Raw genomic sequence first — 57,671 nt, forward strand, 5'->3', positions numbered from 1 at the left:
GGTGACGGCCCCGGAGATTTCATGGGCGCGGGCAGCGGGGCGAGGGCGGGGGTTGGGGAGTACGGTGATTCATCGGTTGGAGGAGCAGGTGGCTTGTACGGAGGCGTTTGAGAGGGTGGTTGGGGAGCAGGGGTGGGTTTTGTGCAGGAATGAAGGGTCGATTGAGGAGGCGACGGTGGTGGTGGTTTCAGAAATCCTCAGAATGTTTTGATGCCCTATAACTGCAGGCAGCGATTATGCGAGCGGCGTTTGCTGGGTCGAGGAGAGCTTTGGAGCGTGTGAGCGCGGGCAGATAGTCGCCAGTTGACTTGCCCAACTGGCGGGCCATGCTTCTGCCCTCCGCACTAGAGCGTCGGGACCTTGCGAGCGCTTTCGCAGGCTTCCATAGTTGCATCGATCATAAGCTGTCGAGGCGTAACATTCAGTTTGTTCGCAGCAGCGTCCAGTAACGCTCTCTGTCTAACGCCAAAGCTGATGCGGTACACCTTGTCCGCGATCGCTCGGGGTGGGGTTTTACGAGCCATATCACTTCCCCCCTTCGGCCAGCACGCGCCGGGCCTTCGCCAGCGTCGCTGTTCTAACAAGATGGTTTACGGTAATGCGACCACCGTAGCACTCCTCCATCAGATCGAGCTGGATGTTTATGGCACTCGTTTGATCCTTATCAAACGCGACGTGCTGTACGCGCTTCGCTTTGAACTGCGTCGGCAGCTCTTGAGGCGCCGCTTTAGCATTGGGCTTCGATACCTTTGGTACCGTGATCTCCGTCGCTGCTAGATCAGCAGCGATTTGAGAGTTGAATATCGTCATTTTCCACCTCTGCGGAGCCTGAGCCCCGGCTAAACAACTAACAAATTGGGCGGCCAATCTAAACAGACGAGCCTTGCCCCGTGTATGGGCTCATCATCTCGCGAATGTGCTCTATGCGTGCCCTTTCCCAACCAGTAAACTAGCCTCAGACAAAAATGTCACCTGTTTTTTTTCGTATGCGAATTGGGGTGTAAGCGTGACTGAAAGCAAAGTGAAGAAGGCGATTAGTATCCGTTTCGATCCGGCCGAGTACGCCAGCTATGCTGCAATGGTGGAGAGTGCCGAGATGTCAGTGAGTGACGGCTTGAGATTATTGGTTGCAGAGAAGCTTGCCCAGGCTGAACAAGTTGACATGACAGGCTTGGAGATCTGTTGCCAGTTCAAATGGAAAGCGATCGACAGCGCATTCCCTGAACACGTGGCGAATTTGCTGCTTGAGGTCAAAGCACCAGGCGGAATTTCGGAAGGCCTCCTACAGCGTCTTGTGTTCGTCCTTCCCGAATTTTGGACGGATGCTGGGTATGAGCATCTCCGCATTGACTCAGCCTATTTTCATCGCGTAACTGATGACTACCACTATAAGACAAGCACCAAGGCCAAGAGGAATGTGATGAGCTTTCATCTGATTGATAGCCACTGGAGAGGGGCGGTTTTTGACTATGGAAGCGGCTTGAGCAGGCAGGCTAGAGAAGCTCGAATCATTGAAGCATTAACCGCTCACATTTCGCAGACAATACGGTGCTATCTCATTGATCATCTGCCTACTGCACGAGTGCTGCCGGAAGAGCTTCACAGGGAAATGATCAGCGTCTATGACAAGGAGCAAATCACCAACTTGATGAAGTTATGAATTGATTTAACGGCTTTTCGCAAAGCGATGGGTAGTCAGGATCGCAAGCAAATGTGCCGCGTCTGTGTTGTAGGCGCGACACCTTAGCTTTAGTTAAGAGCAGACGGCCGGGGCATGCATGGGGGATACCGTTGTAATATGACATTTAACATAATATACATTATGCGTACCGTCCTATGCGTAGCTGAGGGCTCTGTGTGGTCAGATTGGAAGCCTGGCCAAGGCCTTGATCAATCTCCTGCAGCTCGTGCCTGCACCTCAGTGATGTAATCCAGAACGAACGGATCCTGAGAACCTTGCTGCTTGTAATAGCTAACCACGTTGGCCAGCGTCCACCGCAGCAACCTCATCAGCACCGGGTCGGAAAACTTCCAGCTGCTCGACTCGTACTGATACCGGCTGTTGGTGAACACGTCGCGGTATCTCTCGAAGGAATCTTCCTGGCTGTTCAGGGCCAAGCTGCAACGAATCGCTTCGGGCATCACATGGAACAACGTCAACAGATCGTGCTTATCAGGCGTTTTACGGATGGTTTTGCCGACGCTTTTCAGATGTTGGTGAGCCGCGGCCAACGCTACAGAGTCGAGTTTGTAGGTCTCGCCGGATTTATTTTGATGTTGGTCAGGCACGGAAATAAAGCTCTTGAGCAGGATTTCCATACCGATCGCCGCATTAACCATGGAGACATGTGGGAGGTTTTGGGCGTCTAGAAGCTCGGCAGCCTTGAGATAACTATGGACGCTTTCGAGCATCCAGCCTGGAAAGTGATTCATTTAACAGAGATCCTTAAAGATGCATGCCATCGGAACATAGCTCACCAGGTGGGCTACCCTACCCTTATTATATAATCATGAGGAATAACTATGCTAAATAGTCATTTAGTTTAGTTATATCTTGCAAGCCTCTAAGTAACTGTTCTCTCGTGGGGAACACATGTTCATGACTCCTGAAGAATGCAATAGGTCATTGGCTGTGTGCCATCTCCAAGTAGAGCCGTTCTGCCCTGCCCCGGCAATCCATATTGCGATTTCGCCATTGCTCCGCCCAAGCATCAAGCAGTGCAACGGGTTTTATCGGCTTGCAACGTTTGGTGTCCCCGTCCCCTTGGCTTCACAATAAAGCGCGTCATTTCCCGCTTCTATTCTCAAGCAATTGTTTGCCTATGCCATATGCCGTGCCGCTGATGCCAAGGAATATCAGCCAGGTTGAGTCAAATACCGGGTAACTGAGTTGTTGCTGAACATGGAAAATACCCACCACCAACAGCAAGATATTCACTACGACTGCTTGATAGCGATGCAGTTGTCTTTGTTCGTCGAAGCCGGTCAGCAAGTCGTACCAAAATCCACGGGAGGGTACGTAGTCCCGGCCGTTATTGGCGTTGCGGTCGGTGATCCAGGAAACTCCAGCGGTGGTAACGCTGATGCCCAGCAGGGCCAATAACGAGCCGTCTATGCGGCGTAAATCGCCGTAAAGCAACCAAAGGAACAGCCCGGTGGCCACGGCAAAGGTGAACCACAGCGCCATTTGCGTACGACTCAGGCTGTAGGACGCACGCAGGGGCTGCCATCTGTATTTTTGCAGTGCCAGGCCGACGGTGGTCGGCACGATCTCCGCCTCTGAAGGGGGCCGTCCTGCCAGCGCAAATTCGGCCAGATCGTCGTACGCCGATTGCGGCGTGGAGTGGTAGTTCGGATCTACCTTTGACAGGAGCTCTTTACGTGCCTCCTCGTTGGAGATGTCTGCGAGTGCTTTTTTCAGCCTATGCGCATTGCTCCACCAAGTCGGAATCGCAGAGTCCGGCGCGTCGCGCAGTGTGTCTGTGGCAATGCCGATGTAGACGATGGCGCCTATGGCAAGGAGCACTAGAACCAGTGCGATGCCCATTCGGGAAACGGTAGTGATGCTGACGGTAGCACTGATTGTTGAGCGCACAGGCAGCATCGGCATGGCACCGTTGTCGTTGGCGCGCCAGCCCAAGGCCACGTTGAGCCTATGCGGCTCCAACAGTGCGCCATCCGCATAGAGCACTGACCACAATTGCTGAGTTTCAGCGCCTTGGCGGATTCGGTATCTCAGTACAAAGTTTGAGTCGACCTGTTCTCGAGCGACAATAGATGCGTCGTTGGGTAATGCGACACCGTTAAGAAACAATATGAACTGGCCGGGAACGCCGGCGTTGCTGGTGACGACATTTTCGAACTCTGCTTTATTTACCGCGATGATCAAGTCACCCGTACCGATCAGGTCGGCGGGCTTTTCTACGCCGTCGGCATGGGTACTTAGCCGCGAGCAGGCGGGAAGATTGGGATATGCCTTCTGCGGGTTGCTGCCGAACAAATCTCCATCGCTGACCAGCACACACTGGGTTTCCAGCGTCAAATTCGCCGCATAACCCTCGATACTGATAAGGCTCAACATCCACAACACACCCATCAATCGCCCTATCGATTTCGACATCTGACTGACCCTCCTTGTCTTCACCCGGGATGAGCGAATGGCAGTGTTCTTTGTTTTTACAGAATCGTTTCGAATGCTGCGCGGTCCTCACCCAGCGTAGTAACAGAAATCAAAGGTCGTCAAATTAATGCCGAAAACTATCTTCTCTTGCATCACGGTTCGCAAGCGACTGAACAGTTGGATAATTTTCACATAAAAAAATATGTCCCGTTTGGCTTGCTGGATGGAAACCAGCAACTACAGTTTTGGCTCATGGCGAAGTGTAGGCAAGGCCACGGATCAGGCGGGGGTGATATGAGCACAAACTTGATGTTCAAGTTATATGGAGACTTTCACTGGCCGCCTTCGCCGACGGTTGCGGCGTCGCCGACGCGCAAGCGTGGGTGCGTCGAGATCTACTATACAAAGCTCAAGAGTGGGCAATACGGAGCCTACCTGGTGTGGGTGCCAAGGGAGGTTTCGGGTGAATCGCTAAGCGAGATATCTGATGACTCCCCCTCCGTTTTCACGCTCGACTCTCCAGATGACTGGTTTGCGTCAACGTCGAACGCCAATAAACCAATCTGGGTTGAACGGGCTGAAGACCCACAGAAAGAGGTAGTGCTTTGTTTTCGAGGAGCCTACCTTTTTGAGCAGTATTCGCAGACCAGCCCAAAAAATAATCCCGAACTGCGCTGGCCACTGGTTCCTGAATATGGAACTGGCAAAAACACTGTGTTCTCTACGCTGACTATCAATCGTTCTGATGGCCTGCCCTCCACGTTAAAGTTTGAACTCGCCCTGCCATTGGCGGTGAACCATTCAAATGCGAATAGTTGGGCGGCGTTCCCGATCAGTGCGGTTTACTCCTCGAAAGTCGGCCTTGCCAGTCAGATCGGCCGACTTTATGCGTTTTACGGACGCGGGTTCAAAAATGGGAAGATTGTTGAGTACCCAATCGGCACAGCAGCCGCACAACGACTGGGCGAGTTTGATCTCGCTTCCGAAAGGAAGAGTAAAACCAGCTGCCTCTACTTTCCTGAAGAGCCTGAAGATCCTAAAGTTCCTAAGGATCCTCGCTTCTACTGGAACGCAGGCAACAAACTTGCTGGTTCGCTGTTAGCATCCGCAGGCCTGTCGCCATCGTTCGAAGGTGAATCCAGTGCGCCTTATGGGTATCTACATCTAGCCAACTCCGCCCTTGATGACAATGAACGCTTTACCTTGGGCTATCGGGCGAAAGCTTCCACCCTCACGCTTGGCACGATAGACGATGTCGAGGGCGTCGTTAAGCTCAGCGGTCCTGTTCATATTCATATTGCCCTCGAGTGGCAAATCACCAGCAAGGATCTCTGGACCCCGGAAAGTTGGTTGCCGAAGCTGTCGTTCCGTCTGATCTGGACGAGTCCGGTCAACAAAAAAGATTTTGCTTCAGCACCTGATCCCAAACTACCTTTCGCACGACGCCTGCTTGTGGACACGTTCAAGCAGGCAGCCAGCACACAAAAAAACCTACCGCTTATAGAAGGGTTGCAACCGCTCTCGTTTTTGCCGGACTTCAGCGTCTCCAAAGACAGTAAAGTGGCCTTCGTTCTTTGCTCTCAGCGGCTCTTGGCAAGCTGCGCGCAATACCACCAGGATCGCCAGCATTACCCGTTCATCAGTTGGCAAAGCGCCCTGCCTGCGCGCCTGAAACTGACGTTAGCCAAGCCCAACTTGATGAGTGCGGATGAATCACCTGAGGTTGATGAATCAACAAAAAATTCCCTCCCGCTTACAGCCACGCTTAACGGTTTCAGCAATACAGCGTTGACCCTCACCCTTAGCGGTGATGAGCAGTGGGCGCAGCAGGAAGCAGATTCGAAGGATGCTGGAAGCCCTTACTTTGCATCGTTTGCCCTGAAGGTGGAGAGTGTTGACAACGACACTGAGGGGCGAATCGGTTCGCTTCTGTTGGATGTGCCGGCTTACGTAGCGAAGAAGGACAAGGACGACCTAGGATTTTTGCGCACTGCAGGGCGAGCGTTGGGCGGTCGGCATGCTCGGCGCTACAACGCCAATGGCCAACTCAACGCGTCACTGTCCTTGACTCTCCCCGTCTCCCGAGTAACCCCGATCGCCACCGACGTAGCCCGAACCGACCGTAGCGGCCGCCCTGCCCCGCTATTGATCAGCCTGGAGCCAAACGAACCCACTAACTCTGCGGCCACGATCAACTATTTCCTGAAAGCCACAGAAACCTTCGGCACCGACGAAGACCGTTTGCTCACCGTTGCCTTGCTGGATAAGAGCCAGGCCCAGGGCGCACGCGATTACCTCCTGCTATCCGAACAGCCCTACTCCATCCTGCGTTTCCGCCAAACCCTGCTGGGCGCACGCGGCAGCGCGGCGTCAGCTGAAGTGGCGATCTACTCCAGCGATGACCGCCTCTGGCAGTACCGCAACACCACCCCGCTCTACCATTTCATGCTGCCACCGCAGGCATTCGGCGAGAGTGCCGACAAGCCTCGGCGTATGGAGTTGCATGACCGAGATGTGCTGCCCGCAAACGGCGCTCCCCCCACGCCCTATCCAGAAAATGTTGAGCCACGTGGTGACGTACTGCTGCGCCACGCCGTGCAATTTCGCCTCACACCTTCCACTGATCTGTGGATCCAGCCCAGCGATGTCACACGCGGCTATTTCATTCCTGAACAGGCCAGCTACGAGCTGTTTCGCCAGCGTGGCGAGTACGGGTTGGGCGCTGCAGTGGCCGGTTTGCGCAGCGAGTTTCTGTATGGGCTTTCGGTAGGGGTGGACGTCAACAGTGAGCGCTCGGTCTCCCGATTTACCCGGGTAGCGGAAATCAGCGCGCTCACCGGCGATATTGTCGGCTCAGCGAGCAAACCCCGGTCTGACCAGGACATCGCCAAGCGCTGGAACAAGCTGTCGGCGGTAATTGCCAGTCGTCCTGAGCGCTTGGAATTGTGGGCGCGCGACCCGTCTTCGCCGGTCGATTTCGCCCCGGCTCGCTTCGCCGAAGGCACCCGGTTTGCCTTGCGAAATACCGCCTTGCATAGCCCCCCGTTGGTAGACCTGGACACGCCAGCCGCGCTGCCGGGGCTGGAACCCGGAGCGTTGCGTTTTCATGAAAGCGGCCTGCGTGGCGGCGCACTGTGGCCCATCGAATCGCTCAACCTGCTCAACACCCTGCGGGCCTTCCCCGAGTCCCGAGGCGGCACCCTGGAGCAGGTGGCGCTGGCGCCTTTTGGCGGCGATGCCGCGCAAAAGGCCGAGTTCCTCAATGGCAACGTCAAGGTCATCAGCGAAACCCGCAACGGCTACGTGGAGCGCCACAAGATCGAAGTGATGGGCCGCATCGGCGCATTCTGGCACCGGGCCAAACATGTGGTGGTGTTCGAGCGCACGGTAAACCCCTCCGCGCAGTTCGCCCCGGCACATGACGAGAACCCCCAAACCCGTTCGCGGCGACCGGTTCTGCGCAAGGTCAGCGAGTACATCGAGCTGCTGCAACCCGAGCGCCTGTATCCGGACTTCCCCCAGGCGCAGGCACGCAGTAGCGGTTTTCTGGATCGGGTGCGTTTCAACTCGCGCATCATCAACGTGGACAGCGCCTGGGGCAGTGACGTCGGCGATTTCGGCTGGCAGATCCCGCTATGGAACCGCGGTGCGGCCAAGGAACGGCCGCAGGTTTACAGCATGCCGGATATTGCCTTCGTCACCGTTGCCGAAGGCGATGGCGAGAACGCGCTGGTAGCGCAGGAATGCCAGGACCCGGATCTGTTGTACTTCTTCGCCGAATTCAATGCCCGGGTCAACGACACCGATGTGTGGCAGTCCCGGGTCGGTATCGACTACGCCAATTTGCCGTCGGCACAGACTATCAGCAAGGCGGTTGAGCCAAAAACCGCACACGACACGGACGCGCGTCGCCCGGCTGTCAGCCGGATACTGCCAGGCGCCCGGCGCTTTACCTGGCGTTTGGCGCCGGCAGCGAGCAAGACGGCAATCAATGCCGGGCGTGCGCAGACGCCGATTTATGTGGGGGTGGAGTCGGTTAGTTTTATGCGGGCGGGGTTGGCGCAGCAGGCGCAACAGCGCTTCGAACCCTTGGCGGCAATCGCGAAGGCGGCGCTAAAAACCGCCCCTCCGGGGAATATCGGCTTTTGGGGAGGCGACGAAGTTCCAGCGGTCCTGCCTGGTGAAGAAGTCGGGACATTGGCTGAGCTGATCAAAAAGGTACAGGGCAGTACGGACCTGGAGCAGGCCAAGCTTGGCTGCGCCGAGCTAACTTCTTTTTGGGCGGGGCAGGAATTAGCGAGCAAGTTGGGAGTAGCGCTCTCAGGCCAAGCGCAACAGCTCGCAGCGGCTGTTGGCGACACCAACCTGCGTGGTCTTCTAAGCGGAGTCGAACTCCCCGCAGATATCCCCAATTGCCAGAAACTGCAAGCGAAAGCCATTGCACAGGTACGCAGCAAGTCGATGCTCGTGCGTACGATGCTGCATGATCGGCGGACTAAATTGGACAAGCTCGTCGATGGCCTGACAGCAACGACGAAGAACGAAGTTATCACTAATCTGGCCTCGGGAATCGAGGCGTCGCTAAACCCCTTGTTCAAAGAAGCCAGCAAAGACGTCGGCGATATCCGTGCAGGAACCGAAAAAGCCCGTGGGATTCTATTGGCCCTGAGCGCTGATGTCGAAACAACGTTCTCCCGAGCGCTGACTCGATTAGACCAGCTGCAAGCGTCTTATGACCGCAATAAACCCTGGTCTGTCGAGCGCCGGCGCGCGTTTCAAGCTGACTGCCAAGCAGCCGTCAGCAACGTACGCGGCGATATTGCAGGGGCTATTGATGAGGCGCGCCAACGACTGAGCATCGAACTCGGCGACTTCTGCCAAGTGGTTGCCAGTGAAATGGGACGCAGGCTTGCACTGTTCGCCATGCCTGAAGCTACCGTTTTTACATCGTTGACTAGTCTGAATGAATTCGTTGGTAAAGAGCTCGGCAGTTTTTCCGCGTCACTGAATCTAGCCCGGTCAGAGCTGTTCGACAGACTTGAAAAGCAAATCGGAGCCGCCAAAGAGGCCGTCGAGAAAAGCCAACTGGGCAAGCAGCCTGGGGCTGACCAAAACACTGAGCAGGCGTTAAAAAACGACCTGATCAAGTGCCTCGACGGCTTCACCGCAATGGTCATAGCGGCAGGAGTCTCTGTCACTGATCAGACTAACGCTGCTAAGGATTTGCAGGCTAGTGTCCAGGAGAAAGGGTTCGAAAACGTGCTCGCCAGGGTGCTGAGCCTCGGCACCGACTGCAGGACGATTCTCGAATCGTTACGGTCGGCCAATAGTCAGCTAAACACGCAGTCGCAAAAACTGCTGGACAGTCAATATGGGGCGTTGAAACAGACATTGGCGTCCTGCTGGTCAATAGTTTCAACGCCAGTCGAGGACCTTGAAGGGTCGATGGGGCGTTTGCTGGAAGTGCAAACGCTTGACCGCTTTGTTCAGTCTTCAACCGAGTCAATGCGCGCCTTGTCGCGGGGTGTATTGAACGAATTACACGGTTTCGACACTACGCTAAACCAAGCGGCAGGCGACCTATCAGAAAGTTTCGGCGCACTGCAGAACTTACTGAACCCTGAAGCGCTCCTTCATACGGTGGTGATGGAAGGGGTTGTGATACCCGCGCTGACGGAGTCGTTGGCCCTGCTTCCCGAGACATTAACTGCGGTGCCGCGTGCAGAAATAAAACGCGCGATTGCTCAACTGGCTGACGACGTAGGGCAGCGCCTGGACCGGTTGGACATTAACGCGGCGGGCTATCTGGGCGATATCTCAGCGCTCTGCGGACAATTCAGCGGAGGGCTCAAGCAGGTTGAAGACCGGCTGCTGAAACTGGCGGGGCAGCAAACGGATTACTTCAAGGGCTTGCTTGCTGAAGCAAAAAGCGATTTTGAAAAAGCCTATGGCAGCGCAGGTGCGACTATCGAGGACATAGTAAAAGCCGTCAAAGCCTTTGACCGCGGCGTACGCGAGTTGCAAAACGATCTATCGCGCACCGCCGAAGACGCCCAACGCTACGGCGACCGCCTGCTCGCCACCGCCGGCAGCCTGCTTGGCGGCAACCTGATGGCTACACCCAGCAACGTCCTCAAGCTTTACTCCGCCGTTACCTCCGCCCCCGAACTGGCCGGTCTGAAATCCGATATCGAACGCATCCGCGCCAATTTCGATGAGCTGTCTGACGTTATCGACACCACTGAAGCCACTGCCCTGCTCAACCGCATGGGCGATGAACTCAAAGCGTTGGGGCTCAGTTTTCCCTACGACAAGATCAGTAACCGTCTGCTTCCTGCCAGCCTGCAAGGCATGGACCTGGGCAAGCTCTTTGGCAATATCGGCGGCGCCAATCTGGGCAAGCTGTTCAAGGGCGAAAAGCTTAGTGACAGCCTGCGTGACGCGATCCGTCTCACCCACGACTTTGATCGCCAGCAGGCAAGGGCCTGGGTGCAGGTGGACATCGACGCACCGATGCCGGGCCGGCATACCTTGTTTGCCATCGGCCCGTTCCAGTGTGATTTCGTTGATATGCGCATCGTCGGGCAGGTGCGCATAGACGCCTCGAAAGACAGCGATGAGGTCAGCCAGAGTGGCTACGGCCGCCTGGGCGCAACCCTGGATATGCTGGTCAGCGGACAGTCGATGGTGCGCTTCGAAAAGTTCGCCTTGAACTTCAGCCGCGAACACGGCCTGAAAGTCGACTTCGACCCGAACAACATCCGGCTCAACCCGGCCTTCCAGTTTGTTCAGGATGCCCTCCTCGGCCTGTTCCCCGATGCAGTCGGGCCGATGACCGTGATCAAGAACAACGGCATCCCCATCGGCGTCGAGCATGAATACGCCATGCCGGTCATTTCTGCCAATGCCGGCACCAGCGGCATCTCCAACCTCTCCATCGAAAACCGCTTCCGGCTGATCGCCCACCCCGACTTCATCTTGGCGGATCGCTTCAGCCTGTCGCGGCCGGAGCGGCCCTTTATCTTTTCGCTGTTTATTTTGGGGGGGACCGGCTTCGTTCAGATCGAAACCGAGTACCGGCCATTCGACGCTCAGTTGTCGGTGACGGTTGACGCGGCTGCGGGTGCGTCGGCGCTCCTGGGGTTCTCCTGCGGACCGTTTTCCGGGCAGGTGTTTATCACCCTCTCGGCGGTGCTCACCTACCGCAAAATGATCGGCCAATCAGGCGGCGGGCTGTCGGTCAGCGCCTTGCTGGTGATTGCCGGCAACGTCGATGTCATGGGCATTGCCACGGTGAGCATCTACGTCACGTTGCGCCTGGCCTATCGCGACAACGGCCAGGTCGACGCCGACGGCAGTTTGTCGGTGACCATCAAGATCTCGAGGTTTTTCTCGATTCGTGCGCGCGCCAATGTGCGCTATCGGTTGCGTGAAGGCCGTGCGCAAACCCAGGTCAGTGCGGATCTGGATGTGGATGTGGAGTCCGATTCCAAGATAAAAGAGGCCGCCGAGAAGGCGATAACGGATGCCAAAAAACTTCAGGGAATGATGGTGTAGCCATGACATTGAAAAAACTTCTGTATTGCCTTGTGGACCCTGAGCCGCTCGGATATTACGCGGAGTCTGGGGCTGATGCGGTGAATCTGAGTTTCGAATGCTCAGGCGATGTGCCGACAGACGTCGCGGAGGCAAAAAAACCGTACGAAAGTTTCCTTCAGTTTGTTCAGGGGCCGATCAGCTTCGTTTCCTACCGGGTTGACGCTGCTGAGCTGGCGGCCCCTGTTCCCATCAAGACCCAACTCCCCGCGGCTGCGTTACCCGTGAATAACGCGCTGTTCAATTGGCTTGAAAAGCGTGCGACGAGTGACCGCTTTTGGGTAGCGACAGGTGACAGTGCGGAAGTTGAGGTGGATGAGGTAGGTGCAGGATCACTGTTACGTGCTGCGCAAGCGTGGAATGCCCCGGTCGGTCATTCCCATGGATTGACCTATGTGATCTGGCGGGATCTCGAAGCGGAGACAGCGGCGGACAGCAACGCAGTTAATCCACGGCGAGTCATCGTCCCGATTGTGGGAGAGGCTCCTGATTCCGTGTTGCTTGGCGACGACGAACACCACGTTGATGATGAGCAAAACACACTTGAATTCAAGCACTCCCTTGGCAGCAAAATCCCCTCACTGTTTTGTCACACCGTTATTTTCTCTAAGACGGAAGCTGAAACCGATGCTTATCCTTTTATCAAGTCCGGCTATTTAAAGGTCAACCAAGAGGCCGCAGGGCTGCACCGTTTACTGAATGGTTTTGAACAACGCGCCGCCAGCCTGCTCGCTGTAACTCCTGCACTATTGCCACCCAGCGGTGCGAATAATCCAGGCGAAGACGACTATAAGAATCTATACAAGCGCGACGAGAACGGGAACCTGCCGGCCATTTTCACGTGGGCGGCCATTACCGGGCTTCTGACGCAACTGGACGCCTTCGTGATCGCCCTGCTCCGCCCCCTGTCCAGTGCTGAAAGTGAGGGCGCTCTACTTGCGCCGCTGATTACGACGATCATCGATGCGATCAATCACGCCAATGCTCCTGCCAACCCACCGGCTGCTGTCACTGCGCGTCTGACGGTACCAGAACGCAGAGGGGTTGCCGAAGCGGTTCGCAACGCATTGCGGCACTCGCCGATCTTCACGGCATCCGATGAACACCCCCCATCCCGACTGATCCGTGCCCTTTCTGTTGCACACGAGCTAACCGGACCCGTGGATAGCGAGTCCAAAGTATCGCGAGCGTTGTTGCTGGCGCTGTTGGACGTAAAGAGGCCAGAGTACCCAGCGCTCGCGTTGAACAACGAGCGATACAAAGAACTACGGCTGGCGATTGGCGAGACCCCTGAGCTGACATTGCTGGAAAAGGCGCTTGCTACCCTGCAAGCCACGCTCTACACAGAAACCGGTGCGGAGTCGGCGATCATCCGGCTGTTCGAGAGCAGCGTTGACCCTGCCGGCAAAGAGTCCTCTGTCGGCTCAGTGATCGCCAAAGAACTAGACTTAAACGCGTCTGACGCACTTAAAAAGGCTGTTGGCGAAGGATGGGCACAGTACTGCGCGTTGTTGACCGGCGTCTTTGTAAATGGTGCCGATGCGGTACGCCACCTGTGCGGTCTGGAGTTTCTTACTGCGGTGTATGCCAATCCTATTTGGCACGGCGAAGACTCCAACAAAGTGAAGGCCGCTGAAGTGGCAGAACTTATCAGCAACGCCGAGTATTTTCGGGGTCGATTAGAGGTTTCAAGCAACGCAACAGAGGCACGGTTGTTTCACAAAATCTCTGACTGTCTGGTGAAAGTGAAGTCTGCACCGTTCATTGATCCGCTGCCCCTGACAGTCCTGGAAGAACATCTTTCCAAGGCTTACAACGCAGCCATTCGCACAGTTGGCGACCTGTCCGGTGAGCGCCAACGTTTTGTCCCGGACCTGATACCTCAACCCCTGCCAATGCAAATCGCCAGCGATGTGTCGGGTGATCAGCTTCAAACGTTTCTGAACGACTTTAATGGCATCGCCATCGCTATCAGTCGTAACGATTCGCCCGGTAACAGCAGGCGATTCGCCCATGCCAACCTCGCGGCGCTGACCTGGCCTGGGCAAGATCCTGGCCACGAAACCCTAAGCATCCAGCCCTTTCTACCCGTAGTGAACGACGGGCGCGGCCACGCCTTCATCGAGTACCACGGGGTGCCATTTGCGGATAGCAGCTATGCCCATTTGCTGGATGTGCCTTCAGATCCCGGGGTTACGAAAGAGCAGCCATCACGCGAGTCTTTTTACCAGGCAGGGCTGAGCAGTAAAGAGCCCCTTGAGCTGCCGCGCTTGGCCTATGGCTGCCGTTTTGAAAGTTTCGCCTTTGCAACCACCAATGCCGGCACCCTGCCCCTAACACTACAGGCCACATCGGCGCCCTGGTTACCTGGCCCGATCACGGCACCGGGTGAGGCATACATAGCAAAAACTGTGTATCAGCGTCGTACTGCCATCGGTGAAGTCGAGCTGGTTGAAGGCAAACTCGAGAAACCCGGCAACACCCAGTCGTTCTTGGCTGCACCCAAGGACCGACAGCGCATTAACCGTGCTATTTCTGACGTCGTTGCGTTGAGTAGCGACTATCCGCGAAGCAGCCTGGTTGCCAGCAAAAAAGGCCAGGCAACGCTGGATCTGTTTCGGGAAAGCGACGGGGCGGGCACCCTCTTGTTGCCGAGTGCCGGGCAGGATCAACCTTTAGAGCTGCGCTTTGCGGCTACGCAGTTCAGCGGCAACGGTCGCCTGTTTTTGCAAGTGGTACACGGCGTTCTCGGTACTCCAGACATCGATTCAACCGATCCGGAACTCGAGCTTACCGAGCAAGTGGCGGGCGCAGGTGCGTTCACGTTAACGCTTACGCAGGACGGCGCAAGTGTTCGTCAAGACAATGGGCCGGGAAAAGACTTTAAATTTCTTGAGCAAAAAGTAACCAGATGCTGGATACGGCTAGTGCTGGAGGCCGTGAACGGCGATTGTGCCCTGACCTTTGCAACACCAGAAGGTCCCAAGGGATCACGGCCGTCATCGCGCCTACTGCTACTGACGCCTCCCAGTGGCGACTGGCGGCCAGAAATTAAAGCTGAAGAGGTGACGTTTAAAGTCAGCACTCCGCGTGTCGGTTACCTCGACTTCCAGCGTTGGATGGCCAATAGCACATTGCGAGATGCTGCCTTTGGCGACGAGTCTCTGAAGTTCGTCAATGCACTGGAGCAGCTCTATAAAATACGTCATTTATCGCCGGCGCTTGCCCAGTTTTTCGACAGGCTTCCTGATCCAGCGGTAAGAGGTATCCGCTACACGTTGTGCGAAACAGACAGGTTGGTTGGCAAAGTCACCGCCACTCCATTGGTAGGAGAGGTCATGTGGGGTGAGTTAAAAACGACAGGCGAAAACTTCGTCGATCTTTGGCCGGCCCAGATGAACAACGCCATCAAAGCGTTAATGGACGGCATCGACAAAGCTTGCAGTTTCACGCTGACACTTGCCAGTGACTCGACCTGGTCAATGGCTCCGGAATCTAAAGACGTTAAATGCACCGTCCCCGCCGGTACGGTTGCACACCTCTCGATTGAGGCGCTGGTCCCCCAAGAACACTTCTCTGCGCCTGATGCCATAGATCTCGCCCCCATCCACGCCGGTCTCCTGCAATATGCGTCGGCCAAGTCTGGCAACCAGTACGCCTTCCCTCTCGCTGCGCTGTGCATCGAGACCATGATTGACAAGATTGCCAGCCAAAGCGATGCGATCAACCTGATCAAGGACGTGATCAGCCTCGAAGACGCCGGCAGCGCTCGGCGTTACGACATCGTCGCCGGCGCCCAGGAACCACCCGCCCAGTGGCGCCTTTACAGCCACGCCAGCGTTCATACCCAGCAATGGCTCTACTCCGGACGCCCGTTGTACCGCAGCCTCGAACCCAGGCAGCATGCCTTTCCCGGGAAACGCGCGCTCTCGGCAGCGCTGCGCGTCAACTCCGACGAAGCTGTGTACAAGTTCGAAAACGAACTGTTCTTCGATCGTGGCAACACTGACAGCGCCGACAGTGCGCCGAAAAAACTCGAACCGTTGCCGGCCAAAACCGTGTTGCATACCCAAACTTGGGATTCGCCGTCGGCCACCTACTGGCGCCACCGCTTTACCTTGAGATCCCGTTACGCCGGCGCGCTGATTAAAGGGGATCGGCGCGAGATCGAGGCGTTCCCGGGGTATGAAGAGAATTCCCCCGATGCCTATTACCTCGCCAAAACCTGGACGATGCGCGCGGTGATGCTCGCCGATCTGTCGCGGGTGCAACTTACCCGCCCTCAGTTGCGCGCACTGATTCCGCTGACCACCGCCATCGGCGGCGGCACCCCTTCGGTGCTGGCGGTGTTGCAGGAGCCACCACTGGCCGTTGGTGGCCTGGCCGAACGCACCACTGCCGAGCTGAAAACCGGGTTTGGTTATGGCGTTGAGACCGGTAGCCCATCGGTTGAAATATTGACCGCCCGCAAGGAAATCGGCCCCGACCCTACCCTCACCTACAGCGCCATGCCCGCAGTAGAAGCCGCCAACCTGGCGCTGATGGCCGAGGGGCCAATCGGCCTGACGTTCGATGCGCGCCATGCGGGGGCACCGGCCTTCGCCAATTCAATGTTTTCGTTAACGCCGGTCGCGTTGGATAACGAGCCTGTACGGGCCTTGGAGGAGCATTTCCTCGGGGTTACCTTGCAGCGCCATTTGGAACCGGCGTGGTTGTACACACCGGCCGATGCCAACACCGATGCTGTTGCCGTCATCGATCAAACGAATCAGTGCGATGCTTCCCGTTGCTGGTGGATCACGTACGAGCTGCCTGAGACAGAAGTCGCGGGACAAAACGTGCAACTCGTACAGGCTCACGCGCACGTCATCTTGAATCTGAAAATACAGGGCGAGCACCAGATTGTGCTTGAAATGAGCAAGGCTGCACTCGATGGTCAAGACGGTCACATCAAGCAGTTTGTCGAGCTGTGCGCACTGCGCCGCACCACCAAAATTGCGCTATTGCATCAGCCTTTGGCCGCTGGGCACTTCGGGCTGTCGATCTTTGTGGCACGTAAAGACGACATCAATGAAGGGCATTCTGGTGGCTGGCTGCGGGTGGCGAGCGTTGAATGGTCGGTGCCCGAGTCAAGCAGCGCGGCGACTCAGCTATTGCTTCCGATACAAGCTGAGCCACAGGCCACGGCGGCGAGCGCTGCCACCTTTATCGCCTGGACTCGGACCCACCGGGATTTTGCCAATTTGACCCTGCACGGCGGCGTCTCTGCGCGCGCCATGGCCTCGGATGTTGTGGCGAACGTGAGCGGGACTGCGCTGAGATTCCACTTCCCCCGCGACCCAGCCTTGCTGCACCTGACATCTTCAACCTACGCCACGGTCGAGCCCATCCACCGCCATCGCCACCTGGGCTTTATTTTGACCCGCCTGCGCAGCGACGACGGTCGACCTGTGGAGCAGTTTGAGCAGCACGGCCTGTTTGCCAGCGAGGTTGCCCAGCTCACTGGCGCGCCCAAAAACCTCGACCGTCTGAATGTGCGCCTCGTCGAGATCGAGTCTCCAGCGGTAGTTCTCTGTACGCGTCGTGATAAAACGATACCGTCTGAGTACCAGCAAGGTGTGCTGGACCTGGTTGCGACCGGGGGAACCCATTCCGACGCACAAAAAGTGAAGCTCTTCCTGCGACTCGCCGGCACCGACAGGCATATTCAGCAGTTCAGGGCGTTCACCATCAACATTGGGACCGTTGAAAACGTCTCTGAAACGTTGAAAATCGCTTTGGACTTCAATCAGTTCCCCTCGCTTAACCAAGGCGTTCGGTTGATCGAAATAGGGTGGTCCCAGAACCAGCTCTACATCGATCTGGTGGGCGCAAACGGCAAGCGGGAACGTAAACCACCCACCAATGAACAGCAGGCACTTGCCAAACAACTCATTAGCCATCGGGGCCTCATGGTCACAATCGATGCGCCTAACCAGCCGGACTGCTGGTGCGATTTGTCGGTGCTGCACAGCACAGCAACTACCAACGAGGCGGGTGACTACGCTGGGGTCATGGACCTGCGCTGGCTCTTCTCCCAGGACTCTGGCGAAGACATGGCTCAAGCCCTCCAACCCAGCGCAATGGCCATCAGGACCGAGGCACAGGCCCGGATCGTATCGGTGTCACCGCCGATACCAGTGGTGGATAAAATTTCGGAATAAATCAGTACCACACGTTCGCGGCTGCCCGGCCGCTGAAAACGGGTAACTCACTGACCAGGAGAAATACATGGCCACCCCCATCGCGTTGAAACTTACCATCGGCATTCCTAGTGAGGCCGTCTATTACGCTAAGTACACGTTCAGCGGCGGCATGAAGTGCAGCCCTAACCCGACAGTGGACCTGGACAAAGTCGGTGCCGGATCGCTGACGCCACCAGCGCTCGTATGGAGCGCCACCCACGAGTACGAGAATGCTGATGCACCGCCCGTCGCCGGCAAGCCTGACTGGTTTCGATCACTGCCCCCCGGTGTCAAGCCGATTAAGTCGGCGACGCTGCAACGCAATGCGGAAAACCTCGATGTGCAGTTTGTACAACTGGCAGGCGCTACACACGCGGTAAAGTTTTACGTGAATGGCGGCAATCCGTTGATGCCACCTATAACGCCGGACATTGATGCCACCATTACGGTCGGACTGCGCAAGGTCCCGGGCGGTATCGAGTTCTGCGTCGACGGCACGCATGACGGTTTTCCAAACTACGTGCTGCAGATAAACGGCAAGCCTGTTTATGAGTGGGATGCGGTCGCGAAGGGAAAAACACCGGGGGATTTAGCCTTCAGCGAGACCGTACAGATCCCATGGCGCCGCCTCTAAAGCTGGTGCAGTTCGCCTAGGGTGTGTTTACAGCTGGACGCCCGGCCCAACTAATCTCGCTGTCCGCAACATTTGCACGAGGGTGCGAAATACACCCTCTATTCGAGTGCGCTTTATAAAGCAGAAGTACTTGGACCAGTCCGACGTAGCGATTCCAATGAAGTACTACACCGAACACATCGTGGCGTTTGATGGGCGCCAACCTACAACCGAAACCGATCCACCGACTGCGAAAGCTCCCCCGCCAACGACGACAACTCGTCCGTCGTCGATGCCGTCGCTGCAATTACCCGGCTGTTACTCTCCGACATGCCCGCAATCATCTCCACCTGATGTGCAATTTCATTGCTGGCCAGGCTCTGCTCGCCAATCGTGCGGGAGATGTCGTTCACTAATTCCGTGGTATTCAACGTGGCTTGCAGAATCTCGCGGATCGCCCGTTCGACTTCTGCCGTCACAGCCATGCCTTTGTCCACCTGAGCGACGCCCTCCTCCATGCTGGTCACCGCTTCCCGGGTGTTTTGCTGGATGCGCCCGACCATGCTGGCGATTTCCTGGGTCGATGCGCTGGTGCGGCCGGCCAGGCTGCGCACTTCGTCGGCGACTACGGCAAAGCCGCGCCCTTGTTCGCCCGCGCGGGCTGCTTCGATTGCGGCGTTCAGGGCCAGCAGGTTGGTTTGGTCGGCGATGCCTTTGATCACCTGGATGATGCTGAAGATCGCCTCCGACTCCTTGTCCAGCGTGCGGATAACCTGGGCCGACTGCTGCGCCGAACGGGCAATGCCATCCATGTCGTTGACGACTTGGTGAATCACTCGGCCGCCGTCTTTGGCCAGGGCTTCAGCCTGGTTGGCCATCGCCAGCGCGCGGCCGGCATGCCGGGTGATTTCCTCGATGCTGGCGGTCATTTCGCTGGCCGCGGCGGCCATGGTGCTCGCCGCTGCGCTTTGCTGCTGGCTGCTTCCGGCCACTTCATGGCAGCCGTGGCTCAGTTGTTCGCTCATGCCATTGACGCCATGGGCGTTGCTGCGCACCACTTCGATCATGCCGCGCAAGTCGCGTTGCATGGTGGCGAGGCTGCGGATCAGCGCGCTGGCTTCGTCCTTGCGCGCGGGCTCGACGATGGGTTCGCTCAAATTGCCACGGGCGATGCTGGCGGCAATGCGGCTGGCCGTCTGCAACGGGCCCATGATGCTCTGGATTACCCAGCGGCCCTGAGCCAAGAGCAGCAACAGGCTGGCGATCAATACCGCGCCCAAGGTGAAGTTGGCGTTCGCAATGGTCTGCCGTGTGCCCGCGCTGGTCTGCTGGGTGTTGCTTTCGATCAGTTCGCTGAGGCTCGCCATTTGATCTTCAAGCTGGCTGAAGGCGCTGTTAAAGGTCGTCAATTGTTCGCGGGCGGCCTCGGGATCATTCAGGGCCAGGGCAACAATGCGCTCGCCAGTGCTGATATAGGTCTCGAGGCTGGGTTTGATTTTTTCCAGGTTCGCCTTGAGCGTATCGTCGAGCGGCAGCTTGAGGTTGTCCGCCAAGACCTGGCGAAAGTGCTCGGCGTGTTCCTGCAAGGCGCTGTTGACCTCGGCTTTGGTACTGGTGCTTTTACCCAGCCCCACCAACATGGCCGACAACACATCGGCGCGCAGGGCGTCGTGCATCATGTCGGCTTCCATGTGGTTGCGCAGGACCGTCATGCTCACTTCGTTGTCTTGCACGGCGTTGCCCATCTGCGCGTTTCCCACGTAACTGGCCAGGCTCATGATCAGCGCCGTGGCCAACCCGGTGGCAATCAATAGCATCAAGCGAAGTTTGATCGTCATGCTGGTATCCCCATGCCTGGCTGCCAGTTAGGCTGCGCCTGTAGTGTTATCGGCATCAACTGCTTGTTATTGAAGCCCAAGTTTGCGGATGTGCACGAATCCCTTAAGCTGACCGCCCCTTGCTCCACGCGGAACTGCCCATGTCTCGAAGTATCGCCCACCTCGCCCTGCTGCTGGGCTTGATCACGGCTGTCGGCCCCTTCGCCATCGACATCTACCTGCCCGCCCTCCCCACCCTCGGCGCCAGCCTGCACGCCTCGCCGGCAGCGGTGCAGATGAGCCTGACGGTGTTCTTCATGATCATCGGCGTGTGCCAGCTGTTCTACGGGCCGATCAGCGATGTGTTCGGGCGCAAGCCGCCCATTTATGCCGGGCTGGTGATCTTTGCGATAGGCAGCGTGGGCTGCGCGTTGGCGCCGACCATTGAGGTGCTGATCGGCTTTCGCGCCGTGCAAGCGTTTGGCGCGTGTGCCGGGATGGTGATTCCCCGGGCGATTGTGCGCGACCTGTACACCGGCCACGAAGCCGCGCGCCTGATGGCGTTGCTGATGCTGGTGATGAGTGTGTCGCCGATCCTGGCGCCATTGGCCGGCAGCCTGGTGATTTCGATCTGGAGCTGGCGCGAGGTGTTTGCGGTACTCGCCGTGGTGGCCGTGGCTTGCCTGGTGATGACCGTCGTGCAACTGCCCGAAACCCATCCTGCCGAGCGGCGCCTGGGCAAAAACCTGGGTAACGCGTTTGGCAGCTACGGCGCGCTGCTGCGTGATCCGGTGTTTACCGGCCTGGCGGTGGTCAGCGGCTTTGGGCTGGCGACGTTCTTTGTGTTTATCGGCAGCGCGCCGTTTGTGTACATCGAATATTTCGGCCTGACGCCTACGCAGTTCAGCCTGTGTTTTGCCCTGAACGCGGCGTCGTTTTTTGCCATGAGCCAATTGACTGCACGCCTCAGCGCGCGCTTTGGTTTGGCGCCGTTGATTCGCGGGTCGGTGATTGCGGTGACGGTGTTCCTGGCGGCATTGGCGATCACCACGCTGTGGATCGACAGCCTGGCGGTGATGATGACGCTACTGTTTATTGGCTTCGGGTTCCTCGGCTTGCTGCTGCCGGCGGCCGGGGTGTTGTCCCTGGAGGACCATGGCGCGGTGGCGGGTTCGGCGTCGGCGTTGCTGGGGGCGATCCAGATGATCGTGGCGGCGGTGTCGATGACGGTAGTGGGCGTGTTCGCCGACCATACGCCGGCGCCGATGTTGATTGGCATCGCGCTTTGTGCGGTGGCGGCGATGCTCACCACACTGTGGACGTTGCGCCGTTTGCCGGCGCATCTGGCGAGTGCGCCGCCCTCCTCCTGATCATGCACAAATCCCTGTGGGAGCTGGCTTGCCTGCGATGCAGACACCTCGGTATGTCAGTGAGACCGAGGCGATGCTATCGCAGGCAAGCCAGCTCCCACAAAAGCCAGCGCCCACATTTAGTTCTTCATTCGTTCATCAGCATTGCAGTACTTACAAATCAAACCGATCCACCGCCCGCCGCCGCTCGTTGTCCTCGCGTACGTCGTAGCTGGCGGTGGTCTGGATATTGGTGTGGTGCGCCAGTTTTTGCGCAATCGACAGGTCATGCTCTTCAATCACCCGCGTGATAAACGAACGGCGAAAGTCATGAGGCATGATCTTCACCCCCACCTGCTCACCGCGCTGGCGGGCGATGTAGTAGATCGCATGCTTGGTGATGCGCTCGCGGGTGATGTGGCTGCCACGCCGGATGCGGTTGAACAGGAAGGTGTCGTCCTGCTCGCCTTCCTTGAGGTGCTCGCGGCGAAAATCCAGCCAGGCCTGCAACTTGGCAAAGGCCCAGGCCGGCGCGTATTTGATCAGCTCCTTGTTGCCTTTGCCGATCACCCGCAAGCTGCGTTCTTCGAAGCTGATCTGCGCCAGGTCGAGGTTGACCGACTCCGACTTGCGCATGCCCGAGCCGTACAGGATGCCGATCACCGCCGCATCGCGCAGGCCCTGGGGGCGTGGGTCGGCGGCGCAGACGTCCATCATTTCGCGGATCAAGGTGCGGCGCAGGTTGCGGCCCTGGCTCAGGCGCGTGCCCGGCGCGGCCTTGACCGTGCGCATGCGCAACAGGTGTTCCTGGCTGATCAGGCTGAGGCGCCAGGCTTCATTCATCACCCCGCGCACGGCGTTCACATACAGCGATGAGGTGTTCGGCGCATAGCCGTCCTCGCGCAGGGCGGCGACCAAGGCGATCACGTGTTCAGGCTGGAGCAGGTGCCAGTCGATCTCTTCGAGGTTGATGTCCTCGAAGCCCAGGCGGTCGGCGGCGTCCTGCAGCACGTAGCGCATGGTCAACTGGCTGGAGGGCGCCAGGCGAGTGAGGTAGAGGGTCAGCGGGTTGCGGATGGACTCGGTCAAAATAGATCAGCCTTTGGATTAAATACCTCGAACAAGCCTTTGTTTAATCGAGATATTTAGTGAATTGGCGAAGGCCGAGTCTAACGCAGGAATGGCGGCGGCACAAAATCAGGGTGCCGTGTCATCGTCCTCTACCGGGTCTTGCGGCTGAGTCTGGGTCTGGCTCCATTCGGTGTCCTGCTTCTGCATCAGCGCGAACCAGTGCTGGCGCATAAAGGTCAGGTACGCCTCCGGCGCCTTGGCAAAGTCTTTCTCTTCGCTGTAGCAACCCGGCAACGGCAATTCGGTGCCCTGCTCTTTGTACTGGCTGACCAGCGCCTGCTGCGCGGCGACACTGCAATCCTTGGGCAGCGGCATGCCTCGCAGTGCGCCTGCGTCTTCGTCCCACCAGCTGGCGCCGTAGCGGTCGACGCCGCGCAGGCGGTATTTCTGTGACTTGCCCACGTGCATGATGAGCTTGAACTCATTGGGGCTGACGTCACTGGTACAGGTGCGCGAGTAACCCACGGTAGTTTGGGTGATGCCATCGCCGGACAGGTCGGTGACCTTGGTCGCGGCCCGGTCAAAGCGCAGTGAGGCGTCAAACTCGCAATGCTGCACGTCGTCGTAGAGCATCCACACGCGCTTGGGACGGTTGCCATCGATCAGGTATTGGGCCGCGTAGACAAACGCAGACTGGGTGCCATCGTCATCGCGCTCGCTGACCTGTTCGGCGAGCACCAGCAGGTTTTTGCCCTGGTGGTCGTCCCAGGTGTAAGCGGCGATCTGCTTGCCGCGCACTTCAACGCCGTCCGGCACCTGGTCGATGCTGGCCAGCGCTATTCCATCATCGGCCCGCACCGTGGTGACACACGCCACGGTCATCAACCACCCCATCAACACTGGCCGCAAAAGCTGCACGCTATTCATCCGATTACCCTGGCAAGAGAGCGCTTACTTTACCGGCACTTGCGGGGTCTTGCAGAGAAGATTCTTCAATAAGTGGCATTGCGCAGGGTTTAACCGAATGCCCTACTCAAGCGCCGGATCATGTAGCTGAACCCTGGCTGTCTACCTGTCAAATAAACGAGTTTTTCATCCGCCTTTCATATTCGTTCAACATTTTTACGCTTAGTCTTTAAGACAGAACTTCAGAACAAACCGCGCAACACCGGCTAACCTGTTGATTACGCTTTCACTTTGGCACGGCATTGGCTGCTGCCAAATAGAGTTTTGCCTGATGATCGCTGCTGTTTTCACGCGCCAACTTGCTCTAACCCCGAGGTCTTGAATCTTTGAAACCCTACCCTATTCATTGCGTGTCGATCGTTATCCCGGTCTACAACGAAGAAGAAAGCCTGCCTGAATTGCTGCGTCGCACCACTGCAGCCTGCAAGCAACTGGCCTACGAATACGAAATCATCCTGGTGGATGACGGTAGCCGCGACCAATCCGCGCAAATGCTCGAAGACGCCGCCGCCGAAGACGGCAGCAACGTGGTGGCGGTGATCCTCAATCGCAACTACGGCCAGCATGCCGCGATCATGGCCGGTTTCGAGCAGTGCCGTGGCGAAGTGGTGATTACCCTCGACGCCGACCTGCAAAACCCGCCGGAAGAAATCCCGCGCCTGGTGGAGCAAGCCGCCCGGGGTTACGACGTGGTTGCCACCGTGCGCAACAACCGCCAGGACTCCGCCTTCCGCCGCTGGCCGTCGCGCCTGATCAACCTGGCCGTGCAGCGCTCCACCGGCGTGGCCATGACCGACTACGGCTGCATGCTGCGCGCGTACCGCCGCACCATTGTCGATGCCATGCTCGCCTGCCGTGAGCGCAGCACCTTTATCCCGATCCTGGCCAACGGCTTTGCCCGCCACACCACGGAAATCCTCGTGCACCACGCCGAGCGTGAACACGGCGAATCCAAATACAGCGCCATGCGCCTGATCAGCCTGATGTTCGACCTGCTGACGTGCATGACCACCACCCCGCTGCGCCTGCTGTCCATCGTCGGTTTCAGCCTGGCGGGCCTGGGTGTGCTGTTTGCATTGGCGTTGATCGTCATGCGCCTGGCCTTTGGCGCCCAATGGGCCGGCGACGGCATGTTTGTGCTGTTTGCGGTGCTGTTCGTATTCACTGGTGGCCAGTTCATCGGCATGGGGCTCTTGGGTGAATACCTGGGCCGCATGTACAGCGATGTGCGCGCCCGCCCTCGCTTCTTTATCGAAAAAGTGCTGCGCAACACCCCGGCAGCGCCGGCGCCAGTGGTCATTGTTGACGGCCTGGTGTCCTCCCATACCACTTCTACTTCTCCTTCCGATCAGGTTTCGTCATGAATTCAAAAGCCGTTGTCTTCGCCTACCACGATATTGGCTGTGCAGGTATTGAAGCCCTGCTGACTGCCGGCTACGACATTGCTGCGGTGTTTACCCACGCCGATGATCCCAAGGAAAACAACTTCTACGGCTCCGTCGCCCAACTCTGCGCGCGCAACGGCATCCCGGTGCACGCGCCGGAAGACGCCAACCACCCGCTGTGGATCGAGCGCATCGCCAAGCTGAACCCGGACTACATCTTCTCGTTCTACTACCGCAACCTGCTCAGCGAGCCCCTGCTGGCCACCGCCCGCAAAGGCGCGTTCAACCTGCACGGCTCGCTGCTGCCGAAATACCGTGGCCGCGCCCCGGCCAACTGGGTGCTGGTCAACGGCGAAACCGAAACCGGCGTGACCCTGCACCGCATGGTCAAGCGTGCCGATGCGGGCGCGATCCTCGCCCAGCAAAAGGTCATCATCGACCGCACCGATACCGGCCTGAGCCTGCACGCCAAACTGCGTGACGCCGCCACCAGCCTGCTGCGCGATGCACTGCCACAACTGGCCCAAGGCAAGTTGACTGAAACCGCCCAGGACGAAAGCCAAGCCACCTACTTCGGTCGCCGCACCGCCGCCGATGGCAAGCTGGAGTGGAAAAAGCCGGCTGAAGAGCTGTTCAACCTGGTCCGCGCCGTGACCCAACCTTACCCGGGCGCCTTCTGCGCTGTGGGTGAGCACAAGCTGATTGTGTGGCAAGCCGAAGTGGTCAAGGGCAATGAAGGCCTGGCCCCAGGTCGCGTTATCAGCGTCAACCCGCTGCGCATCGCCTGCGGTGAAGACTCCCTGGTGGTCAAGTTCGGCCAGCGCAACGACAACGGCCTGTACCTGGCCGGCCCGTCCCTGGCCAACGAGCTGGGCCTGGTGGACGGTTCGGTGCTGCGCGGTGCCGAGTCCGGCCGCAAGCCGCGCCGTACCCGCGTGCTGATCCTCGGCGTGAACGGCTTTATCGGTAACCACCTGTCCGAGCGCCTGCTGCGTGACGACCGTTACGAAGTCTACGGCCTGGACATCGGCTCCGACGCCATCGAGCGCCTGCGCAGCCACCCGAACTTCCATTACGTGGAAGGCGACATCAGCATCCACACCGAGTGGATCGAGTACCACATCAAGAAGTGCGACGTGGTCCTGCCGCTGGTGGCCATCGCCACGCCCATCGAGTACACCCGCAACCCGTTGCGCGTGTTCGAGCTGGACTTCGAGGAAAACCTCAAGCTGGTGCGCTACTGCGTCAAGTACAACAAACGCGTGATCTTCCCGTCGACTTCCGAAGTCTATGGCATGTGCCAAGACCAGTACTTCGACGAAGACACCTCCAACCTGGTGGTCGGCCCGGTCAACAAACAACGTTGGATCTACTCGGTCTCCAAGCAACTGCTGGACCGCGTGATCTGGGCCTACGGCGCCAAAGGCCTGAACTTCACCCTGTTCCGTCCATTCAACTGGATGGGCCCGCGCCTCGACCGCCTGGACTCGGCGCGTATCGGCAGCTCCCGCGCCATCACCCAGTTGATCCTCAACCTGGTGGAGGGCACGCCGATCCGCCTGTTCGACGGTGGTGAGCAGAAGCGTTGCTTCACCGACATCGCCGACGGCATCGAAGCCCTGGCACGCATCATTGATAACGACAATGACGTGTGCAACGGCCAGATCATCAACATCGGCAACCCGGAAAACGAAGCCAGCATCCGCCAGTTGGGCGAAGAGCTGCTGCGTCAGTTCGAAGCGCACCCGCTGCGCGGCAACTTCCCGCCGTTCGCCGGTTTCCGCGACGTGGAAAGCAAGGCGTTCTACGGCACGGGCTACCAGGACGTGGCACACCGCAAGCCAAGCATCGAGAACGCCAAGCGCCTGCTGAACTGGGAGCCGACCGTGGAGATGAGCGAAACCATCGGCAATACGCTCGACTTCTTCTTGCGTGAAGCCATGCTTGAAATCGCGGATAAGAAGTAATGCAGGCAGGTCTTCGCATTGATGTCGACACCTACCGTGGCACCCGTGAAGGTGTGCCGCGGTTGCTCGAAACCCTGGATGAAGCCGGGGTGAAGGCAACGTTCTTCTTCAGCGTCGGGCCGGACAACATGGGGCGCCACTTGTGGCGTCTCATCCGCCCGCAGTTCCTGTGGAAGATGCTGCGTTCCAATGCCGTCGGCCTGTATGGCCTGGACATTTTGCTGGCCGGCACGGCGTGGCCGGGCAAGCCGATTGGCCGTGACCTGGGGCATTTGATGCGCCAGGCCAAGGCCGCCGGGCATGAAGTCGGCCTGCACGCCTGGGACCACCACGGCTGGCAGGCCAACACCGGGCGCTGGAGCGAGGCACAGTTGGTCGAACAGATCCGCCGTGGCGTCGATACCCTCAGCGACATCCTCGGTGAACGCATCGACTGTTCAGCGGCCGCCGGTTGGCGTGCCGATGAGCGTGTGGTGCAAGCCAAGCAAGGCTTCAACTTTCGCTACAACAGCGATTGCCGGGGCACCAGCCTGTTTCGTCCAACCTTGGCCGATGGCAGCGCGGGCACCCCACAAATTCCGGTAGACCTGCCGACCTTCGACGAAGTCGTCGGGCCGGTGGTGGCTGCCAAAGACTTCAATACGTTCATCCTCGACCGCTTTGCCGAGTCGAAGCTCAACGTCTATACGATCCACGCAGAAGTAGAAGGGATTCTGATGGCCAATGATTTTCGCCAGCTGCTGGCCCAGGCAGGGCAGCGCGGCATCGATTTCAAACCCCTCGGCGACTTGTTGCCCGCAGACCTGACCACCCTGCCCCAGCAACGGCTGGTGCGTGGCGCCCTGCCCGGGCGTGAGGGTTGGCTTGGAGTGCAGCAGGCATGATCCGGCGTCTGGCGTTACCTCTGCTGCTGTTGGCCTTCGGCGTGTTTTACCTGCTGCCGCTGGCCACCCATGGCCTGTGGATCCCCGATGAAACCCGCTACGCGCAGATCAGCCAGGAAATGCTGCTGACCGGCAAGTGGGCTTCGCCGCACTTCATGGGCATCCGCTACTTTGAAAAACCGGCGGCGGGCTACTGGATGATTGCCCTGGGCCAGGCGATTTTCGGGCAGAACCTGTTCGGTGTGCGCTTTGCCTCGGCGTTGAGCACCGGCTTGAGCATCCTGCTGGTGTACCTGGTGTCGCGCCGGTTGTGGAATGACCCGCAAAAAAGCCTGATCAGCACCGTGCTGTACATGAGCTTTGTCAGCGTCGCGGCCCTGGGCGGTTACGCCAACCTCGATCCGCAGTTCACCTTCTGGGTCAACCTGACCGGCGTGGCCTTGTGGTTCTGCTTCGACAGCACCACACGCAATGGCCGCTTGGCTTCCTGGGCGTTGTTGGGTTTCGCCTGTGGCATGGGCTTCATGACCAAGGGTTTCCTCGCCTGGCTGCTGCCGGTGCTGATCGCCCTGCCCTACGCGATCTGGCAAAAACGCTTCCGTGAACTGCTGGGCTATGGCCTGGTCGCCGTCGTCGTCGCGATTGTGGTCAGCCTGCCGTGGGCATTGGCGGTGCACCTGCAAGAGCCGGATTACTGGAACTTCTTCTTCTGGCACGAACATATCCAGCGTTTTGCCGGTGACGATGCCCAGCATGCCGAACCGTTCTGGTACTACCTGCCGCTGCTGGTGGCGTTCTCGCTGCCGTGGGTGGCGCTGCTGCCGTCCACCGTCAAGCAGGCGTGGCTGGATAAGCGCCTGCCGAAAACCGCATTCCTGCTGTTGTGGCTGCTGATGCCCCTGGCGTTTTTCAGCCTGGCCAAAGGCAAACTGCCCTCCTACATCATGCCGTGCCTGTTGCCGCTGGCCTTGCTGATGGGCGCGACCCTGGCCGACACACTTGCCGCGGGCCGCAGCCGTGCGCTGCGTATCAACGGCTGGTTGAACCTGGTGGTGGGCATCGTCGCGCTGCTGGCACTCACCTGGTTCCAGTTGAAGAAGCCGGTGTACGAGCCGGGCCAGGAAACCCTCAGCCTGGTGCTGGTGTTTGTCTTCCTGTTCGGCTGGATCGTTGCCAGCCTGCTACAGGCCGCGCGCCCGTTGAAACTGTGGGCGGCGCCGGTGATTGGCAGCTGGTTGCTGGTGGCGCTGGTACCGGCCGCGTTGCCCCATTCGGTGGTCTACAACAAGACCCCGGACCCATTCATCATCGACCACCTGCAAGCCCTGCGCCCGGCCACGGCGTTGCTCAGCAACGACCTCGGCGCGGCGTCGGCGCTGTCGTGGCGCCTGGCGCGTCCGGACGTCACGCTTTACAACACCGTCGGCGAAGTCAAATACGGCCTGGCCTTCGCGGACAGCGCCGCGCGCAAGATCGACACCACCCAAGTGCAACAGTGGATGAGCGATGCGCGCAAAAAAGGTCCGGTCGGAGTGGTGATGCGGGTTAAAGGTGACGATGAAATTGCCGAAGTTGCCTTGCTGCCCAATGAAGGCCAGCGCTTTGAACAAGGCAATATCGTGATTCTGATCTTCCCGCAGGCGGCTCCATGATCACCCTGCTCCTGTTATTGGCCGTCTGCCTGCTGACGTGCATGGGCCAGGTCGCGCAAAAATTCGCCGTGGAAAGCTGGCGCGACCTGCCGCATGGCTGGGCGCTGAAACTGCGCTCGCCGTGGCTGTGGGCCGCTTTGGTGTGCCTGGGCCTGGGGCTGCTGGTGTGGTTGCTGGTGTTGCAGCGCCTGGAAGTCGGCATCGCCTACCCCATGCTCAGCCTCAACTTTGTGCTGGTCACGCTGGTGGCGCGGTTTGTCTTTCATGAGCCCATCGATGGCCGCCACTGGCTGGGCGTGGCGCTGGTGATTGCCGGTGTCGTGCTGCTGGGGCGTCAGGTATGAGCCGCGTGCAAGGGTTTGCCCTGGCGTTGGGCAGCGTGGGTTTGGTCAGTGCGGCCCAGTTGGGCATGCGCTGGAGCATGACGCGCCTGCCGCTGCCCCACGAATGGCTGAGCGCGTTGAGCAACAACAGTATCGACCTCGGCGCCCTGGGCGCGGTGCTGCTGGCGATCTTCGCCTATGCGCTGTCGATGCTCTGCTGGCTGGGCGCGCTCAAGCACCTGCCGCTGGGCCGTGCCTATTCGCTGCTGAGCATCAGCTATGCGCTGGTGTACCTGCTGGCCGCCGGCCTGCCGGTGTTCAACGAACATTTTTCGCTGTCAAAAACGCTGGGGGTGGCGTTGGTCATCCTTGGAGTTCTGGTTATCAACTCTCGCCGTGCTAGCACCACAAGTCCCAGGAATGCCCCATGAAAATCAGTGTATTTGGTAGTGGTTACGTCGGTCTGGTGCAGGCCACCGTATTGGCCGAAGTCGGTCACGATGTCATCTGCATGGACGTAGACAAGAACAAGGTCGAGTCGCTGCAAAAAGGCCATGTGACGATCTTTGAGCCGGGGCTGGCTGCGATGGTCAAGGAGAACCTGGAAAGCGGGCGGCTGCACTTTACCCATGACGAAAAACTCGCGGTCGAACACGGCGAAGTGCTGTTTATCGCCGTGGGCACGCCGTCGGACGAAGACGGTTCGGCCGATTTGAAATACGTACTGTCGGTGGGCGACGCCGTGGCCCGTCACCGTGTGGACCCGGTGATCCTCGTGGAAAAATCCACCGTGCCCGTGGGCACCGGCGACACCCTGCGTGCCCATATCGAAAAAGCCCTGCACGTGGCCGGCCGTCACCTGGAGTTCGATATCGTCTCCAACCCTGAATTCCTCAAGGAAGGCTCGGCAGTTGCCGACTGCCGCCGCCCAGACCGCATTGTCATCGGCTGCGAGCGTGAAGAAGTGCGCGAAGTGATGCGTGACCTCTACGCGCCGTTCAACCGCAACCACGACCGCATCATCTTCATGGACCTGCGCAGCGCCGAGCTGACCAAGTACGCCGCCAACTGCATGTTGGCGACCAAGATCAGCTTTATCAACCAGATCGCCGAACTGGCCGAACACCTGGGTGCGGACATCGAAGCGGTACGCCTGGGGATCGGCGCCGACTCGCGCATCGGCTACCACTTTATCTACCCGGGTTGCGGTTACGGCGGCTCGTGCTTCCCCAAAGACATGCGTGCGCTGATCCACAGCGCCAAGCAGGCCAACTGCTCCAGCGACCTGCTGGAAGCCGTGGAAGCGATCAACCAGCGCCAGAAGAGCAAGCTGTTCGAGCGCGTCAATGCGTTCTTCAAAGGCAACCTCAAGGGCAAGACCTTTGCCGTGTGGGGCCTGGCGTTCAAGCCCAACACCGACGACATGCGCGATGCGCCGAGCCGGGTGCTGATGGAAGCCTTGTGGGCGGCCGGCGCCAACGTGCGTGCCTTCGACCCCGAAGCCATGCAGGAAACACAGCGTATCTACGGCGATGACCCACGGTTGATGCTGATGGGCACCCCGGAATCGACCTTGAGCGGCGCCGATGGCCTGATCGTCTGCACCGAATGGCAGCAATTCAAGGCGCCGGATTTCGACCTGATCCACTCGCGCCTGAAAACCCCGGTGATCTTCGACGGCCGCAACCTGTACGACGGCGAACGCCTGGCGCGCAAAGGCTTCCAGTACTTCCCGATCGGCCGTGGCGACTCCTGCCAACTGCCAATGCCGCAGCAACAGTGGGTGGCGCAATCGGCAGATCAGGTCGTGGAAGCCTGAGACGTGAACAAAGCGCCCTTCATCGACGCCACGGTGCGCCGTCAGTCCCTGCTGCTCGGGCTGTTGGCGCTGCTGCTGTTTATCGCCGGCAACTGGCACCAGGCGATCATCGGGTTTGACTCGCGCTTCGTGCTGTTCGCCCAGGAGATGCTGCGCCATGGCCCGAGCTTTTTCCCCACCACCTACGGCCAGCCGTACGCCGATTACCTGGCGACCTCGACGCTGCTGACCTGGTTGTTCTCGTTGCCGTTGGGCCAGGTCACCAGCTTGACGGCGTGGTTGCCGACGGCGATTGCCTCGGCACTGATCGTGATCCTGGTGTACCGCCTCACGGCGCCCTACTCCCCGCGCTGGGGCCTGCTGAGCGTGGCGATGCTGTTGCTCAGCAGCACCTTTGTCAGCGAAACCCGTGCCGTGTCCCTGGACCAGATGCTCGCCGCCGTGACCCTGGCGGTGTTTTACCTGGGCTATGCCCATGATCACTTCGGCGCCGGTAAACGCCTGCACTGGGTGTACCTGCTGCTGATCGCAGGCTTTGCGATCCGTGGGCCGATTGGCCTGGTGATCCCTACCGGCGTGCTGTGCAGCTACTACCTGATCAACCGGCAGTGGCGACAACTGTTCAGCGTCGGCTTGCTGGCACTGGCGCTGTTGATGGCCTGTGTCGGGGTGTTGTTGCTGTTGGCCAAGCTCAGTGGTGGCGAGGGGTTCATGCAGGACGTGATCCGCATGCAATTCCTCGGGCGCATGGACGGCAGCGAAGGCTCCAGCGGCGTGCTGTATTACTTCACCAGTTCCATGGGCAACTACGCGCTGGCGTATCCGATGGCTCTGTTGGTGCTGCTGGCGGTGGCCATCGGCGGCAACCGCGCGCCGCAGCCGCCTTTGCAACTGGTGTTGTACTGCGCGGCTGCGGGCTTGCTGGTGATGCTCGGCTTGTCGATCCCTCAGGCGAAGAAAGCTCGTTACGTGCTGCCGATGCTGCCGATGGCGGCAATCATTGCGGCGTACCCGTTCCAGGTCACCCAAGGGCGCGTGTATGCCTGGCTGCGCGGTGTGCTGCTGGGTCTCTGGACCCTGTTGCCGGCGCTGCTGGTGATCGGGCTGCTGGTGGTTCGGCGTCGATATGCCGAGCAGGTGGGCGACTTGCGCCTGATTTTCGGCGTGCTGGGTGTGTTGCAGGTACTGGCGTTGCTGGCGTGGTGCAAGCCACGCCTGCGTCCGACAGGGCCGGCATTGGCGGCGGTACTGGCGTTGTGGGCGACCTACATCGTGGTGGTCGAACCGCTGCAGCGCACGCTCTACGACACGCGCACCTTCAGCCTGGCGGTCAAGGCACAGATCAACCAGCAACCTGCGCCTGTGGTGCTGCACGGCCTGGGCAAAGACGCAAAGGCGATCAAGCTGATGGTCAATCTCGAGTGCGACCGTGTGCCGTTGTTCACCCAGTCAACCACCGACCTGGCGCCGTTGCAGGCCCCGGCCTGGTTGGTGATGAGCGAGGACGACTACGCCGCCTTGAAGGAGCCCCGCCTGCGCGCGCTCACCCCGACACTGGTGGGTGAGTTCGATAAAAATCCCTATGTGCTGCTGCACCTGACAGCCACGCCGCAGCCCTGATCCAGCCGGCTTCGGCCGGCTCCCTCACGAAAGCTCCTACACAGCTATGCGTAATGGCTGGTGCCTTTTGCCATTCCCGCTCATGGATCCAAAATGTAAACTCGGTCGCCAATTGCGGTAACTATTTACTACCAATGGAACATGCCAGGGACGCTGCCCGCCGTGAATTCAATCACGGCGGGCTCATTGAAAGGATCACGCCGTGCCCAATGACTTATTGCCTACCTCCCCCTCACTGCTAGTGCCCGATCCGCTGCATGCTGGCCTGCACCGCCTGATGGGCTTGCGTGACGCGGTTGTCGCGTTGAATGGTCCCCTGTCCGATGACCCGGGGCTGCGCGACAACCTGCACAAGCAGTTGCTGAGCGAAGAGAACCATGACCGGATCCTGGGGGTCGTCAGCCACTCGTCTGCGCCGATCACCTATTAAACTTCAATTTTATTGCATTTAACCTTCATTAATATGCAGTGGCGTCGCTCCATCGAGGTGGGCACACTGCGCGGGTTCCTCCCCCAAATGTGGAACTTTCAAGGGCTTTTCCGGGAAACCAGGCAAGCCTTTTTTTTCGCCTGCTGTTTATGGATCTATCGCAATGCTTGCTCGCTGGTTACCTGCTGCCATCAACACCCGTCCCGCCGAATGGAGCCGTGCCGCCATCGGCATGGCCTTGGGCACTCTGCTCAGTGTATGGGCGTGCGCCCAGGTATTTGGCATGGAGGTCGCGCTGCACCTGCTCGGCCCTTTGGGGGCGTCGGCAGTATTGTTGTTTGCAGTGTCGTCCGGTGCGTTGGCCCAACCCTGGTCGATTATCGGCAGCTACCTGTGTGCCGGTATCGTCGCGCTGCTGGTCGCCCGTGTACTGGGGCGAACGCTGGGCAGTGCGTGCCTCGCCGCGGGCATGACGGTGATATTGATCTGCTGGCTACGCTGCCTGCACCCACCCGCGGGGGGGCTGGCCATGACCTTGGTATTGGCCGACCCGGCCTCGATTGCCCTCGGCTGGCAGGAGCTGGGTGCGGTGATGCTCGGCGCCGGCGCGCTGCTGGGCTGCGCGTTGGCCTACAACAACGCCACGCGCACGCGTTATCCCAAAGGTGTGCTGGTGCCGTCCCCTGCGGTGGTGGGCAGCCGCGCGCCGGTCATCGACCCCGAGGTCACTGCGGCCGACTTGAAGCTGGCCCTGGCCGAGATGGAGCAGTTCTACGATGTGCAACCGTCCGAGCTGGAACAACTGATCCACACGGCACAGGGCCATGCGCGGCGGCGTAGCATTGGTGAAGTGCTCAGTCGCCGTGCATAAATGCAACAACGACCTGCATGATTCCCCGGTGTACTGGGCAAATTTGCACTGGTAGGATCGCAAGAAGGTTCGTCCCCGAACATCTTGATAAAGAACAATAAAAGCAGGGAGTTAGCGATGACTGCTCAGGTTTCATCCGAGGCAAGCCACACCGACCATCTTCAAGCCGACATACTCGCCGAAGTCCGCAACCATATCGGCCATCTCACCCTCAACCGCCCCGCCGGCCTGAATGCCATTACCCTGGACATGGTCCGCAGCCTGAGCCAGCAGCTGCAGGCCTGGGCCGACGATCCCACGGTGTACGCGGTAGTCCTGCGCGGCGCCGGGGAAAAAGCCTTTTGCGCGGGGGGCGATATTCGCTCCTTGTATGACAGTTTCAAGAGCGGCGACACCCTGCACGAAGACTTCTTCGTCGAGGAATACGCCCTCGACCTCGCCATCCACCACTACCGCAAACCCGTCCTCGCCCTGATGGACGGCTTTGTGCTGGGCGGCGGCATGGGCCTGGTCCAAGGCGCCGACTTGCGCGTGGTCACCGAACGCAGCCGCTTGGCGATGCCGGAAGTGGCCATCGGTTACTTCCCTGACGTTGGCGGCAGCTACTTCCTGCCGCGTATTCCCGGTGAGCTGGGGGTTTACCTCGGGGTCACCGGCGTGCAGGTTCGTGCCGCCGATGCGCTGTATTGCGGTTTGGCCGACTGGTACCTGGACAGCGCCAAGCTGGCCGACCTCGACCAGAAGCTGGATCACCTGCACTGGCACGAATCGCCCCTCAAGGACCTGCAAGGCCTGCTCGCCAAACTCGGCGTACAGCACCTGCCGGACGCGCCGCTGGCCGCATTGCGTCCGGCCATCGACCACTTCTTCGCCTTGCCGGATGTGCCGAGCATCGTCGAACAGCTCCAGCAAGTCACCGTTGCCGACAGCCATGAGTGGGCGTTGACCACGGCAGCCCTGATGCAAACCCGCTCGCCGCTGGCCATGGCCGTGACCCTCGAAATGCTGCGCCGTGGCCGTCACCTGCCACTGGAACAATGCTTTGCCCTGGAACTCCACCTGGACCGTCAATGGTTCGCGCGCGGCGACCTGATCGAAGGCGTTCGCGCATTGATCATCGACAAGGACAAAGCCCCACGCTGGAACCCTGCCACGGTGGCTGAGCTGGATGCGCACCATGTCGACAGCTTCTTCCGTGAGTTCGAGTTGGTTGGGAGATAAGCCATGCAAGATATTGAATACACAGAAGAACAAGTGATGATCCGCGACATGGCGCGCGACTTTGCCCGGGGTGAGATCGCGCCCCACGCCCAAGCCTGGGAGAAAGCCGGCTGGATCGATGATGCCCTGGTCGCCAAGATGGGCGAACTGGGCTTGCTGGGCATGGTGGTCCCGGAAGAATGGGGTGGCACCTACGTGGATTACGTCGCCTACGCCCTCGCCGTCGAGGAGATTTCTGCGGGTGATGGCGCCACCGGTGCGCTGATGAGCATCCACAATTCAGTGGGTTGCGGGCCGATCCTCAACTACGGCTCCGATGAACAGAAACAGACCTGGCTGGCCGATCTGGCCAGCGGCCAGGCGATTGGCTGTTTCTGCCTGACCGAACCCCAGGCCGGTTCCGAGGCGCACAACCTGCGCACCCGTGCCGAACTGCGCGACGGCCAATGGGTGATCAATGGTGCCAAGCAGTTTGTCAGCAACGGCAAGCGCGCCAAGCTGGCCATCGTGTTTGCGGTAACCGATCCCGAGCAGGGCAAAAAAGGTATCTCCGCGTTCCTGGTGCCCACCGACACACCCGGCTTTGTGGTGGATCGCACGGAACACAAGATGGGCATCCGCGCCTCGGACACCTGCGCCGTGACCCTCAACCAATGCAGCGTGCCTGAAGCCAACCTGCTGGGCGAGCGTGGCAAGGGCCTGGCGATTGCCCTGTCCAACCTCGAAGGCGGCCGCATCGGCATCGCCGCCCAGGCCCTGGGCATCGCCCGTGCGGCGTTTGAAGCGGCGTTGGCCTACGCCCGGGATCGGGTGCAGTTCGACAAGGCGATCATCGAGCACCAGAGCGTGGCCAACCTGCTCGCCGACATGCAAACCCGTTTGAATGCCGCGCGCTTGCTGATCCTGCACGCCGCGCGCCTGCGCAGCGCCGGCAAGCCGTGCCTGTCGGAAGCCTCCCAGGCCAAGCTGTTTGCCTCGGAAATGGCGGAAAAGGTCTGCTCGTCAGCGATGCAGATTCATGGCGGGTATGGGTATCTGGAGGATTACCCGGTGGAGCGTTATTACCGGGATGCGCGGATCACGCAGATTTATGAGGGGACGAGCGAGATTCAGCGGATGGTGATTGCCAGGGAACTGAAGAACTACCAGCTGTAACTGACACACTGCATAACCCAATGTGGGAGCTGGCTTGTGTGGGAGCTGGCTTGCCTGCGATAGCATCACCTCGGTCAAGCAGACAAACCGAGGTGCCTGCATCGCGGGCAAGCCCGGCTCCCACACAAGCCAGCTCCCACAGGGTCCAGTTCCCACATTTAGATCTCCGGTGTTTGGGAGATTGGGTTACTTGTCTTTGAACTCGGGCGCGCGCTTGGCCACAAACGCCGCCATGCCTTCCTTCTGATCCTGCGTCGCAAACGCCGCATGGAACACCCGGCGCTCAAAGCGCACGCCTTCCGACAGGCTGACTTCAAACGCGCGGTTCACGCTCTCCTTGACCATCATGCTGATCGGCACTGACTTGCCGGCAATCAGCGTGGCGACTTTCAGGGCTTCTTCCAGCAGTTCATCGGCCGGCACGATGCGCGCGACGATGCCGCAACGCTCGGCTTCCACTGCGTCGATAAAGCGCCCGGTCAGGCACATTTCCATGGCCTTGGCCTTGCCCACGGCGCGGGTCAGGCGCTGAGTGCCGCCCATGCCCGGCAACACGCCGAGGTTGATTTCCGGCTGGCCGAACTTGGCGCCATCGCCCGCCAGGATGAAGTCGCACATCAACGCCAGTTCACAGCCGCCACCGAGGGCGAAGCCGTTGACAGCGGCGATGATCGGCTTGCGGCGGTTGGCCACGCGGTCGCTGTCGCTGAACAGGTCATCAAGGTAGATCTGCGGGTAGGTCAGTTCGGCCATTTCCTTGATGTCGGCACCGGCGGCGAAGGCTTTTTTCGAGCCGGTCAGCACGATGCAGCCGATTTCAGGGTTGGCTTCCAGGCCGTCCAGCGCCTGGTTCAGTTCGCTGACCAGTTGCGCATTCAGCGCGTTCAGGGCTTGCGGGCGATTGAGGGTAATCAGCCCGACGCGGCCCTGGACTTCAAGCAGGATGGTTTCGTAACTCATGTATCGGCTCCTTAGAGATTGCGTGAGATGACCATGCGTTGGATATCGCTGGTGCCTTCGTAGATCTGGCAGACCCGCACATCGCGGTAGATGCGCTCCAGGGGGAAGTCGCTCAGGTAACCGTAACCGCCGAGGGTTTGCAAGGCGGCCGAGCAGACTTTCTCGGCCATTTCCGAGGCGAACAGCTTGGCCATCGAGGCTTCCACCAGCGCCGGCTTGCCGCTGTCACGCAGGGCGGCGGCGTAATGCACCATCTGCCGGGCGACGGCGATTTGCGTGGCCATGTCCGCCAGGCGGAACGCCACGGCCTGGTGTTCGATCAGCGCCTTGCCGAAGCTTTCACGCTCACGGGCGTAGTCCCGCGCCGCTTCAAAGGCGGCGCGGGCCATGCCCACCGATTGCGAGGCGATGCCCACGCGCCCGCCTTCCAGGTTCGCCAGGGCGATCTTGTAGCCTTCGCCCTCCTCGCCCAACCGGTTGGCCACCGGCACTTTGACGTCTTCAAAGAGGATCTGGCAGGTGTCGGACGCATGCTGGCCGAGCTTGTCCTCGACCCGCGCCACGGTGTAGCCGGGGGCATCGGTGGGCACGATAAACGCGCTGATCCCGCGCTTGCCCGCCGCCGGGTCGGTGACCGCAAACACAATCACGATCCCGGCGTTTTGCCCGGAGGTGATGAACTGTTTGCAGCCGTTCAGCACGTAGTGGTCGCCCTCCAGGCGTGCACGGGTTTTCAGGCTGCTGGCGTCGGAGCCGGCCTGCGGTTCGGTCAACGCAAACGCGCCGAGCATGGCGCCGCTGGCCAGAGGCGTGAGGAACTGTTCTTTCTGCTGATCGTTGCCGAACTTGAGGATCGGTACGCAACCCACCGAGTTGTGCACGCTCATGATGGTCGAGCACGCACCGTCGCCGGCGGCGATCTCTTCGAGGGCCATGGCGTAGGCCAGATAACCGGTGTCGCAACCGCCCCACTGCTCTGGCACAAGCATGCCGAAAAAGCCCAGCTCGGCCATTTCACCGATGGCTTCCTTGGGGAAGCGATGCTCGCGGTCCCACTCGGCGGCGAAAGGTTTCAGGCGCTCCTGGGCAAATTGCCGGGCGGCGTCGCTGATTTGCAGTTGTTCGTCATTGGGCAACATGGGGTTCAGTCCTTAATACAGGCATTCGACGGCCATGGCCGTGGCTTCACCACCGCCGATGCAGATGGCGGCGACGCCACGCTTGAGGCCTTTTTGGCGCAGGGCCGCGAGCAAGGTCACCAGGATGCGCGCACCGGACGCGCCAATCGGGTGGCCCAGGGCGCAAGCGCCGCCGTGGATATTCACCTTGCTGTGGGGGATTTCCAGCTTGCTCATGGTCACCAGGCTGACCACGGCGAAGGCTTCGTTGATTTCGAACAGGTCCACCTCGTCGAGGTTCCAGCCGGTCTTGCTCATCAGCTTGCGAATCGCCCCCACCGGTGCCACCGGGAACAGCCCCGGCTCATCGGCAAACGCCGCGTGCCCGTGAATCACCGCCAAGGGCTTGAGGCCGCGTTTGTGCGCCTCGGACTGACGCATCAGCAGCAACGCCGCCGCGCCATCGGAAATCGAACTGGAGTTCGCTGCCGTAACCGTGCCGCCGTCGCGGAACGCCGGTTTCAGGCTGGCAATCTTGTCCAGCTTGGCTTTCGGCGGTTGTTCGTCGTGCTGGATGGTTTTCTGTTCCTTGCCCACGGTGACTTGCACCGGGACGATTTCCGCGTCAAAGCTGCCGTCGCTGATCGCTTGCTGCGCGCGGGCCAGGGAAGCGATGGCGAACGCGTCCTGGGCTTCCCGGGTAAAACCGTTGTGCTCGGCGCAGTCTTCGGCAAAGGTGCCCATCAGGCGGCCTTTGTCATACGCATCTTCGAGACCGTCGAGGAACATATGGTCAAGCACGCGGCCGTGGCCCATGCGATAGCCGCTGCGCGCACGGTCCAGCAGGTATGGCGCGTTAGACATGCTTTCCATGCCCCCGGCGATTGCCACCTCAATGCTGCCGGCCAGCAGCGAGTCATGGGCCAGGATCGCCGCTTCCATGCCCGAGCCGCACATCTTGTTGAGGGTCGTGCAGCGGGTGGACTTGTCCAGCCCGGCGCCCAGTGCAGCCTGGCGTGCAGGCGCCTGGCCGAGGCCAGCGGGCAGTACGCAGCCGAACAGCACTTCATCCACGGCATCGTGGGCAATACCGGCGCGCTCTACTGCGGCACGAATCGCAGCGGCACCCAGTTGCGGAGCGGTCAGGCCCTTGAGGTCGCCCTGGAAGCCGCCCATGGGCGTGCGCACGGCACTGACAATTACGATGGGATCAGTCATGGTTCAAACTCCTTACTTGGCCGCCATGCGCAAGGCGCCGTCGAGACGGATCACCTCGCCGTTGAGCATGCTGTTTTCAATGATGTGGCGCACCAGCGCGGCGTATTCGGCCGGTTTGCCCAGGCGCGGCGGGAATGGCACGCCGGCGGCCAGGGAATCGCGTACTTCCGGGGTCATGCCGGCCATCATCGGCGTTTCGAAAATGCCCGGGGCGATGGTCATGACGCGGATACCAAAGCGCGCCAGTTCGCGGGCGGCGGGCAAGGTGAGGCTGGCAATCGCGCCCTTGGAGGCTGCGTACGCCGCCTGGCCGACCTGCCCGTCGAACGCGGCCACCGAGGCCGTATTGATGATCACGCCGCGCTCGCCATCGGCATTTGCTTCGGTTTCGGCGATGGCCGCAGCGGCCAGGCGCAGCAGGTTGAAGCTGCCGATCAGGTTGACGTTGATCACCTGGGCAAAGCTGGCCAGGGCGTGGGGGCCGCTCTTGCCGAGGATCTTCTCGCCGCGCACCACACCAGCGCAGTTGACCAGGCCGTGCAAACCACCAAACGCAGTAACGGCGGCTTGTACTGCGGCTTCGGCGGCCGCTTCCTGGCTGATGTCGGCCACGGCGCTGCGCGCGTTATCACCCAACTGCTTGGCCTTGGCCGCGACGGCGTCGGCGTTCAGGTCCACCAGCATGACCTTGGCGCCAGCGGCAACCAGCATCTCAGCGGTGGCCGCGCCGAGGCCCGAAGCGCCGCCGCTGACCAGGAATACCTTGTTTTCAATCTGCATCATTGTGTCCTTAAAAGTGGATCAGGCCACCGCCGCCTTGGCGATTTCCTGGTTACGCAAGATAAAACGTTGCAGCTTGCCGCTCGGGGTCTTGGGCAAGTCGCTGACAAATTCGATTTCCCGTGGGTAGGCATGGGCGGCGAGGCGCTTGCGCACGTGCAGGCGCAGTTCCTCGGCCAGCTCCGGGGTGGCGCGGTATTGGCTGTTGATCACCACGAAGGCTTTCACCAGTTCGGTGCGCTCCGGGTCCGGCTTGCCGACCACCGCCGCTTCGATCACCGCCGGGTGTTCCACCAGCGCGCTTTCCACGTCGAACGGGCCGACGCGGTAGCCCGACGTGGTGATCACATCGTCACTGCGCCCGACAAAACTGATGCTGCCATCTGGGTTCAACTCCACGGTGTCGCCGCTCAAGTAGTACTTGCCGACAAACGCCTTGGTCTTCACGCCGTCATAGCCGGCGAACCAGCACATCGGCGACTGTTCGCGGTCGATGGCGAGGATGCCTGGCTGGCCCGCAGGCAACTCCTGATGGTCATCGTCCAGCACCACGATGCGGTGGCCCGGCGAGGCAAACCCGGCCGAGCCGACATGCACCGGATGCTCCAGGCCATGGTGATTGCACAGGACCATGCCCAGTTCGGTCTGGCCGTAGTGGTCGTGGATGGTCACGCCGAGGTTGTCGGCGAACCAGCGGATCACTTCCGGGTTCAGCGGCTCGCCGGCGCTGCTGACGATGCGCAGCTTGCCCTTGATCGAGTGGGCGAACTGCTCGCCGCCGGCAATCAACAGGCGATACGCGGTGGGCGAGCCGGTGAGGTTGGTGATCCCGTATTTGTTGATCACCCGGCAGGTGCTTTCCAGGGTGAAGGGGCCGTCGTAGAAGGTGATCGGGTGGCCCATGGACAACGGGCCGGTCACGCCGAAGTAGATGCCATAGGCCCAGCCTGGGTCGGCGACGTTCCAGAATGCGTCTTCAGGGCGCAGGTCCACGGCGTCGCGGGTGTAGCTCTGGAACGCGACGATGGCCTTGAGCGGCACCGACAGCGATTTGGATGGGCCGGTGGTGCCCGAGGTGAACATCAGCAGGAACGGGTCGTCAGCGCCCAGCAGCACCGGCTCACAGACATTGGAATAGTTGGGCAGCTCGGCCCAGAAGCTGAAATCGCCACGCACCAGGCCTTCGCCCTTGGCGCCGGTGACCGTGACGATGGTCGGGCAGCCTTCGACTTCCGCCAGTTTCGGCCGGTTCACCGCATCGGTAACCACCAATGCGGCGTCGGAGCTGGTCAGGCGATGCTCGATGGCCTTGGGGCCAAAGGCGGTGAACAACGGTTGATAGACCGCGCCGATGCGCCAGGTGGCAAGCACCACCACCAGCAATTCCGCCGTGCGCGGCAGCAGCCCCGCGACTTTATCGCCGCGCTTGACGCCCTGGGCCAGGAGGAAATTGGCGAAGCGTGCGGCCTGGTCCTGCAAGTCGGTAAAGGTCGAGGTGGCGCTGCGGCCGTCCTTGCCCTCCCAGAACAACGCGATGCGCCCGGGCAGCGCGTGGCGGTCGCAGCACTCCACGCAGGCATTGAGGCCTTGCAGGGTGCCGGCCAGTGCGGCGGCAACGGTGTGGGGGTAGTCAAATCCGGTGGTGGCAGCCAAGTAGTCACGCATCGCTTCAAATCCTTCTGTGTTTTTTATTTTCAGGACGTAAACCACGGAAATAGTCGCTCTAGCGCGCGCCAGCAGCAATGGTCAAAGCTATCAACATGGCTGACTGGTTTGGCCAGTCATCGACCCCGCCGATCAACCGGTCAGCCCAAGCGATTGGACGCGTTGGCAGCGAGCTTCTAACCTGAGGGCCTGCGCCACCAAAGAAGTCCCCCACCCGATGATTGTCCGTCCCAAGCCCAACCTCGTGGGCATCCTGTTCTCCCTCAAGGGTTCGATTGCCAAGCGCATTGCCTTGCGCAGCCTGCTGGTCACGTTGCTGGCGTCGGTGATCGTGCTCGTAGAAACCTGGCACCCGGCCTACTTTTCCAAGGTCAATGCCACGCCCTTCACGTTGCTGGGGCTGTCGCTGTCGATCTTCATGAGCTTTCGCAACAACGCTTGCTACGACCGCTGGTGGGAAGGCCGCAAGCAATTGGGGCAGATGATCATCGACGTGCGCTCGTTGATCCGCGAAACCCAGGTGCTGGGGGATTCGCCTGAGCGGGCCGGGCTGTTGCGCGGTTTGTGTGGCTTTGCCCATGGGCTGATCGCGCGTTTGCGCCATGAAGATGAAGCCTTGGCGATCAGGCCCTGGACAGCGGTGGCGGCGACGCACCCGAACCTGCCGGACAGCGTGCTGCAACAACTGGGCGCGCGCTTTTCCGAACTGGCCGAGCGCGGCGTGATCAGCGATTGGCGCTATACCCAGCTGGAAACGCGCCTGGTCAGCCTGAGCCAGGTGCAGGCCTCGTGCGAGCGGATCAAGAGCACGCCGCTGCCCTTCCCCTACACCCTGCTGCTGCACCGCACTATCTACCTGTTCTGCATCCTGCTGCCGTTTGCCATGGCCGAGCCGCTGGGGTGGTTGACGCCGGTGTTCACCGCCATCGTCAGCTACACCTTCTTTGGCCTCGACGAAATCGGCGATGACCTCGAAGACCCGTTCGGTTTCGACGAAAACGATCTGCCATGCAACGCCATCCTGCGCAACCTGGAGCGCGAGGTGCGCGCCGCCCTCGGGGAAACCGACTTGCCGCCCGCCCTGGAACCGGTGGACTACGTGCTGACCTGACGCGGGTTTGACACCTGCCCTGCTCTGACCGAAGCTGACGGCTTTGTAATACTTGCGGACGCCTGCATGTCAAAGTCACGCCGTTACTCCCTCGTCGGCCTGTGCGCCCTGCTGTTGATTGTGCTGATCACTTGGTATTTCTCCCGTTCCAGCCAGGTGGCCGTGCCGCCGGCGATTGCCCATGGTTATTCCAAAGCCCTGAAACAGGCGCGCAATGGCGAACCGGGAGCGGCGCGGGTGTTGTATCAGCAACTGGGCCGGCCGGACCTGTCCCCGGAGCGCCGCGCCGCGCTGCACGCCGAGTTGCCCAACTACCCCAGCCCGCAAGCGTTGAAGTTGGCCGACAAGGACCTGATGAGCGATTCGCCGCAGGTGCGTGAAGCGGCGATCCACAGCATTGTCGGCCTGGTGCCCAGTGGCCAGCGCACGCTGTTGCTGGGCCCGGCACTGGACGATCCGGAACAAAGCGTGCGCTTTGCCGCTGCCAACGCTCTGCTCGGCCTGTCGCCCGACACCCTGGGCCTGTACTTCGGCCCCTTGCAGCAGGTGCTCGACGAGTTCGTCAAATACCTCAAGGCCCAGCCCGAAACTGCCGAAGGCTGGATTCAACTGGCGCAGCTGTACATCCACAGCGCCCTGTTGCCGGACGCACAAAACGCCCTGGAACAGGCGATGCGCTTGCAACCGGACAACCTGCAAGCGGTGGTCGCACAGATCGAGTTGCTGGATAAACAAGGCAAGAGCGACGAGTCCCGCCAATTGCTGGCGCGGCAACTGGCGGCGCATCCCGAGTCTGCCTACCTGCAACATGCCCTGGGCCTGTGGCTGCTGCACCACGGTGAACGGCCGTATGCGCTGCTGGGCTTGTCCAAGGCGGTTGAGCTGGAGCCGGACAACCAGGATTATCGCTACGACCTGGCGACTACCCTGCACGCCCAGAACGAACTCGAAGCGGCGCAGCGCCAGTTGGAAGAGATCCTGCAACGCCATCCCGCCAACCGCAAAGCTCGGGTGCTGCTGGTCAATTACTGGAAGGAAAGTGGCCAGTTGCAGAATGTGCAGGTGTTGCTCGCCCAACTGGAACAGCAAAACCCCGACGACCCGGCGTTGCAGCAAGGCTTGTAGCGCCATCGGAAAAAATCGTGGAACGGCTACGGGCCATCACGGTCAAGTAAATATGGCGCGCCCAAGGCGGCGCGTTCCTCTATTGATCCGTGACCCGAGGGCACTTCTTGTCTACATCCAACGAGCTGTTCAGTGAAAAGGCGGCCACCGGTATCGAAGGTCTGGACGACATTCTTTCCGGCGGGCTATCGCGCAGCCACCTGTTCCTGCTGGAAGGTGAACCCGGCACCGGTAAAACCACCGTCGCCCTGCATTTTTTGCAGGCCGGCGCGAAAAACGGCGAGAAGTCGCTGTACATCACCCTGTCCGAGACCGAGCGCGAGTTGCGCCAAGGTGCCAAGTCCCATGGCTGGGACCTGGACGACAACATCCATATCTTCGAACTGACCCCACCCGAAAGCCTGCTCAACGCCGAGCACCAGCAGAGCCTGCTGTATTCGTCCGACCTGGAGTTGGGCGAAGCAACGCGGCAGATCTTTGAGGTGGTGGAACGGGTCAAGCCGACCCGCGTGGTGGTCGACAGCCTGTCGGAGATTCGCCTGCTGGCGCAAAGCTCCCTGCGGTATCGCCGGCAGATTCTCGCGATCAAGCACTATTTCGTGCGTTATGACGCCACCGTCCTGCTGCTGGACGACTTGACCACCGAGTCCCTCGACAAGACTGTACACAGCGTCGCCCACGGCGTGATCCGCCTGGAAGAACTGACCCCCAACTACGGCGCGGAACGGCGCCGGGTGCGGGTGGTGAAGTACCGCGGGCAGAAATACCGTGGCGGTTTCCATGACTTCACCATCATGCAGGACGGCGTGCATGTGTTCCCGCGCCTGGTGGCGGCCGAACACCGTGGCGGTTACAACCGCCAGACCCTGACCAGCGGCATCAAGGAGTTGGATTCGTTGCTCGGCGGCGGTATCGAGACTGGTTCCAGCAGCCTGATCCTCGGCCCGGCCGGTACCGGCAAATCGCTGATCTCGATGATCTTCGCCGCCTCGGCCGTGGCCCGTGGCGAAAAAGCCGCGCTGTTTATCTTCGACGAAGAGCTGGGCTTGCTGTTTGAGCGCATGAAGAACATGGGCATCGACCTGGAGGCGCTGCAAGCCACCGGCAATCTGCTGATTGAACAAGTGGACGCGGCTGAGCTGTCGCCTGGGGAGTTCTCCCACCGGGTGCGCCGTTGCGTCGATGACAGCGGCATCAAAACCGTGGTGATCGACAGCATCAACGGCTACACGGCGGCGATGCCGGAAGAGAACGCGCTGATCCTGCATATGCATGAGTTGCTGCTGTACCTCAACCGCCGGGGCGCAGCCACGTTCATGACGGTCGCCCAGCACGGGTTGGTGGGCGACATGCAGGCGCCGGTGGATATCACTTACCTGGCCGACACGGTGATCCTGTTGCGTTACTTTGAAGCCATCGGTGAGGTGCGCCGGGCGATTTCGATCATCAAGAAAAGAACCGGTTCCCATGAGTCCACCATTCGCGAATACCGCATCGGCAGTCGCGGCATGACCGTGGGCGAGCCACTGAATAACTTCCAGGGCGTGCTGCGCGGAATTCCCACGTATATGGGCGCTGGCTCGCCCTTGCTCAAGGATATGGGCTGATGCCGGGCCTTTCGCCCTTCTCCGAGCGCGCAATCATCCTGGCGCCGATGGGCCGCGACGGCTCATTGGCGCTGATGATGCTCAAGGAAGCCGGCTACAGTGGCATCGTCGCCAGCGACCTGGGGGCGTTGTGCGAAGCGCTGGAACAAGGCGCCGGCTTGGTGATCGTGGCGGCCGAAGCGTTGCTTGGGGTGGAGCTGGAACCGTTGCTGGAGATCCTGCACCAGCAGCCGGCGTGGTCGGACTTGCCGATTGTGCTGATGACCCATCACGGCGGCAGCGGACAGAACGGCTCCTCGCAACTGAGCCCCTTGCTGGGCAACGTGACGTTCCTGGAGCGGCCTTTTCACCCGGTCACCCTGATCAGCCAGGTAAGTACGGCCTTGCGTGGCCGGCGTCGCCAATACGAAGCCCGCGACCGCTTGATCGACCTGAGTGATAGCGAGCTGCGCCTGCAACGCACCCTGGAAACCCTCGAACAACAGGTGGAGGAACGGACCGCGCAACTGCGCCACAACGAAGACGCCTTGCGCCAATCGCAAAAGATGGAAGCGGTTGGCCAGTTGACCGGCGGCATCGCCCACGACTTCAACAATATGCTCACCGGCATTATCGGCAGCCTGGAGCTGCTGCGCCGGCGAGTATCGCGGGGCAAGCTGGATGACCTCGACAGCTTGATCGACCTCGGCGTGACCTCCGCCAACCGCGCTGCGGGCCTGACCCATCGGCTATTGGCGTTTTCGCGGCGCCAATCCCTGGATTCCAAGCCCGTGGAAATCAACCAATTGGTCACGGCCATGGGCGAGTTGCTGCAACGCAGCATCAACGAAAGCATCGCCCTGGATATGAGCCTTACCGATGCACTGTGGACCGCCGAAGCCGACCCCAACCAACTGGAGAGCGCCCTGCTCAACCTGGTAATCAACGCACGGGACGCTATGCCCAATGGCGGCAACCTTACTGTCGAAACCAGCAACCGCCACCTCGATAGCGTATTCACTGCCGCTTACGGCACCTTGAAGCCGGGTGACTACGTGGAGCTGAGCGTCAGCGACACGGGCTGTGGCATTCCCGAGAGCGTGATGGGACGGGTCTTCGATCCGTTCTTTACCACCAAGCCAATCGGTCAAGGCACGGGCCTGGGCCTGTCGATGATCTACGGGTTTGCCCGCCAGTCCCATGGTCATGTGACGATCCATAGCGTGGTCGGCAAGGGCACCACCGTCAGTTTGTTCCTGCCGCGTTTTGTCGGTGAAATCGTCGCGAACCAGACGGCTGATCCGGCATTGCTGCCCCTGGCCGTTGCGGGCGAGACGGTGTTGATTGTCGAGGACGATCCGGCGGTGAGAATACTGGTCAGCGCCGTGCTCAAGGAGTTGGGGTATGCCTTTGTCGAAGCCGGTGATGCCAATACGGCGGTGCCGATCATCGAATCCGAGCAGCGTATCGACCTGTTGATCAGCGACGTCGGCCTCCCCGGCATGAACGGCCGGCAGCTTGCGGAAATCGGCCGGCAGATCCGCCCGGAACTCAAGGTGTTGTTTATCACCGGCTACGCCGAGCATGCGGCGGTGCGCGGTGGTTTTCTTGACCCCGGTATGCAGTTGATCACCAAACCCTTTACGTTCGACCTGTTGACGGCCAAGGTGCGGGAGATGATCAGGCAGTAAGCGCCAGTACGAGAAGGTTATTGCATGATGTAAGACGGCTGGAATCCAGTGGCTGCTTCGGTACACGAATAGGGACGCCCTGGCCAAAACTGCTGGCGGGCGGGTGCCTTATTCCACGTCCGCAGCGAGAGTGTCCGATGTCTCTTTCAGCCAGCCGCCTTCCCAACAATGTTGTCGCGCCGCACGCACCGCTCACGGCCGAACCAACGGCTCCAGCGTCCTTCGCTCACAGTCCGGCACGCACGCCGCAAGCCGAAGGCGACAGCCAACTGGCGGGTTTGTATGCCACCAGTTTGCTTGCCGGCCGTGGGACGATCGGCGCCCTCGGCCAACAGCCAGTTGAGCCGATCCCGCCGCGCTCGACGTACGGGCAGTGGCGTCAACATCTGGCGAGCCTGCTACAAGCGCCTGACTTCACGAGTTGGGCGCGGCAAAACAACATTGACCTCTCCCAGCCCATCCGGTTTTTCCCGCCGTCGGCCACCATCCAGGGTTTCGCCTCTATGACGGTCAAGCCGCCGGCGGGTGAGGCCTCTGCTGCGCCGAACCCAAGCACCTATTTCGGCGCCTTTGTGGGCAGCGCCGCCCACACCCTGCCCTTGTCCTGGCCGCTGATCATGCAGGCGGCCAGCGTCCTTGCGAATGGCCAGGTCACCGTGTCCGCTCCCACGGGGAGCGCGGCGACGGTGCGAGAAGTGGCGGCGTTCTATGGCGAAACCCTTCCCTCCTCCGAGAGCGCAGTCACTGAGCGCGTTGCCCAGTTACAGCAGCAACAGGCCTTTGGCGAACAACCTGACAACACCGACACGCTTGAACACCAGCAAGGGCAGATGGGGGACTTGAATAACCGCAACACGTTCAGCAACAAGGTCATCGACCCATTGTTGTCATCGTTGGTCTCGGGCGCCGAGGGCGACGCGCTTGCGCGCTCGCTGGAGAACACCTCGATGCCGGTGGATCCGAGCTCGTCGTATTATCGCGAGCAAGGAATGACGCCTGGCGCCACCGTCAGCCTCAAGCGCTTTATTGAGGATAACGGCTGGTTGATGCCAACGACGCTGGACGAGTTGCGCAACCTTTACAGAAGCGCCACATCGGCCACGCCCGCCAGCCCGTTGTATGGCGATTTGGGTGGGGCGTTGTCGTGGCCGGTGCCTCCCAGCAAAAAAGACCAACTGGCGAGTTACTACCATCCGCTACAGATGGTGCCGAGGGGCGAGCAACACGGCCTGTTCAATCAATTGACACGCAACCTGGTACTGGACAAATCGACACTGGCCCGGCCCCGCAGGGTCATTGAGGACATCGTCAACTCAAAGGCCGGGCAAGATCTGGGCAAGGCACTGCAACATAAACACGGCACTATCCCGGGCGAATCCGGTGTTCGCGATTGGCTGCTCGCAGCGCTGCAGCTGTCCCTTGACCAAGAGACATTGCTGGACCGCTCCGGCCACTCTGCCCGCAACACCGTCGCCGGATTTAACCTGGCCAGCCCTGAACACATCGGCAAGCACCCCTCGACAATCACCCAGGCACTTGCCGAACACCTGCAAGGCCTACAAAGAACCAGCGCCGAGTTTGCCCCAGTAGCCACCCACTTGCTGCTGGCCCATCGGGCGCCGGCCTTTCTGGTGAAAGACATCCCTGCCAGCATCACCTATGGCTCCCATTCATGGCTCAGCCTGACGGTCGCCGTGGCGCGCCTGGAGGCCAAGGCACCGGGCTCGACGGCATTGATGACGTACGCCCAGGTGATGCAGCAAGCGGATCTTGCGCCCATCACCGCCCAAGAACAGGCCGTCGAATACACCGCTCAACACACCGCGCTCACGGATTGGGGCGTGGCCAACGGGATAATTGCGGTAAACGCCAAGGATGAGTACTCGCAGGCACAGATGACCACCGTGCGCACGGCATTCGCCAAGCAAATCGAGGAGTTGAGCAGCGCCTCAAACACCTTTGCCACCGACATGCCAACGCGCCGTGAATTGGCAATCCAGGCACTGAAGAAGGCATATGGCGAAGATATCGACTATGAAAAACCGTGCATCGAGTCTGAGACCAAGGCACAGGACCGGGATGATGTGGGCCCGCACTCCATCGTCGATATCTATCTGAACCGGGGCTTTGAAGGGGCCCTCGGCCGCGGCTGGAGATCCACGGACCCCAGCGTGCCGATTGATCGCCTGAAAGTTTCGCGTGACTTGCCGAATATCGACGAGGTCTTTGCCAAGGCCTTTCCTGCGTACGCCAGCAACATGGAGAAAGCCATTGGCACCCAGGTGAAGCATCTGATTGCCACGCTGCCCCTTGAAGACCGCAGGAACATCGAGCAAGGCAAGCTCGACATCTTCAAGGAGGTGCGGGTTAAAACCGATAATTTCGGCGTGGTCACCAAACACACCGTGCCCCACAACAACAGCCTTCTGCTCAGGCTAGAGCGCAACGGCGCCGCCAACGTCTACGAGATCAACCTGCAGCAAAACACGATTCGCAAGCGTGAGGACAAGCAAAACGTAGTGCCCGGCGAACGGGTCGAGGGAACCCGGGCGGGCATTACAGCTTCTGAGTATCCCCGGGTGGTGCCTGAGGGCCGCTACGCAGCAACGATGACTGATGAGAAGCCGCAGGCGGATGCCAGCATTCCCAACAGTTATGCCAGTGACCGAACCGCCTACATTGGCGCGGCGTTAGTGAAGAGTGCCGATATCCGCGGGTTTGAAGGCCAGGCGCGGGGTCAGACCACGTTTGAAAGCCGCCAGCCATTTTATAAAAAAAGCCGGGAATTCCTCCTGAACCTGGTGCCGCTGTATTCGGCAGTGAAGAACTTCCAGGCCGGCAACATTGGCGAAGGCATCCTCGACTTGGCGCTTGATGCCTTCGGCTTCCTGGTCGGCGCCGGCGCTGCGGCCAAGGGCGCCAAGGCATTGCAGGCGGGCGCCACTGCGGCTGCCCGCATCGGTCGCGCTGCCAGGATCATCGGGCGAGCGGCAATAGGCTCGCTCAACCCGCTGGACGGCGTGGGCGCATTGCTGTCGAACCTATTGCGCGGCGGGAAAAAAGGCAGCCTTCAAGCCTACCGTCTGTTGCGGGGTAATGCCGACAGCTATGACCTGCTCAAGGCCAGTAAGCACTACGACGCCAGCGCGGTAGGCACATTCAAGATCGAAGACACCATCGTCGAAGGACCGGCCGTGCTGACCCAAGGCAAGTGGCACGCCTTTGATACGTTCAGCGGGCAGCCTTATGGCAAGGCGTTGGATGACTTCCAGCCATCGATCCGCGCCAGCGAAACCCAATTGGCCCGCTGGGCACCGAGTGCGCCGACGATATCGAAACAATCGTCGCGTATCCGTGAGGACTGGTCAGCGCTGGTCAAGCAGCACAAGGCAGCACCTGACCCAGAGGACTTCCTGCGTGGTTACAACGAGGGCGACCCTCGGACCATCGCGGGCTACCGCAGCGACATGAAGTCCCAAGACGTCATGAAGCTGGCGACCACCCGTCAACTGACGCCCGCCGAGATCGGTACCCTGGTTCGCCAGGAAGAACGCTTGGCCGTGCAACATGGTTTCAAAGGCGTCAGCCGATTCTATGAAAGCATCAGCGCTGCCGGAGGCAGTTTCATACCCGCCCCACAGGTGTTCTACCTCAGCCAAACCAACCCTTTATCCCAAGGGCAATGCGCGGCTTTGTCGCGGCTGATGGCCAGCGCCATGGAGCAAGGCACCGAAACTACGTTGATCGGCAACCTGTTCACCGCCGCCGCCAACCCCACTGCACCGGCATCGCGGCGCTTCATCTCGCAATTGACCGACGTGCAAAAACAGCTGACCAGCCCAACCCTGTTTCATGCCGGAAAACCACGCCGGCAGCTCAGCCATACAGCGCTGCTTGACGAACTGAGCAATGCCGATGGCCCGAAAACACTGATGATCAGTACGCCTGGCCACGCGATGACGGCCGGTGTCGTGGGTGAGGGGCTCAATAGGAAATTCTACTTTTATGACCCCAACTTTGGCCTCGCGACGTTCACCAGCCCACAAGCGATGAAACGCGGCCTGGAAAAGGTATTTACCGACAAGCACCTGCCGGTGCAGTACAGGACGCACAGCAGCGATCCCCGCAGGCTGGAGTTTGAAGTCAGCGTGAGTGACGATTCGTGGAAGCGCACTACCAGTATCCCGGACAGCACGGTCAAAGAATTGACCGAAAAACCGCTGTCAATAAAACTCGGAGCCGCGCCGGATTCTCCTCCTCGCGCGTCCAAACCCAAGGACCTGCCTCCCGACAGTGGCACGCCGTTGGCACCGGTAAAATCCGAGGTGTTCATGGGGCAGTCGCACACACTGACCGACCGCACCTCGATCCTCAAGACCGATGGGCTCAGTGACTGCTCGGCGGTGGTTGTGCTCTCGAATTTGCAGGACGGAATCTATCAGAAGCGAACGCTCGTGCATCTGACTGGCAGTAACCTGGAGCAGCCGGTGAACAACGCACGCGATGGGTTTGCATGGCTGGACGAGATGAAAAACGACTTGGCGCACGGCGGCAAGGTCATCTTTGTCGGGGGTTCTGAGACGCGAAGCGTGGTTGGCGTTGCGGGGGCAATCGGGCAAACGGACAAGCACGGCAGGCAACCACTTCTGGAACTGCTGCAGCGCAAGGACATATCCGCGACCTACGCCAGCTCTGTGGGTGTTGAAGTTCACCCGGACGGCACGTTCAAGCTGCGTGACGATGATGGCGCCGGTGTTTTCGATGCGAAAAAGGTCAAAGACATCCTCGACTTTGCCAAGGATTGAGACGTTGACAACCGCACTGTCAGGGCTGGGCTGCCCCGCCCTGACAATTCACACTCAGGCCAGCAGTCGCTGGATATGCTCGTGCAACGTGTCCAGATCGAACGGCTTGGCCAGGATCGGTGCGTTGCGCGTGATCGGGCTGTTGCAGTCGAGGATTTCCTGCGGGTAACCGCTGATGAAAATGACCTTCAATTCCGGGCGCAGCTTGATGGCCGGTTCCGCGATCTGCACCCCGGAAATGCCGCCGGGCAGGCGGTAGTCGGTGACCATCAGGTCCAGGTGTGGCTTGGACGCAAGGATTTCGAAGGCCTGCTCCCCATCGATGGCCTTCAACACACGATAACCAAGCCCGGCCAGGTACTCACCCAGCACAAACATAATCGATTCGTCGTCTTCGACGATCAGTACAACATCTTGTGCATCTTCACTCATGGGAAGCCTTTGTCCGGTCAATAGCTGCAATTACGACCATGGGGTCACGCAGAGGTTGCGTCGAGCTGACGATTGATTTCATGGCGTGGCCTCAAAGGGCAGGCACACGCGGAACAGGGCGCCCTCGCCGATCTGGCTCTCGACCTCGATGGTGCCGCCATGAGCGGCAACGATCTGCTCGGAAATAAACAATCCAAGGCCCAGGCCTGCCGCCACTTGGCTGGCGGACACGCGCTCGAATTGCTGGAAAATACGCTTCTGGTTGTCTTCGCTGATGCCGATACCACGGTCGCGCACTTCTACGCGCGCTTCCCCGTGCTCACTGTAGACCCGCACGTCCACCGGGCTTTTTGCCCCGTAGCGCAAGGCGTTGGTCAACAGGTTGGTGACCACTTGCTCGATACGGAACTCATCCCAGTTACCTTCCACCGGCCCCACGGCGTCCAGTTGCATGGACGAACCGGCCGCTGCCACCTGCTGGGCGAAGTTTTCCACGAGGTTGCGCACCAGCTGTGCAAGGTCGAAACGCGCCGGGCGGATCGACAGTTTGCCAGTACGGATACGCGACACATCGAGCATGTCCTCGATCAAGCGGATCAGGCTTTGGATCTGGCGCTCATCGCGGTCAACCATGGCGTGCATCTTGTCCAGGGTAAACGCCGCGGCGTTATCCCGGGCCAGGTGCATCTTGCGCAACTGGGTTTCGAGGATCAGCCCGTTCAAGGGTGTACGCACTTCATGGGCGACGATCGACATGAAGTCGTCACGCATGCGCACCGCTTGCTCCAGCTCGGCCTGGGTGGCCTGCAAGCGCGTAAGCAACAGCTCTTGTTCGTGACGGCTGCGCTCCAGGGCTTCGACCTGTAGCTTCATCGCCTTACTTTGGCGGTACAGGTCAACGAACACATTGACCTTGCTCTTGACCGCGTGGATGTCCAGCGGCTTGTGCAAGAAGTCTACCGCGCCGCTTTCATAACCTTTGAAGGCATAGTTGAGTTCGCGGCCAGCGGCACTGACGAACACAATCGGGATGTTCTTGGTCTTTTCGGTGCCGCGCATCAACTCGGCCAGCTCAAAGCCATTCATGCCGGGCATCTGCACGTCGAGGATCGCCATGGCGAACTCGTGCTCCAGCAACAGCGACAAGGCTTCGTCGGCACTCAATGCCTTGAACACCTGGCGATCCTCGCGCTTGATCAGCGCTTCGAGGGCCAGCAGGTTTTCCGGCAGATCATCGACGATCAGCAGTTTGGCCTGGACAGTACTTAACATGGGGAATATTCCAGGGAAGCCAACAATAAGCCAATCTGGCTCAGCGAAAGAATGTGGTCAGGGGTATGCAGCGCCAGGGCCGCGCGGGGCATGACGGCAACGCGAGCCTCTGTGGGGTCTTGCACCACCGTAGTACCCCCCTTTTGCTTGACCTGGGCCAGGCCGCGTGCGCCGTCTTGGTTGGCGCCGGTCAACAGGATCGCCAACAGGCCACTGCCATAGGTATCGCCGGCGGACTCGAAGAGAAAGTCGATGGCCGGGCGCGAATGGTGCACACGGTCTTCCTGGCTCAGGGACAGGCTGTGATCGTGCTCTACCGACAGGTGATAGCCAGGTCCGGCAAAGTACAGGGTGCCGGGCTTGATCATTTCCTTGTCGCGCGCCTCGACCACCGGCATCGCCACGCGCCGGTCGAACACTTCAGCCAGATGGCTGCGACGCTCGTCCGGCAGGTGCAGCACCGCGATGATCGGCAGGCCGAAACCCACGGGTAGCTCACCGAATACCGTCAGCAACGCCTCGACGCCGCCCGCGGACGCGCCGATGACGATAGCCTCTATGCCCGGAACCAGCGTCCGGTTGGCAGCCGCTTCATTCATAGTTTGCGGTAGATCCGTTCTTGCTTGACCAAGGGCTCGAATTGCTTGCTGTAGGCGGAAAAATCCAGGGTCTCTTTGCTGCCCAGCACCAGGAAGCCGCGATGACACAGCGACTCATGAAACAGTCCAAAGGCTCGATCTTGCAACTTTTTATTGAAATAAATCAGTACGTTACGACACGAAATTAATTGTGTTTCTGAGAATACGCTATCGGTTGCCAAGCTGTGATCGGCAAACGTCACGTTCTCGCGCAGGCTCTTGTCGAATATCGCGTAATCGTAAGCCGCCGTGTAGTAGTCGGCAAATGAACGTTGCCCACCGGCCTGCTGGTAATTGGCGGTGTAGGCGCGCACGTTCTCCAGGGAAAAGATCCCCTGCTTGGCTTTATCCAGGGACGCCGGGTTGATGTCCGTGGCATAGATGATCGTACGCTCCAGCAAACCCTCTTCCCTAAGGAGGATGGCCATGGAGTACACCTCCTCCCCCGTGCTGCAACCGGCAATCCAGATCTTGATCGACGGGTAGGTCTTGAGCAGCGGCACCACCTCCTGGCGGATCGCCAGGAAGTGCGACGGGTCGCGAAACATCTCGCTCACCGGGATCGTCAGGAATTGCAGCAACTGCATGAACGCCGCCGGGTCGTGCAGCACCCGTTCCTGCAACGCCGAGATGGTGGCGCAGTCGAACTGGCGCAACGCATGGGCCACGCGCCGTTTTACCGACGCGCCCGAGTAGTCGCGAAAGTCATAGCTGTACTTGAGGTAAATCGCCTCGATCAACAGGCGCAGCTCGATATCGCTGCTTTTATCCAAAAAACTTCGCTCCACTTAAATGCGTTCCATCTTCGGTAGCCATACGCGAATCAGTGAGAACAGACGGTCCAGATCAATTGGCTTGGCCAGGTAATCGTTGGAACCTGCGGCAAGGCAGCGCTCCTGATCGTCCTTCATGGCCTTGGCCGTCACGGCGATGATCGGCAGCTTTTTCCAGCGCGGGTCCTGGCGGATCAAGGCGGTAGCCTCGTAACCGTCCATTTCCGGCATCATCACGTCCATCAGCACCAGGTCGATATCGTCGACTTCATTGAGTTTGTCGATGGCTTCACGGCCGTTTCGCCCGATCACCACCACGGCGCCTTTGTGCTCCAGGGCGCTGGTCAGGGCGAAGATGTTGCGCACATCGTCGTCCACCAACAGGATCTTGCGCCCTTCAAAGACCTTGTCGCGGCTGCGGGCGGTCTTGAGCATCGTCTGGCGGTCATGGGACAGCTGGGATTCGACTTTGTGCAAAAAGAGTGTGACTTCGTCCAACAGGCGCTCCGGTGAACGGGCGCCCTTGATGATGATCGAGCGTGAATACTTGCGCAGCTCGGCCTCTTCGTCGCGGGTCAGGTTGCGCCCGGTGTAGACGATCACCGGCGGGAACGAGCAGATGTCCTCGGTAGCCATGCGCTTGAGCAGCTCGTTGCCGAGCATGTCCGGCAACTTGAGGTCGATGATCATGCAGTCGTAGACGTTGGTGCGCAGCAGGTCCAAAGCGGCCTGGGCGCAGCCAACGTCGGTGATTTCAATGTCATCGTCGCCGATCAGGCGGGCAATGCTGTCGCGCTGCAGGTCATCGTCTTCCACCAGCAATACACGCTTGACCTTCTGGGTCAGCTTGGCCTCCAGGCGGGCGAACACGTCCTTGAGCTCTTCGCGGGTGGTGGGTTTCACGGCATAGCCGATGGCGCCCATGTGCATGGCGGCTTCGACGCGGTCCTCCACGGAGATCACGTGCACCGGGATATGTCGGGTATTGGCGTGTTCCTTGAGGCGTTGCAACACGGTCAGCCCGGAATGGTCCGGCAGGCGCATGTCCAGCAGGATCGCGTCGGGAATGTATTCTTCGGCCAGGCTGTAGCCTTCGTCCGCGCCGTGGGCCACCAGGCAGTTGTAACCCAGCTCGTGGGCCAGGTCGAAGAGGATGCGGGCGAAGTTCGGCTCGTCTTCCACCACCAGGATGCAGCGGGTGGTGAACGGTGCCTTGTCACGGTCATCGGCGAAGCGCGGGATCAGGTTGGTATCGGCTACCGGCAGCGGTGAAATCTTCACCGGCGCCGGTGCGGGCGCCATGACGACTTGGCGTGTCTGCTCAATCGGCGCAGCGTCTTCGTCGCGCTCGACGTACTGCTCCGGCAGCACCAGGGTAAACAGGCTGCCCTTGCCGGGCTCGCTGGTCACGCTG

General features: G+C 60.1%; 38 protein-coding genes and 1 pseudogene (1 of these 39 running past the window's edge). 23 read left to right on the forward strand and 16 right to left on the reverse strand.

Translation table 11 applies throughout. From position 1 onward, the window contains the following. Positions 1–211 (forward strand): annotated as a pseudogene (locus tag J1G37_RS29080) (thymidylate kinase); the annotation flags it as partial. A gap of 314 nt (positions 212–525) precedes the next feature. On the opposite strand, the gene J1G37_RS24170 reads toward J1G37_RS29080, so the two are convergent. Further along, the gene (locus tag J1G37_RS24170; protein WP_207045822.1) at positions 526–810 is read right to left on the reverse strand and encodes a hypothetical protein; all 285 of its coding nucleotides are present in this window, start codon (positions 808–810) and stop codon (positions 526–528) included. Positions 811–1,006: 196 nt separating this feature from the next. Between J1G37_RS24170 and J1G37_RS24175 the strand changes: the two genes are divergently transcribed. Then, positions 1,007–1,660: a hypothetical protein gene (locus tag J1G37_RS24175; RefSeq protein ID WP_207045824.1), complete on the forward strand. Its 654-nt coding sequence runs from the start codon at positions 1,007–1,009 to the stop codon at positions 1,658–1,660. A gap of 230 nt (positions 1,661–1,890) precedes the next feature. Here the strand turns inward: J1G37_RS24175 and J1G37_RS24180 are convergent, their stop codons facing one another. Both J1G37_RS24180 and J1G37_RS24185 read right to left on the reverse strand, forming a co-directional pair. Further along, on the reverse strand, positions 1,891–2,433 hold the full coding sequence (locus J1G37_RS24180) for a hypothetical protein (RefSeq protein WP_207045826.1): 543 nt from the start codon (positions 2,431–2,433) through the stop codon (positions 1,891–1,893). A 352-nt stretch (positions 2,434–2,785) separates the two neighbouring features. After that, positions 2,786–4,120 (reverse strand): hypothetical protein, encoded by a 1,335-nt coding sequence (locus J1G37_RS24185; RefSeq protein ID WP_207045828.1) that lies wholly within the window; start codon positions 4,118–4,120, stop codon positions 2,786–2,788. A 294-nt stretch (positions 4,121–4,414) separates the two neighbouring features. Here J1G37_RS24185 and J1G37_RS24190 point away from each other — a divergent pair, with 294 nt between their 5' ends. The 3 genes from J1G37_RS24190 (at position 4,415) to J1G37_RS24200 (ending at position 18,574) form a co-directional block, all read left to right on the forward strand. After that, entirely contained in the window at positions 4,415–11,677 is a 7,263-nt protein-coding gene (locus J1G37_RS24190) for a hypothetical protein (RefSeq protein ID WP_207045830.1), read from the forward strand. 2 nt (positions 11,678–11,679) lie between these two features. Beyond that, positions 11,680–17,919, forward strand: coding sequence for a hypothetical protein (locus J1G37_RS24195; RefSeq protein WP_207045832.1), 6,240 nt, complete (start codon positions 11,680–11,682; stop codon positions 17,917–17,919). Positions 17,920–17,986: 67 nt separating this feature from the next. Beyond that, positions 17,987–18,574: a hypothetical protein gene (locus J1G37_RS24200; protein ID WP_207045834.1), complete on the forward strand. Its 588-nt coding sequence runs from the start codon at positions 17,987–17,989 to the stop codon at positions 18,572–18,574. Positions 18,575–18,777: 203 nt separating this feature from the next. Here the strand turns inward: J1G37_RS24200 and J1G37_RS24205 are convergent, their stop codons facing one another. Beyond that, the gene (locus J1G37_RS24205) at positions 18,778–20,391 is read right to left on the reverse strand and encodes a methyl-accepting chemotaxis protein (RefSeq protein ID WP_207045836.1); all 1,614 of its coding nucleotides are present in this window, start codon (positions 20,389–20,391) and stop codon (positions 18,778–18,780) included. 140 nt (positions 20,392–20,531) lie between these two features. Between J1G37_RS24205 and J1G37_RS24210 the strand changes: the two genes are divergently transcribed. Next, entirely contained in the window at positions 20,532–21,740 is a 1,209-nt protein-coding gene (locus tag J1G37_RS24210; protein ID WP_207045838.1) for a multidrug effflux MFS transporter, read from the forward strand. Between the two features lie 153 nt (positions 21,741–21,893). Here J1G37_RS24210 and J1G37_RS24215 read toward each other — a convergent pair whose 3' ends face one another. Continuing rightward, positions 21,894–22,808, reverse strand: coding sequence for a tyrosine-type recombinase/integrase (locus J1G37_RS24215; protein WP_207045840.1), 915 nt, complete (start codon positions 22,806–22,808; stop codon positions 21,894–21,896). Positions 22,809–22,916: 108 nt separating this feature from the next. After that, the gene (locus J1G37_RS24220; RefSeq protein WP_207045842.1) at positions 22,917–23,717 is read right to left on the reverse strand and encodes a hypothetical protein; all 801 of its coding nucleotides are present in this window, start codon (positions 23,715–23,717) and stop codon (positions 22,917–22,919) included. 365 nt (positions 23,718–24,082) lie between these two features. Between J1G37_RS24220 and arnC the strand changes: the two genes are divergently transcribed. From arnC to J1G37_RS24280, 12 genes are all read left to right on the forward strand, one after another. Continuing rightward, entirely contained in the window at positions 24,083–25,120 is a 1,038-nt protein-coding gene (gene arnC / locus J1G37_RS24225; RefSeq protein WP_207045843.1) for an undecaprenyl-phosphate 4-deoxy-4-formamido-L-arabinose transferase, read from the forward strand. Then, positions 25,117–27,108 carry a bifunctional UDP-4-amino-4-deoxy-L-arabinose formyltransferase/UDP-glucuronic acid oxidase ArnA gene (gene arnA, locus J1G37_RS24230; protein ID WP_207045844.1) on the forward strand — a complete coding sequence of 664 codons (1,992 nt, stop codon included), beginning with the start codon at positions 25,117–25,119 and terminating at the stop codon, positions 27,106–27,108. Before arnC ends, arnA begins: the two co-directional genes overlap by 4 nt. Then, the gene (gene arnD / locus J1G37_RS24235; protein WP_207045845.1) at positions 27,108–27,992 is read left to right on the forward strand and encodes a 4-deoxy-4-formamido-L-arabinose-phosphoundecaprenol deformylase; all 885 of its coding nucleotides are present in this window, start codon (positions 27,108–27,110) and stop codon (positions 27,990–27,992) included. The genes arnA and arnD overlap by 1 nt, the downstream gene beginning before the upstream one ends. After that, positions 27,989–29,644 carry a lipid IV(A) 4-amino-4-deoxy-L-arabinosyltransferase gene (arnT, locus tag J1G37_RS24240; protein ID WP_207045846.1) on the forward strand — a complete coding sequence of 552 codons (1,656 nt, stop codon included), beginning with the start codon at positions 27,989–27,991 and terminating at the stop codon, positions 29,642–29,644. Before arnD ends, arnT begins: the two co-directional genes overlap by 4 nt. Next, positions 29,641–29,988 (forward strand): 4-amino-4-deoxy-L-arabinose-phosphoundecaprenol flippase subunit ArnE, encoded by a 348-nt coding sequence (gene arnE / locus J1G37_RS24245; protein WP_207045847.1) that lies wholly within the window; start codon positions 29,641–29,643, stop codon positions 29,986–29,988. The genes arnT and arnE overlap by 4 nt, the downstream gene beginning before the upstream one ends. After that, a complete protein-coding gene (gene arnF, locus J1G37_RS24250) occupies positions 29,985–30,398 on the forward strand; it encodes a 4-amino-4-deoxy-L-arabinose-phosphoundecaprenol flippase subunit ArnF (RefSeq protein ID WP_207045848.1) in 414 nt (137 codons plus the stop codon). Before arnE ends, arnF begins: the two co-directional genes overlap by 4 nt. Beyond that, on the forward strand, positions 30,395–31,786 hold the full coding sequence (locus tag J1G37_RS24255) for a UDP-glucose/GDP-mannose dehydrogenase family protein (protein ID WP_207045849.1): 1,392 nt from the start codon (positions 30,395–30,397) through the stop codon (positions 31,784–31,786). Before arnF ends, J1G37_RS24255 begins: the two co-directional genes overlap by 4 nt. Before the next feature lie 3 nt (positions 31,787–31,789). Further along, positions 31,790–33,406, forward strand: a complete 1,617-nt coding sequence (locus tag J1G37_RS24260) for a glycosyltransferase family 39 protein (protein ID WP_207045851.1) — start codon at positions 31,790–31,792, stop codon at positions 33,404–33,406. A gap of 202 nt (positions 33,407–33,608) precedes the next feature. Continuing rightward, on the forward strand, positions 33,609–33,836 hold the full coding sequence (locus J1G37_RS24265; RefSeq protein ID WP_207045888.1) for a hypothetical protein: 228 nt from the start codon (positions 33,609–33,611) through the stop codon (positions 33,834–33,836). A 163-nt stretch (positions 33,837–33,999) separates the two neighbouring features. After that, positions 34,000–34,707: an HPP family protein gene (locus tag J1G37_RS24270; RefSeq protein ID WP_207045854.1), complete on the forward strand. Its 708-nt coding sequence runs from the start codon at positions 34,000–34,002 to the stop codon at positions 34,705–34,707. Positions 34,708–34,824: 117 nt separating this feature from the next. Then, the gene (locus tag J1G37_RS24275) at positions 34,825–35,928 is read left to right on the forward strand and encodes an enoyl-CoA hydratase/isomerase family protein (protein ID WP_207045855.1); all 1,104 of its coding nucleotides are present in this window, start codon (positions 34,825–34,827) and stop codon (positions 35,926–35,928) included. A gap of 3 nt (positions 35,929–35,931) precedes the next feature. Continuing rightward, on the forward strand, positions 35,932–37,083 hold the full coding sequence (locus J1G37_RS24280) for an acyl-CoA dehydrogenase family protein (protein ID WP_207045856.1): 1,152 nt from the start codon (positions 35,932–35,934) through the stop codon (positions 37,081–37,083). Positions 37,084–37,269: 186 nt separating this feature from the next. Here J1G37_RS24280 and J1G37_RS24285 read toward each other — a convergent pair whose 3' ends face one another. Genes J1G37_RS24285 through J1G37_RS24305 form a run of 5 tightly spaced genes read right to left on the reverse strand, consistent with a single transcriptional unit; the run spans position 37,270 to position 42,824 of the window. Continuing rightward, the gene (locus tag J1G37_RS24285; protein ID WP_017738134.1) at positions 37,270–38,043 is read right to left on the reverse strand and encodes an enoyl-CoA hydratase; all 774 of its coding nucleotides are present in this window, start codon (positions 38,041–38,043) and stop codon (positions 37,270–37,272) included. A gap of 11 nt (positions 38,044–38,054) precedes the next feature. Further along, positions 38,055–39,182, reverse strand: a complete 1,128-nt coding sequence (locus J1G37_RS24290) for an acyl-CoA dehydrogenase (RefSeq protein WP_207045858.1) — start codon at positions 39,180–39,182, stop codon at positions 38,055–38,057. Between the two features lie 12 nt (positions 39,183–39,194). Beyond that, positions 39,195–40,379, reverse strand: a complete 1,185-nt coding sequence (locus tag J1G37_RS24295) for an acetyl-CoA C-acyltransferase (RefSeq protein WP_207045860.1) — start codon at positions 40,377–40,379, stop codon at positions 39,195–39,197. 12 nt (positions 40,380–40,391) lie between these two features. After that, positions 40,392–41,159, reverse strand: a complete 768-nt coding sequence (locus tag J1G37_RS24300) for an SDR family NAD(P)-dependent oxidoreductase (RefSeq protein ID WP_207045862.1) — start codon at positions 41,157–41,159, stop codon at positions 40,392–40,394. Positions 41,160–41,180: 21 nt separating this feature from the next. Then, positions 41,181–42,824, reverse strand: coding sequence for an AMP-binding protein (locus tag J1G37_RS24305; RefSeq protein WP_207045865.1), 1,644 nt, complete (start codon positions 42,822–42,824; stop codon positions 41,181–41,183). 217 nt (positions 42,825–43,041) lie between these two features. Between J1G37_RS24305 and J1G37_RS24310 the strand changes: the two genes are divergently transcribed. From J1G37_RS24310 to J1G37_RS24330, 5 genes are all read left to right on the forward strand, one after another. After that, positions 43,042–43,935 carry a bestrophin family protein gene (locus J1G37_RS24310; protein WP_207045866.1) on the forward strand — a complete coding sequence of 298 codons (894 nt, stop codon included), beginning with the start codon at positions 43,042–43,044 and terminating at the stop codon, positions 43,933–43,935. 66 nt (positions 43,936–44,001) lie between these two features. Next, positions 44,002–45,060 (forward strand): tetratricopeptide repeat protein, encoded by a 1,059-nt coding sequence (locus J1G37_RS24315; protein ID WP_207045868.1) that lies wholly within the window; start codon positions 44,002–44,004, stop codon positions 45,058–45,060. A 107-nt stretch (positions 45,061–45,167) separates the two neighbouring features. Then, positions 45,168–46,667 (forward strand): ATPase domain-containing protein, encoded by a 1,500-nt coding sequence (locus J1G37_RS24320; RefSeq protein WP_124524742.1) that lies wholly within the window; start codon positions 45,168–45,170, stop codon positions 46,665–46,667. After that, complete coding sequence (locus J1G37_RS24325) at positions 46,667–48,337, forward strand: ATP-binding protein (RefSeq protein WP_207045870.1); 1,671 nt, start codon at positions 46,667–46,669, stop codon at positions 48,335–48,337. The genes J1G37_RS24320 and J1G37_RS24325 overlap by 1 nt, the downstream gene beginning before the upstream one ends. Before the next feature lie 137 nt (positions 48,338–48,474). Then, entirely contained in the window at positions 48,475–53,142 is a 4,668-nt protein-coding gene (locus J1G37_RS24330) for a hypothetical protein (protein WP_207045872.1), read from the forward strand. A 54-nt stretch (positions 53,143–53,196) separates the two neighbouring features. On the opposite strand, the gene J1G37_RS24335 is transcribed toward J1G37_RS24330, so the two are convergent. From J1G37_RS24335 to J1G37_RS24355, 5 genes are all read right to left on the reverse strand, one after another. After that, complete coding sequence (locus J1G37_RS24335; RefSeq protein WP_029290496.1) at positions 53,197–53,574, reverse strand: response regulator; 378 nt, start codon at positions 53,572–53,574, stop codon at positions 53,197–53,199. 78 nt (positions 53,575–53,652) lie between these two features. Continuing rightward, entirely contained in the window at positions 53,653–54,846 is a 1,194-nt protein-coding gene (locus tag J1G37_RS24340; RefSeq protein ID WP_207045874.1) for a hybrid sensor histidine kinase/response regulator, read from the reverse strand. Next, positions 54,840–55,445: a chemotaxis protein CheB gene (locus tag J1G37_RS24345; protein WP_207045876.1), complete on the reverse strand. Its 606-nt coding sequence runs from the start codon at positions 55,443–55,445 to the stop codon at positions 54,840–54,842. The genes J1G37_RS24340 and J1G37_RS24345 overlap by 7 nt, the downstream gene beginning before the upstream one ends. After that, positions 55,442–56,257 carry a protein-glutamate O-methyltransferase CheR gene (locus tag J1G37_RS24350; protein ID WP_032865050.1) on the reverse strand — a complete coding sequence of 272 codons (816 nt, stop codon included), beginning with the start codon at positions 56,255–56,257 and terminating at the stop codon, positions 55,442–55,444. The genes J1G37_RS24345 and J1G37_RS24350 overlap by 4 nt, the downstream gene beginning before the upstream one ends. 15 nt (positions 56,258–56,272) lie before the next feature. Beyond that, positions 56,273–57,671, reverse strand: the 3' end of a protein-coding gene (locus J1G37_RS24355) for a response regulator (protein ID WP_207045878.1). Its footprint extends 2,099 nt past the window's final position; the window shows 1,399 of its 3,498 coding nt (coding positions 2,100–3,498); its start codon lies beyond the right edge, outside the window — the gene reads right to left on this strand; it ends in the stop codon at positions 56,273–56,275.

This window comes from Pseudomonas sp. Marseille-Q1929 (assembly GCF_017316265.1).
In the GTDB taxonomy this organism is placed as follows: Bacteria; Pseudomonadota; Gammaproteobacteria; order Pseudomonadales; family Pseudomonadaceae; genus Aquipseudomonas.

What these genes read in the sequence shown, in the direction of transcription:
- J1G37_RS24305 (WP_207045865.1), bottom strand. Translation starts at nt 42,824, where the DNA reads ATGCGTGACTACTTGGCTGCCACCACCGGATTTGACTACCCCCACACC.
- J1G37_RS24340 (WP_207045874.1), bottom strand. Translation starts at nt 54,846, where the DNA reads ATGTTAAGTACTGTCCAGGCCAAACTGCTGATCGTCGATGATCTGCCG.
- J1G37_RS24195 (WP_207045832.1), top strand. Translation starts at nt 11,680, where the DNA reads ATGACATTGAAAAAACTTCTGTATTGCCTTGTGGACCCTGAGCCGCTC.
- J1G37_RS24220 (WP_207045842.1), bottom strand. Translation starts at nt 23,717, where the DNA reads ATGAATAGCGTGCAGCTTTTGCGGCCAGTGTTGATGGGGTGGTTGATG.
- J1G37_RS24335 (WP_029290496.1), bottom strand. Translation starts at nt 53,574, where the DNA reads ATGAGTGAAGATGCACAAGATGTTGTACTGATCGTCGAAGACGACGAA.
- J1G37_RS24180 (WP_207045826.1), bottom strand. Translation starts at nt 2,433, where the DNA reads ATGAATCACTTTCCAGGCTGGATGCTCGAAAGCGTCCATAGTTATCTC.
- J1G37_RS24210 (WP_207045838.1), top strand. Translation starts at nt 20,532, where the DNA reads ATGTCTCGAAGTATCGCCCACCTCGCCCTGCTGCTGGGCTTGATCACG.
- J1G37_RS24300 (WP_207045862.1), bottom strand. Translation starts at nt 41,159, where the DNA reads ATGCAGATTGAAAACAAGGTATTCCTGGTCAGCGGCGGCGCTTCGGGC.
- arnD (WP_207045845.1), top strand. Translation starts at nt 27,108, where the DNA reads ATGCAGGCAGGTCTTCGCATTGATGTCGACACCTACCGTGGCACCCGT.
- arnF (WP_207045848.1), top strand. Translation starts at nt 29,985, where the DNA reads ATGAGCCGCGTGCAAGGGTTTGCCCTGGCGTTGGGCAGCGTGGGTTTG.
- J1G37_RS24255 (WP_207045849.1), top strand. Translation starts at nt 30,395, where the DNA reads ATGAAAATCAGTGTATTTGGTAGTGGTTACGTCGGTCTGGTGCAGGCC.
- J1G37_RS24315 (WP_207045868.1), top strand. Translation starts at nt 44,002, where the DNA reads ATGTCAAAGTCACGCCGTTACTCCCTCGTCGGCCTGTGCGCCCTGCTG.
- J1G37_RS24345 (WP_207045876.1), bottom strand. Translation starts at nt 55,445, where the DNA reads ATGAATGAAGCGGCTGCCAACCGGACGCTGGTTCCGGGCATAGAGGCT.
- arnT (WP_207045846.1), top strand. Translation starts at nt 27,989, where the DNA reads ATGATCCGGCGTCTGGCGTTACCTCTGCTGCTGTTGGCCTTCGGCGTG.
- J1G37_RS24280 (WP_207045856.1), top strand. Translation starts at nt 35,932, where the DNA reads ATGCAAGATATTGAATACACAGAAGAACAAGTGATGATCCGCGACATG.
- J1G37_RS24200 (WP_207045834.1), top strand. Translation starts at nt 17,987, where the DNA reads ATGGCCACCCCCATCGCGTTGAAACTTACCATCGGCATTCCTAGTGAG.
- J1G37_RS24330 (WP_207045872.1), top strand. Translation starts at nt 48,475, where the DNA reads ATGTCTCTTTCAGCCAGCCGCCTTCCCAACAATGTTGTCGCGCCGCAC.
- J1G37_RS24170 (WP_207045822.1), bottom strand. Translation starts at nt 810, where the DNA reads ATGACGATATTCAACTCTCAAATCGCTGCTGATCTAGCAGCGACGGAG.
- J1G37_RS24275 (WP_207045855.1), top strand. Translation starts at nt 34,825, where the DNA reads ATGACTGCTCAGGTTTCATCCGAGGCAAGCCACACCGACCATCTTCAA.
- J1G37_RS24270 (WP_207045854.1), top strand. Translation starts at nt 34,000, where the DNA reads ATGCTTGCTCGCTGGTTACCTGCTGCCATCAACACCCGTCCCGCCGAA.
- J1G37_RS24285 (WP_017738134.1), bottom strand. Translation starts at nt 38,043, where the DNA reads ATGAGTTACGAAACCATCCTGCTTGAAGTCCAGGGCCGCGTCGGGCTG.
- J1G37_RS24290 (WP_207045858.1), bottom strand. Translation starts at nt 39,182, where the DNA reads ATGTTGCCCAATGACGAACAACTGCAAATCAGCGACGCCGCCCGGCAA.
- J1G37_RS24205 (WP_207045836.1), bottom strand. Translation starts at nt 20,391, where the DNA reads ATGACGATCAAACTTCGCTTGATGCTATTGATTGCCACCGGGTTGGCC.
- J1G37_RS24295 (WP_207045860.1), bottom strand. Translation starts at nt 40,379, where the DNA reads ATGACTGATCCCATCGTAATTGTCAGTGCCGTGCGCACGCCCATGGGC.
- arnA (WP_207045844.1), top strand. Translation starts at nt 25,117, where the DNA reads ATGAATTCAAAAGCCGTTGTCTTCGCCTACCACGATATTGGCTGTGCA.
- J1G37_RS24325 (WP_207045870.1), top strand. Translation starts at nt 46,667, where the DNA reads ATGCCGGGCCTTTCGCCCTTCTCCGAGCGCGCAATCATCCTGGCGCCG.
- J1G37_RS24310 (WP_207045866.1), top strand. Translation starts at nt 43,042, where the DNA reads ATGATTGTCCGTCCCAAGCCCAACCTCGTGGGCATCCTGTTCTCCCTC.
- arnE (WP_207045847.1), top strand. Translation starts at nt 29,641, where the DNA reads ATGATCACCCTGCTCCTGTTATTGGCCGTCTGCCTGCTGACGTGCATG.
- J1G37_RS24190 (WP_207045830.1), top strand. Translation starts at nt 4,415, where the DNA reads ATGAGCACAAACTTGATGTTCAAGTTATATGGAGACTTTCACTGGCCG.
- J1G37_RS24185 (WP_207045828.1), bottom strand. Translation starts at nt 4,120, where the DNA reads ATGTCGAAATCGATAGGGCGATTGATGGGTGTGTTGTGGATGTTGAGC.